This is a genomic window from Candidatus Vesicomyosocius sp. SY067_SCS001, from assembly GCF_014706615.1.
In the GTDB taxonomy this organism is placed as follows: Bacteria; Pseudomonadota; Gammaproteobacteria; order PS1; family Pseudothioglobaceae; genus Ruthia.
The window spans coordinates 346,028-403,698 of sequence record NZ_CP054877.1; the positions used below are offsets into that span (position 1 = coordinate 346,028).

At 31.5% G+C, this 57,671-nt stretch carries 51 protein-coding genes and 3 tRNA genes (1 of these 54 cut by a window edge); 26 read left to right on the plus strand and 28 right to left on the minus strand.

Going from position 1 to position 57,671, the window contains the following annotated elements; translation table 11 throughout:
* On the plus strand, positions 1-1,050 hold the 3' portion of the coding sequence (locus tag HUW60_RS01700; RefSeq protein WP_190600718.1) for a TrkH family potassium uptake protein. 399 nt of this gene lie to the left of the window's left edge; only the last 1,050 of its 1,449 coding nucleotides appear in the window; the start codon falls outside the window, past its left edge; it ends in the stop codon at positions 1,048-1,050.
* A 9-nt stretch (positions 1,051-1,059) separates the two neighbouring features.
* On the opposite strand, the gene dinG is transcribed toward HUW60_RS01700, so the two are convergent.
* The 3 genes from dinG to rlmE are packed head-to-tail and all read right to left on the minus strand — an operon-like array spanning position 1,060 to position 4,779.
* Entirely contained in the window at positions 1,060-3,120 is a 2,061-nt protein-coding gene (gene dinG / locus HUW60_RS01705) for an ATP-dependent DNA helicase DinG (RefSeq protein ID WP_190600719.1), read from the minus strand.
* 4 nt (positions 3,121-3,124) lie between these two features.
* The gene (locus tag HUW60_RS01710; RefSeq protein WP_190600862.1) at positions 3,125-4,096 is read right to left on the minus strand and encodes a polyprenyl synthetase family protein; all 972 of its coding nucleotides are present in this window, start codon (positions 4,094-4,096) and stop codon (positions 3,125-3,127) included.
* 50 nt (positions 4,097-4,146) lie between these two features.
* Complete coding sequence (gene rlmE, locus HUW60_RS01715) at positions 4,147-4,779, minus strand: 23S rRNA (uridine(2552)-2'-O)-methyltransferase RlmE (protein WP_190600720.1); 633 nt, start codon at positions 4,777-4,779, stop codon at positions 4,147-4,149.
* Between the two features lie 69 nt (positions 4,780-4,848).
* On the opposite strand from rlmE, the gene typA reads away from it, so the two are divergent.
* Entirely contained in the window at positions 4,849-6,651 is a 1,803-nt protein-coding gene (gene typA / locus HUW60_RS01720; protein ID WP_190600721.1) for a translational GTPase TypA, read from the plus strand.
* A gap of 87 nt (positions 6,652-6,738) precedes the next feature.
* On the plus strand, positions 6,739-9,783 hold the full coding sequence (locus tag HUW60_RS01725) for an efflux RND transporter permease subunit (protein WP_190600722.1): 3,045 nt from the start codon (positions 6,739-6,741) through the stop codon (positions 9,781-9,783).
* 322 nt (positions 9,784-10,105) lie between these two features.
* Here the strand turns inward: HUW60_RS01725 and HUW60_RS01730 are convergent, their stop codons facing one another.
* From HUW60_RS01730 to leuC, 4 genes are all read right to left on the minus strand, one after another.
* The gene (locus tag HUW60_RS01730) at positions 10,106-12,322 is read right to left on the minus strand and encodes a thioredoxin domain-containing protein (RefSeq protein ID WP_190600723.1); all 2,217 of its coding nucleotides are present in this window, start codon (positions 12,320-12,322) and stop codon (positions 10,106-10,108) included.
* A 106-nt stretch (positions 12,323-12,428) separates the two neighbouring features.
* On the minus strand, positions 12,429-13,019 hold the full coding sequence (gene ruvA / locus HUW60_RS01735) for a Holliday junction branch migration protein RuvA (protein WP_190600724.1): 591 nt from the start codon (positions 13,017-13,019) through the stop codon (positions 12,429-12,431).
* Entirely contained in the window at positions 13,016-13,630 is a 615-nt protein-coding gene (gene leuD / locus HUW60_RS01740) for a 3-isopropylmalate dehydratase small subunit (protein WP_190600725.1), read from the minus strand. The genes ruvA and leuD overlap by 4 nt, the downstream gene beginning before the upstream one ends.
* A complete protein-coding gene (leuC, locus tag HUW60_RS01745) occupies positions 13,631-15,031 on the minus strand; it encodes a 3-isopropylmalate dehydratase large subunit (RefSeq protein ID WP_190600863.1) in 1,401 nt (466 codons plus the stop codon).
* Between the two features lie 54 nt (positions 15,032-15,085).
* Between leuC and HUW60_RS01750 the strand changes: the two genes are divergently transcribed.
* Positions 15,086-16,858: an N-acetylglutaminylglutamine amidotransferase gene (locus HUW60_RS01750; protein WP_190600726.1), complete on the plus strand. Its 1,773-nt coding sequence runs from the start codon at positions 15,086-15,088 to the stop codon at positions 16,856-16,858.
* A complete protein-coding gene (gene rnhA, locus HUW60_RS01755) occupies positions 16,851-17,294 on the plus strand; it encodes a ribonuclease HI (RefSeq protein ID WP_190600727.1) in 444 nt (147 codons plus the stop codon). Before HUW60_RS01750 ends, rnhA begins: the two co-directional genes overlap by 8 nt.
* 227 nt (positions 17,295-17,521) lie before the next feature.
* Here rnhA and HUW60_RS01760 read toward each other — a convergent pair whose 3' ends face one another.
* Entirely contained in the window at positions 17,522-17,953 is a 432-nt protein-coding gene (locus tag HUW60_RS01760; RefSeq protein ID WP_190600728.1) for a type II toxin-antitoxin system RatA family toxin, read from the minus strand.
* A 14-nt stretch (positions 17,954-17,967) separates the two neighbouring features.
* Here HUW60_RS01760 and smpB point away from each other — a divergent pair, with 14 nt between their 5' ends.
* From smpB to ispG, 5 genes are all read left to right on the plus strand, one after another.
* Positions 17,968-18,450, plus strand: coding sequence for an SsrA-binding protein SmpB (gene smpB, locus HUW60_RS01765; RefSeq protein ID WP_190600729.1), 483 nt, complete (start codon positions 17,968-17,970; stop codon positions 18,448-18,450).
* Between the two features lie 510 nt (positions 18,451-18,960).
* Positions 18,961-19,386: a nucleoside-diphosphate kinase gene (gene ndk, locus HUW60_RS01770; RefSeq protein ID WP_190600730.1), complete on the plus strand. Its 426-nt coding sequence runs from the start codon at positions 18,961-18,963 to the stop codon at positions 19,384-19,386.
* Positions 19,387-19,435: 49 nt separating this feature from the next.
* Positions 19,436-20,506: a dual-specificity RNA methyltransferase RlmN gene (rlmN, locus tag HUW60_RS01775; RefSeq protein WP_190600731.1), complete on the plus strand. Its 1,071-nt coding sequence runs from the start codon at positions 19,436-19,438 to the stop codon at positions 20,504-20,506.
* Entirely contained in the window at positions 20,490-20,807 is a 318-nt protein-coding gene (locus tag HUW60_RS01780; RefSeq protein WP_190600732.1) for a hypothetical protein, read from the plus strand. Before rlmN ends, HUW60_RS01780 begins: the two co-directional genes overlap by 17 nt.
* Positions 20,804-21,880 (plus strand): flavodoxin-dependent (E)-4-hydroxy-3-methylbut-2-enyl-diphosphate synthase, encoded by a 1,077-nt coding sequence (ispG, locus tag HUW60_RS01785; protein WP_190600733.1) that lies wholly within the window; start codon positions 20,804-20,806, stop codon positions 21,878-21,880. Before HUW60_RS01780 ends, ispG begins: the two co-directional genes overlap by 4 nt.
* On the opposite strand, the gene HUW60_RS01790 is transcribed toward ispG, so the two are convergent.
* The 3 genes from HUW60_RS01790 to yegQ form a co-directional block, all read right to left on the minus strand.
* Positions 21,867-22,361: a DUF2062 domain-containing protein gene (locus tag HUW60_RS01790; RefSeq protein ID WP_190600734.1), complete on the minus strand. Its 495-nt coding sequence runs from the start codon at positions 22,359-22,361 to the stop codon at positions 21,867-21,869. The genes ispG and HUW60_RS01790 overlap by 14 nt on opposite strands.
* The gene (gene dxs, locus HUW60_RS01795; protein ID WP_190600735.1) at positions 22,358-24,160 is read right to left on the minus strand and encodes a 1-deoxy-D-xylulose-5-phosphate synthase; all 1,803 of its coding nucleotides are present in this window, start codon (positions 24,158-24,160) and stop codon (positions 22,358-22,360) included. The genes HUW60_RS01790 and dxs overlap by 4 nt, the downstream gene beginning before the upstream one ends.
* Before the next feature lie 62 nt (positions 24,161-24,222).
* Positions 24,223-25,578: a prephenate-dependent tRNA uridine(34) hydroxylase TrhP gene (gene yegQ, locus HUW60_RS01800; RefSeq protein ID WP_190600736.1), complete on the minus strand. Its 1,356-nt coding sequence runs from the start codon at positions 25,576-25,578 to the stop codon at positions 24,223-24,225.
* A 58-nt stretch (positions 25,579-25,636) separates the two neighbouring features.
* On the opposite strand from yegQ, the gene HUW60_RS01805 reads away from it, so the two are divergent.
* Positions 25,637-26,224, plus strand: a complete 588-nt coding sequence (locus HUW60_RS01805; RefSeq protein WP_190600737.1) for a class I SAM-dependent methyltransferase — start codon at positions 25,637-25,639, stop codon at positions 26,222-26,224.
* Positions 26,225-26,273: 49 nt separating this feature from the next.
* Positions 26,274-26,603, plus strand: coding sequence for a Grx4 family monothiol glutaredoxin (gene grxD, locus HUW60_RS01810; RefSeq protein ID WP_190600738.1), 330 nt, complete (start codon positions 26,274-26,276; stop codon positions 26,601-26,603).
* Between the two features lie 71 nt (positions 26,604-26,674).
* Here grxD and purL read toward each other — a convergent pair whose 3' ends face one another.
* The 13 genes from purL to dnaQ form a co-directional block, all read right to left on the minus strand.
* Complete coding sequence (purL, locus tag HUW60_RS01815) at positions 26,675-30,499, minus strand: phosphoribosylformylglycinamidine synthase (RefSeq protein ID WP_190600739.1); 3,825 nt, start codon at positions 30,497-30,499, stop codon at positions 26,675-26,677.
* Between the two features lie 141 nt (positions 30,500-30,640).
* Positions 30,641-31,384, minus strand: a complete 744-nt coding sequence (locus HUW60_RS01820) for a YebC/PmpR family DNA-binding transcriptional regulator (RefSeq protein WP_190600740.1) — start codon at positions 31,382-31,384, stop codon at positions 30,641-30,643.
* An 11-nt stretch (positions 31,385-31,395) separates the two neighbouring features.
* Positions 31,396-32,346: a quinolinate synthase NadA gene (nadA, locus tag HUW60_RS01825; RefSeq protein WP_190600741.1), complete on the minus strand. Its 951-nt coding sequence runs from the start codon at positions 32,344-32,346 to the stop codon at positions 31,396-31,398.
* 6 nt (positions 32,347-32,352) lie between these two features.
* The gene (gene aspS, locus HUW60_RS01830) at positions 32,353-34,104 is read right to left on the minus strand and encodes an aspartate--tRNA ligase (RefSeq protein ID WP_190600864.1); all 1,752 of its coding nucleotides are present in this window, start codon (positions 34,102-34,104) and stop codon (positions 32,353-32,355) included.
* The gene (locus tag HUW60_RS01835; RefSeq protein ID WP_190600742.1) at positions 34,104-34,715 is read right to left on the minus strand and encodes a DUF502 domain-containing protein; all 612 of its coding nucleotides are present in this window, start codon (positions 34,713-34,715) and stop codon (positions 34,104-34,106) included. The genes aspS and HUW60_RS01835 overlap by 1 nt, the downstream gene beginning before the upstream one ends.
* A 56-nt stretch (positions 34,716-34,771) precedes the next feature.
* The gene (gene map / locus HUW60_RS01840) at positions 34,772-35,548 is read right to left on the minus strand and encodes a type I methionyl aminopeptidase (protein WP_190600743.1); all 777 of its coding nucleotides are present in this window, start codon (positions 35,546-35,548) and stop codon (positions 34,772-34,774) included.
* Entirely contained in the window at positions 35,539-36,567 is a 1,029-nt protein-coding gene (locus HUW60_RS01845) for a M48 family metalloprotease (protein WP_190600744.1), read from the minus strand. Before HUW60_RS01845 ends, map begins: the two co-directional genes overlap by 10 nt.
* 140 nt (positions 36,568-36,707) lie before the next feature.
* Complete coding sequence (locus tag HUW60_RS01850) at positions 36,708-37,316, minus strand: LemA family protein (protein ID WP_190600745.1); 609 nt, start codon at positions 37,314-37,316, stop codon at positions 36,708-36,710.
* 808 nt (positions 37,317-38,124) lie between these two features.
* Positions 38,125-38,200: transfer RNA gene (locus HUW60_RS01855), tRNA-His, on the minus strand.
* Positions 38,201-38,233: 33 nt separating this feature from the next.
* A tRNA-Arg gene (locus tag HUW60_RS01860) sits at positions 38,234-38,310 on the minus strand.
* 42 nt (positions 38,311-38,352) lie between these two features.
* Positions 38,353-38,429, minus strand: a tRNA-Pro gene (locus HUW60_RS01865).
* Positions 38,430-38,549: 120 nt separating this feature from the next.
* Positions 38,550-38,723 (minus strand): hypothetical protein, encoded by a 174-nt coding sequence (locus HUW60_RS01870; RefSeq protein WP_190600746.1) that lies wholly within the window; start codon positions 38,721-38,723, stop codon positions 38,550-38,552.
* 324 nt (positions 38,724-39,047) lie between these two features.
* Positions 39,048-39,710, minus strand: coding sequence for a DNA polymerase III subunit epsilon (gene dnaQ, locus HUW60_RS01875; RefSeq protein WP_190600747.1), 663 nt, complete (start codon positions 39,708-39,710; stop codon positions 39,048-39,050).
* 71 nt (positions 39,711-39,781) lie between these two features.
* Between dnaQ and rpoZ the strand changes: the two genes are divergently transcribed.
* Positions 39,782-40,096 (plus strand): DNA-directed RNA polymerase subunit omega, encoded by a 315-nt coding sequence (gene rpoZ / locus HUW60_RS01880; protein ID WP_190600748.1) that lies wholly within the window; start codon positions 39,782-39,784, stop codon positions 40,094-40,096.
* 2,021 nt (positions 40,097-42,117) lie between these two features.
* Here the strand turns inward: rpoZ and HUW60_RS01885 are convergent.
* Together HUW60_RS01885 and hemB are read right to left on the minus strand one after the other, a co-directional pair.
* Positions 42,118-42,756, minus strand: coding sequence for a hypothetical protein (locus tag HUW60_RS01885; protein WP_190600749.1), 639 nt, complete (start codon positions 42,754-42,756; stop codon positions 42,118-42,120).
* Between the two features lie 47 nt (positions 42,757-42,803).
* A complete protein-coding gene (gene hemB, locus HUW60_RS01890; RefSeq protein ID WP_190600750.1) occupies positions 42,804-43,790 on the minus strand; it encodes a porphobilinogen synthase in 987 nt (328 codons plus the stop codon).
* A 76-nt stretch (positions 43,791-43,866) separates the two neighbouring features.
* On the opposite strand from hemB, the gene thiC reads away from it, so the two are divergent.
* Positions 43,867-45,705 carry a phosphomethylpyrimidine synthase ThiC gene (thiC, locus tag HUW60_RS01895; protein WP_190600865.1) on the plus strand — a complete coding sequence of 613 codons (1,839 nt, stop codon included), beginning with the start codon at positions 43,867-43,869 and terminating at the stop codon, positions 45,703-45,705.
* Between the two features lie 146 nt (positions 45,706-45,851).
* Here the strand turns inward: thiC and HUW60_RS01900 are convergent, their stop codons facing one another.
* A complete protein-coding gene (locus tag HUW60_RS01900) occupies positions 45,852-47,102 on the minus strand; it encodes a 3-deoxy-D-manno-octulosonic acid transferase (RefSeq protein WP_190600751.1) in 1,251 nt (416 codons plus the stop codon).
* A gap of 53 nt (positions 47,103-47,155) precedes the next feature.
* Here HUW60_RS01900 and cgtA point away from each other — a divergent pair, with 53 nt between their 5' ends.
* Genes cgtA through thiL form a run of 8 tightly spaced genes read left to right on the plus strand, consistent with a single transcriptional unit; the run spans position 47,156 to position 53,075 of the window.
* Positions 47,156-48,160: an Obg family GTPase CgtA gene (cgtA, locus tag HUW60_RS01905; RefSeq protein ID WP_190600752.1), complete on the plus strand. Its 1,005-nt coding sequence runs from the start codon at positions 47,156-47,158 to the stop codon at positions 48,158-48,160.
* Positions 48,157-48,927 (plus strand): glutamate 5-kinase, encoded by a 771-nt coding sequence (proB, locus tag HUW60_RS01910; protein WP_190600753.1) that lies wholly within the window; start codon positions 48,157-48,159, stop codon positions 48,925-48,927. The genes cgtA and proB overlap by 4 nt, the downstream gene beginning before the upstream one ends.
* Positions 48,921-49,394 (plus strand): 2-amino-4-hydroxy-6-hydroxymethyldihydropteridine diphosphokinase, encoded by a 474-nt coding sequence (folK, locus tag HUW60_RS01915; RefSeq protein WP_190600754.1) that lies wholly within the window; start codon positions 48,921-48,923, stop codon positions 49,392-49,394. Before proB ends, folK begins: the two co-directional genes overlap by 7 nt.
* Entirely contained in the window at positions 49,391-50,173 is a 783-nt protein-coding gene (gene panB, locus HUW60_RS01920; protein ID WP_190600755.1) for a 3-methyl-2-oxobutanoate hydroxymethyltransferase, read from the plus strand. The genes folK and panB overlap by 4 nt, the downstream gene beginning before the upstream one ends.
* Complete coding sequence (gene panC / locus HUW60_RS01925; protein ID WP_190600756.1) at positions 50,173-51,021, plus strand: pantoate--beta-alanine ligase; 849 nt, start codon at positions 50,173-50,175, stop codon at positions 51,019-51,021. Before panB ends, panC begins: the two co-directional genes overlap by 1 nt.
* Positions 51,014-51,592, plus strand: a complete 579-nt coding sequence (locus HUW60_RS01930; RefSeq protein ID WP_190600757.1) for an NfuA family Fe-S biogenesis protein — start codon at positions 51,014-51,016, stop codon at positions 51,590-51,592. The genes panC and HUW60_RS01930 overlap by 8 nt, the downstream gene beginning before the upstream one ends.
* Before the next feature lie 44 nt (positions 51,593-51,636).
* Positions 51,637-52,146: a hypothetical protein gene (locus HUW60_RS01935; protein ID WP_190600758.1), complete on the plus strand. Its 510-nt coding sequence runs from the start codon at positions 51,637-51,639 to the stop codon at positions 52,144-52,146.
* Positions 52,146-53,075, plus strand: coding sequence for a thiamine-phosphate kinase (gene thiL / locus HUW60_RS01940; RefSeq protein WP_190600759.1), 930 nt, complete (start codon positions 52,146-52,148; stop codon positions 53,073-53,075). Before HUW60_RS01935 ends, thiL begins: the two co-directional genes overlap by 1 nt.
* A gap of 18 nt (positions 53,076-53,093) precedes the next feature.
* Here the strand turns inward: thiL and dksA are convergent, their stop codons facing one another.
* Entirely contained in the window at positions 53,094-53,504 is a 411-nt protein-coding gene (gene dksA, locus HUW60_RS01945; protein WP_190600760.1) for an RNA polymerase-binding protein DksA, read from the minus strand.
* 90 nt (positions 53,505-53,594) lie between these two features.
* On the opposite strand from dksA, the gene HUW60_RS01950 reads away from it, so the two are divergent.
* The 4 genes from HUW60_RS01950 to HUW60_RS01965 all read left to right on the plus strand — a co-directional run bounded on the left by HUW60_RS01950 (position 53,595) and on the right by HUW60_RS01965 (position 57,447).
* Entirely contained in the window at positions 53,595-54,356 is a 762-nt protein-coding gene (locus HUW60_RS01950; protein WP_190600761.1) for an HAD-IA family hydrolase, read from the plus strand.
* Complete coding sequence (gene ilvA, locus HUW60_RS01955) at positions 54,340-55,317, plus strand: threonine ammonia-lyase, biosynthetic (RefSeq protein ID WP_190600762.1); 978 nt, start codon at positions 54,340-54,342, stop codon at positions 55,315-55,317. The genes HUW60_RS01950 and ilvA overlap by 17 nt, the downstream gene beginning before the upstream one ends.
* Positions 55,318-55,783: 466 nt before the next feature.
* Positions 55,784-57,034 (plus strand): NADP-dependent isocitrate dehydrogenase, encoded by a 1,251-nt coding sequence (gene icd, locus HUW60_RS01960; RefSeq protein WP_190600763.1) that lies wholly within the window; start codon positions 55,784-55,786, stop codon positions 57,032-57,034.
* 221 nt (positions 57,035-57,255) lie between these two features.
* On the plus strand, positions 57,256-57,447 hold the full coding sequence (locus tag HUW60_RS01965) for a hypothetical protein (RefSeq protein WP_190600764.1): 192 nt from the start codon (positions 57,256-57,258) through the stop codon (positions 57,445-57,447).
* Positions 57,448-57,671: the final 224 nt, after the last annotated feature.

Below are 57,671 nucleotides of genomic sequence, written 5' to 3' on the forward strand. Positions count from 1 at the left end.
TTGCAGTGGCTTGGTGGTATGGGTATTATTGTTTTAGCGGTTGCAATTTTACCAATGTTAGGCGTTGGTGGTATGGAACTTTATCATGCAGAATCAAGCGGCATCTCTAAAGAAAGACTTACGCCAAAACTAACTCAAACAGCTAAAGCATTATGGAAAATTTATATCAGTCTTACTGTTGCTTGTGCATTTAGTTATTACTTTGCAGGTATGGATGTATTTAATGCAATTGGGTATAGTTATTCGACTATTGCTATTGGTGGTTTTTCTACTCATGATGTGTCAATTGGTTATTTTAATTCTTATGCAATTGAATTAGTAGCAATAATATTTATGTTATTAGCAGGTATTAATTTTTCACTGCATTTTCTTGTTTGGCGTAAAAATAATATTTTTATTTATTTGAAAGATTCTGAGTTTAAAACTTATTTGTTAATTTTAGGTATATCAATTATGTTAATATCAAGTTATTTGTTTGATGCAGGTTATTATAAAACCATTGAGGAGTCAATTAGATATGGTGTATTTCAAAGTGTTTCTATGGTAACTACGACAGGGTTTGTTAGTACAGATTTTTCATTATGGCCATTTGTGTTGCCAGTATTTTTAATCTTTGTTAGTTTTATTGGTGCTTGCGCTGGTTCTACTGGAGGCGGCATTAAAGTTGTTAGAATATTGCTAATGTTTAAATTAGCCATGCAGGAAATTAAAAAATTTATACACCCTAATGCACAAATTAATATTAAACTTAATCAAAAAAGTGTTTCTGAGAATACTTTAGTATCGGTTTGGGGATTTCTTTCTTTATATGTGATTGCCTTTGTTATGATTATGTTAATGCTTATGTTTTCTGGCCTTGAACAAGTTAGTGCATTTTCAGCAGCAGCGGCTTCTATTAATAATTTAGGTCCAGGCTTGGGTGATGTTTCTGCTAATTATGGTGGTATTAGCAATGCAGCAAAGTGGATTCTAAGTTTTTCAATGTTGTTAGGACGCTTAGAAGTATTAACCTTAATAGCGTTGTTACACAAATCTTTTTGGCGTTTTTAAATATATAAACTACTCTATAATTATATTATAGTTTGGCAAAGAATTGAGTAGTATTTTTCCATAAAATTTAGAGATCAGACGGTTGTCAAAGATTGTTATTTTACCTACATCAGTTTCTGTTCTAATTAGGCGACCACATGCTTGAATGAGTTTAAGTGATGCATCAGGTAGAGATATTTCCATAAAATGGTTTCTATTTTGTGATTTAAGGTAGGTTGCTAGTGTTCTATCAATGGGTGAAGTAGGAACACTAAAGCGTAATTTAGTAATGATAACATGAGTAAGGTTATTGCCTTTTAAATCTATTCCTTCGTAAAAACTATCTAGTCCAAAAATAATACTTCCTTTACCCTGTTTTCGCAGGTCAATATGTTTTTTTAAAATGTTTTTTTTAGGATATTCTCCTTGTATAAATAAAGTACAATTTAGTCTTTTATTTATCAATCCTGCCACCATTTGCATTTGCTTGTTAGAGGTAAATAGTACTAGTGAACCCTCATCATTATCGATTCGTTTAAGTAGTTGCAATGTTGTTTCTTGTGTATGCTCATACACTTGAGTTGGGCTAGCTTTAAGTTTAGCAATAGTAAGATCTACTTGGTTAAACATAAAAGGCGATGGCAAACGTAAATATTGGTTTTCATTTTTTAGTAAACCTAATTGTTTATTTAAGCGTTCAAAACTACCTAATGATGTTAAAGTAGCTGAAGTAAGGATGGCACCTGAAGCTTTTGACCAAATAAAGTGATCTAGATTTTTTGAAATATCAGTTTGTGCACTATTAAGCAAGTAGTTAGTTCTTTTGTTTGTTGTGAGTATACTTTTTTCAATCCAACGTGAATTTGGTATTTTACTTGGTTCATCTATTTGCAAAAAGGATGAAAATAAAGCTATAATACTGAGTAAGTGCTGTTCGCACTGTCCAACCATATTGTTAACAGGATCACTGATATTTTTATTTATGATTGTTTTTTTTAAATAATCATTCCAAAATTCTTTTAAAAGTGTGAATTTAGTTTGAATAATATTAATGAGTGTTAGAATATTTCTACTTATTTGTTTGATAGACTCATCAATAACACCTTGGTTGAATAAATAAATGTTTTCACTAAATTTTAGTTGTTCTAATAATTGAATTAAATCTATTATATAATCATCAATTTGTTTGATGTTAATATTGGGTATATTTTGTTTGCTAATTTTACATAATTTTTCACTAACTTCTTTAGTCTGCCTAACGCTAGTTTTAATAAACTCAGTACTAGTTGTTAATGAGAAGTGTGATAATGCTTTTGAGTTTAAATGATGTGCTTCATCAAATATAAAAATTGATCTACTAACATCTGGTAATATAGTATTATTAGTACTAAGATCAGCTAAAACTAAATCATGATTAGCGACAATAACATCTGCTTTTGTAATTTTTTGTCTAGTTTTAAAGAAAGCGCAATCTTTATAAAACTCACAATTTTTTATTGTGCAAGTAAATCGGTTGCAAGCTATTTGTCGCCAAATAGAATGATTTAGTGCTGGTATTAAATCGTCAATTTCTCCATTCCATTTCTTGGTTGAATAGTTATATAGCATTTTACTAAGTTGTTCTAATTGAGACTCTCCTGGTGGCTTATCAAACAACGGCATTGATTCAAATAAATGGTTATCATTTTTATTATTTTCACATATATTGATTAAATTACGAATACAAACGTAACGTGAGCGCCCTTTGATTAAAGTATATTCAAAATCAACGCAGCAGTATTGTTGTGCTTGAGGTATGTCTCTAAAGAACAGTTGTTCTTGCAACGCAACATTGGCACTAGAGATAATTAATTTCTTTTTATTAGCTTTAGCTATAGGAATGCTACTAAGCAAGTAAGCAAATGTTTTTCCAGTTCCTGTTGGCGCTTCAACACATAAAATATTATGGATATTTTTATATTCTCCTGATAAAGTTTTAGAGATTTCAGCAATCATTTTGTTTTGTGCTTGACGTGTAATAAAACCATTCATGTTCTCTTTTAAGTTTTTAAATGACTGATTGATTTTAGTTTTTAATTCATTTGAAAGCATTGTTTTATGACTGACGTTGTAAGGAAAGATCGCACAATAAGATTAATGCATCCTTATAGTCTGAGTTAGGTATTAGATTGAGTGATTGCTTAGCAAGTTGCGCTGATTTATACGCTTGATTGCGAGTATAGTCAAAGGCTTTAACCGATTGTAAAATTTTAATCACTTGTATTATTTTAGAATTATCTGCTTGATTAATGGAGTCTTTTAGAATTTGTTTATCATTACCAGAAGTATGAGAAAGTGCGTAAATCATAGGTAATGTGGTTTTCCCTTCATTTAAATCATCACCCACTTCTTTACCTATAGTCTTCGCATCTGACTCATAATCAAGTACATCATCAATAATCTGAAAAGCATTTCCAAGATGTAAGCCGTAGTTTTTTAATGCAGTCTCTTGGGTTTTATTAACAGCTGATAATAGTCCGCCAATTTGGGTGGCCGCTTGGAATAAACATGCTGTTTTTTGTTTGATCACTGCATAGTATTCAACTTCGGTTAGTTCAGCATTTTGACAATTTAATAATTGTAATACTTCACCTTCAGCAATATTATTGGTGGTTTTAGAAAGAATACACATAATAGACATTAAATTAGGCTCAACCATTATTTCAAAAGCACGAGAATATAGAAAATCACCTACTAAGATACTAGGTGCATTACCCCATACTTCATTGACAGTATTTTTTCCTCGGCGTGTGCTAGACTCATCAACAATATCATCGTGTAGTAAAGTAGCAGTATGAATTAATTCTATCACTACCGCCATAAGGTAATGATGTTTTCCTTGATACCCAGTTGCACGTGCACAAAGTAATAAGAGTAGTGGACGTAAGCGTTTACCTCCAGCATGGATAATATAATGGCTCATTTGATTAATCAAAGCAACATTTGAACTTAAACGATTAATGAGTATTTCGTCTGTTTTTTGTAAATCTAATTTTATAAGGGATTGAATATCACTTAAATTTTTCATAGTAGTTATTTTACACATGCGTAGTTATGGATTATTGGCAAAACCAATACTTACATAAACTTAACTGGCTTTAATTTATTTGCAAGCAAGTACACTTCTTTAGATCTTGCCCTTGAAGCTTTTGGCTTGTGAATAGTGACATAAGAGAAAGAAGCCCTGCAAGATTTAACAAATCTATCAAATCCATCTCCTTGAAAAACTTTGACAAAAAAATAACCTGAAGGTGTTAAGATTTTAATTGCTATGTCTAATGCTAGTTCACATAAGTACATAGATTTAGGAATGTCAACCGATGGTTGACCACTCATATTTGGCGCTATATCGCTTAAGACAACATTAACTTTTTGTTTCATAGTAAGACTTAAAAGTGCTTCATAAACACTATTTTTAGTGAAATCACCTTTTAAAAAATCAATTCCATCAATGGGTTTGATGTTCAATATATCGTTGGCAATAACTTGGCCAGATTTACCTACCGCTTTTATTGCCATTTGACTCCAGCTGCCAGGAGCAGCACCAAGGTCAATTACCTTATTTCCTGGTTTGATAAATTTCTCTTTATTAATTACCTCTATAAGCTTATAAACAGCACGAGAACGATAGCCCTCTTTTTTTGCATTTTTAACAAATTTATCGTTTATATGCTCTCTCATCCAACGTCTTGAACTGCCTTTCTTTAACATATTAATAATTCCTAATATTGAAGAGTATTTTACGAGATAATAATATCTTTTTACAGTAACCTACTACACATGAATACTAAATTAAGGAATATTGCTATTATTGCTCATGTTGACCATGGTAAGACAACTTTGGTTGATAAATTGCTTGAACAATCTCAAACATTTGACTCTCGTTTTGAGTCAAGCGATCGAATGATGGATTCAAATGATCTTGAAAAAGAACGTGGCATTACTATATCTAGTAAAAATACTGCAATTAAATGGTATGATTATCATATTAATATTGTAGATACACCGGGTCATGCTGATTTTGGTGGTGAGGTAGAACGTGTTCTGTCTATGGTTGATAGTGTACTTTTACTTGTAGATGCACAAGAAGGTCCAATGCCTCAAACACGTTTTGTGACGAGGAAAGCTTTTGAACAAGGTTTGAACCCGATTGTCGTTATTAATAAAATTGACAAAGATGCAGCACGTCCTGATTGGGTAATTGGTAAAGTATTTGATTTATTTGATCAGCTAGGAGCAACTGATAAGCAATTAGATTTTCCAATTATTTATGCCTCAGGTATTAATGGTTATGCTTCATTAGAAGATGATACGCGTTCAGGTGACATGACACCTATGTTTGAAACCATTGTGAAACAGGTTAAAGCTCCAGAAGTTGATATTGATGCGCCATTGCAAATGCAAATCACTGCTCTTGATTATTCTTCATTTGTAGGCTCTATTAGTATAGGTCGTATTACTCGTGGTACGATTAAAAAGAATATGCAAGTTGTTGTTGTGGATGTTGATGGTGGTGAGCGTAAGGCAAAAATTGCCAGTTTACAAGGATTTCTGGGATTGAATAAAATTGATACTAATTCTGCACAAGCAGGTAATATTGTATGTATTACAGGCATTAAAGACATATCAATTTCAGATACTATCTGTGACCCTGGAACGATTGAATCGTTACCTCCTTTGAATGTAGATAAACCAACTATTTCTATGGCATTTCGTGTGAATGATTCGCCATTTGCTGGACAAGATGGTAAATTTATCACCTCACGAAATATTCGTGATCGTCTAGATAAAGAGTTAATGTACAATATTTCACTTCGTGTTGAAAACACATCAGATCCATCTGAATTTATTGTTTTAGGTCGTGGTGTATTGCACTTGTCAATTTTAATTGAAACTATGCGTAGAGAGGGTTTTGAGTTAGCAGTAGGTCGTCCACAAGTTATTTTAAGAAAGATTGATGGCGTTATTTGTGAACCATTCGAAGATTTAAGTCTTGATGTAGAAATCCAACATCAAGGCACTATGATGAAAAAATTAGGCGAACGAAGGGCTAAACTAACTAATATGATGCCAGATAGTAATGGCAGAGTGAGGTTAGACTTTAATATTCCTGCACGTGGTTTGATTGGTTTTAGAACAGAATTCTTAATAGCGACGACAGGTACAGGCCTAATGAATACAACTTTTGATACTTACAAACTCCAAAAACCAGGGGAAATTGGTCAGCGTTCTAATGGTTCTTTGATCTCTATGAATCAAGGACAAGCAATTGCTTATGCTATTTTTAATTTACAGAAAAGTGGGAAATTTTTTATAGAACATAATACTGATATTTACGAAGGTATGGTGGTTGGTATCCATACACGTGATAAAGATTTAATGATTAATGTCATGAAGGGAAAGCAATTGACTAATGTACGTGCATCAGGTACTGATGAAGCTGTATCATTAACTCCTGCTATTAAACTTGATCTAGAAAAAGCACTAGAATTTATTGATGATGATGAATTAGTAGAAGTAACACCTCATAATATCCGTATTCGCAAACGTTTATTAACAGTAAGTGAACGAAAAGGTGCATGAAAAATCTAAATAAAATATAACTTTGCTTGTTTAGTGTTAGTATTAGTGCTAATAGTATACTGCTATTATCTCTTTTATTAAAGGTTTATGGACAATATTCTTATTTTTTTTGTTAAACAGAAGAAACTAGCATTGGTTTTAACGATCTCTATTATTGTGCTTGGTCTGTTTACTTTAAATAGTATTCAAAGGGATAAATTTCCAGCTGTAGATTTTGAAGTAATGACTATTGTAACCGCATATCCTAGCGCTTCTCCTGAAGATGTTGAGCAGAATGTCACCAATCTAATTGAAGACGAGTTGAGAAGTATTTCAGGAATTGATAAATTTAGTTCAATCTCTAAAGAGGGGGAATCTAGTATTGTCATAACACTTTCCCAAGATGTAGATGATATTGAGCCATTAAAACAAGAAATTAGAAATGTAGTTAATCGTATTAAGTCATTACCTGAAGAGGTTAATGGTTTCCCTTGGATAGTTGACCAGAAAAATTCACTAAAAAGTATTTTAAACATTAATATTAGTAGCGATAATCTATCCTACCAAGTATTGAGGGATATTATTGATGATATGAGTGATTCTTTAGCGTTAGTTAAAGGTGTTTCAAAAGTTATTAAAGAGGGTTATCTTGATCGTGAAATTCAAATTAAAGTTAATCCTGATAGCTTATATCAACATAATTTATCCTTGCCTCAAGTAATTAAAGCGATTAAAAATCGTAATAAACGCTACACTGTTGGTAATAATAATGATATTAATGAAAAAACCATTGTTATTTTAGCTAATTTTGATGAGGTTGAGGCTGTTAGTAATGTTATTATTAAATCAACTTTTGATGGACCTGTTATTCGTTTAAAAGATGTTGCAAAAATTACTAGTGGAAACAAGAAAGAGACTTCTATTATTCGTGTGAATGGTACCAAAGGTTTTATTCTGAGAATCCGTAAACAAGAACATGCGGATATAATTACTACGGTTGATTTAGTTAAAGACAGAGTATTGGAGTTAAAAGCTAAATATCCAACTAGCTTGAATTTTTTTTATTCATCAGATGAGTCCAAGCATGTTCGTAATAGACTTAATATTGTAACCAATAATGGTTTAATTGGTTTACTATTAGTGCTAATTATTTTGTCTTTATTTTTATCGTTTAAAACGGCTTTTTGGGTATCAATTGGTTTACCAGTATCTCTTTTAGGTACGGTATCTTTATTAGGTATAACAGGTGAGACTATTAATCTTGTTTCGCTGGCTGCAATGATTTTAATACTTGGTATTGTAGTGGATGATAGTATTGTAATAGCAGAAAGTATACATCATTATAAACAGTTAGGAAAAGACAGATATCAGTCTACTGTGCTTGGGTTTAAGCGTGTTATTGCACCTGTGATTACGACAATTTTGACCACTATTTTAGCTTTCTCTTCGATGTTTTTTATGGGAGGAACGATGGGTAAATTTATTTATGTCATTCCTTTAGTAGTTATTTTTTCTTTGACTATTTCTTTTTTAGAAGTTAGTTTGGCATTGCCAGCACATCTTGCTAATAGTGATGAGAAAAACAAAGGAAAAATATGGTTTATATGTATTGAAGATTGGTTTGAAGGTTTTTTAACAGAAGTATTGAAATGGCGTTATAGTGTTGTTTTTATTTTTAGTATTGTTCTTATAGGCTCTTTGTATTTTGCTAAAACTCATATGAAGTATGTACAATTTCCTACAGTAGGAGCAGATAGTATTGATGCAAGATTAAATATGCCCATTGGTACTTCTTTAGAACGAACAGAGTCTATTTCTAAACAAGTAGAGAAAATGATTATAGAAGTTGTGGGCGAGGATTTAGATTCATTAACCAATAATGTTGGTCATTATTTTACTAATGTAGCTAAGTTTAGTATTGAACTAGTACCTTCTAGCACAAGAGTAGAAACATCTAAATCTTTACTTGCTAAGTTAAAAGAACGTGCTAAGGATATAAAATTTTCACAAGAACTAAAGTTTTCAATAAGTAGACCAGGTCCATCACAAGGTGAAGATGTGGAAATAAATTTAGTAGGTAGTGATAATATACAACGTCAGAATGCTGCTGATGCTTTAGAGAGAATATTATTAGGTATTGATGGAATAGATAACATTGAGCGAGATGATAAATCAGGAAAAACACGTATTGAGGTTGTGATTGATTTTGAAAAAATGTCTAGATTTGATGTTGATTTTTCAGTAGTTGATGATTATTTAAAGGCAGTTTTTACAGGTACTAATGTTACTAGTGTACGTTATGGTGATAATAATGTCTATTTTAGAATTTATTTAGGTAGTGATAAACAGTCAAATAATTTTCTAACATTACTAAAAATTAACAATCGCCAAGGTCGTCCTATACCACTTAAACAATTTGTTTTATTGCAAAAAATTAAAGGAGAGCCAAACTTTAATCATTTTAACGGGCAACGTTCAGTTATGCTTAGCGGTAGTGTTGATGATGAAATAACTACTTCTGGTGAAGTTATTAGTCAAGCGCTCAAGCAGTTAGATTTAGTTAGTAAGTATCCTGCAATTCAAATGACTAGTGAAGGAGGAAATAAAGATACGAAAAAGGCAATGGATAGTTTTAAAGAGGCATTTATCATGGCAATTTTTTCTATATTTTTATTATTAATTTTATTGTTTAACTCTTATTCACAACCGATATTAGTTTTAATTGCTGTGCCTTTTTCTATTATTGGTGTTATCTGGGCCTTTTTTTTTCATGGAGAAACACTTAGCTTTTTTGCAATATTGGGCACATTGGCATTAGTAGGGGTTATTGTGAACGATTCTTTAATAATGGTTGCTCATCTGAACTATTTAAAGACAAAATTTGTATCTACCATGAGTGTTAATAAATGGGTTGTTCAAGGTGCAAAAGACCGATTGCGTGCTGTTGTGTTAACAACATTAACTACCTTAGCAGGTGTAATACCACTTGCTTACGGCATTGGTGGCACAGATTTTATTTTACAACCTATGGCGCTTTCATTGGGTTATGGTTTGTTATTTGGAACGTTGATGACACTCGTTCTATTACCTTGTTTATATTTAATTAACCATGAGTTAATTAATTGGCTAAAGAAACTTTTGGTAAATAATTAAAATTTATTTAATAAAGTGCTGTTTGATAAATATTTTACTTGTTTAATTAGCATTTTGTGTTATTTCTTTTTTAAACCGTTATGTGATTATAAAAAATAACAGTAAAGTAGCTTTACAAGCCTCAATAGGGACTAACATTAATAAAAGATTATGGGTTTAGTATAGAGGTTTAGTATCTTTTATTTATTGGATAGAAGTAGGTATTTTACTATTTTATATGGAGTACAAATAGATAAAAGAAATATCTATGATATATAATATAAATATACAAATGTTAATTTTGTTTACTATTTGGATAGTTATGTTAATAATAAAGACTATTCTAATTAGGTTGTATGGTAATAGTTTTTGGCGTTAGACATGCCTTGTTACTGCAACCTTGCAAGGTTAGTTGTAAAGTTGGTGGTCGGTATTGTTTTGTATTATTTGTAAGAGCGACTTGAATTTGTATTTTGCCTCTATAAATAGAAATTTTTTCTTTTGTAAAGTCTAAATTAATCAGTTCATCTTGTGGATAAATGACATGATTTATTGTCCAATAATCAGTATTAGTATTGATAATCTTAGTAGCAATTAAAGAATCTTGCAATGGTTTGTTAGAATTTATATGCCAAAGTGGTTGTAGTTCGAGGTTAATTAATAATTGATTATTATGAAAGCGAGAATGTATACGAATATGTCCTTTATAGATTGTTTGAATAGGATTCATTTCTTCATTTAATTGGTTATTAATACCTAATATAAATGAAGTGTAGTTACTTGGGTTTTGATTAATTTGTTTAGCAAATGAGTTTAATAATTGAGTTGCTTGTTGTTTAAAATCATCAACATGAATTCTGCTGCTTAGTTTTGTCAATACTTTATAGGCTATAGCGTTGGTAGATGGGATCGCACCATCAAAACCTTCTTTTTGGTTTGTTGTTAAATATTTTGTGTTGTGATTTATATTAAAGCCATGGTATTGTTTATCCCAAAATTTTTCATTCATTACATTAACAAGAGTAATAACTCTATCAAGCCATTTTTTGTCATTAGTTTGGTCAAATACAGATAAATAAGCATTAGATAAATAAGCATAGTCTTCGAATAGTGCTAATGTTCCAAGTTTAGAGTCAATTGATACCCTGTAAAGATGGTTATTTTTATTGAAATGAGTATGTAAGTAATTAGCTAAGTTTATTCCTAGTTTAGTGTATTTTCCTTCATTAAAAGCTTCGCCTGCTTCAAGCAAGCTTTGAACCATTAGTGCATTCCATGATAATAATATTTTGTTATCCGTAAGAGGCGAAAGTCTCTTATTTCTAATTTGGTATAATTTATCTAATAAGATATTAATTATTTTGTTGTCTTTTGGGTTAATATTATTTATATTTTTAAAACGGATAATATGACCTTTCTTAAAATCGGTATTGCTCGATAAATCAAACCATTGTTTGAATTGCTCTAACTCTTGTTGAGTAAAAATATCGTTTAATTCATCAATTGACCAAATAAAGAATACGCCTTCTTCGTTTTGTGAATCAGCGTCAGTAGCAGAGAAAAACCCGTTACTAGTATCTTGCATTTCTGTCAATGTGTAATCTAAAGTTTTTTTAGAGATGCGTTTATATAAAGGCTTCTTTGTTAATGTATAAGCATGAGTATATACGAGAGAAAGTTGTGCTTGGTTGTACAACATCTTTTCAAAGTGCGGTACAAGCCAAGAATTATCTGTTGAATAGCGATGAAAACCCCCGCCAATAACATCATATAAACCCCCGCTTGCCATTGTATCTAGTGTTGTTGTGATAGCATTTAATTTATTTTCACTAGGGTTTCGTCTTTGTTCATTGATAAGTAATAGTAGTGTAGATTCATGTGGAAATTTAGGGGCTTGTCCAAAACCACCTTTAAGCTCATCAAAGTCATTTAGGATGGCTTCAATAGACTTAATAATAATATGATCATTAACGATCTGGTTGGATGTTGCTTTTGATTGATTTAGCGTTTGACTAATTTTATTCGCTTGTTTGTTTAACTCGTTTTCTTTATTTTCCCATAAATTTTGTACTTGTGCTAATATATCTAACAGTTTATTTCTAGGAAAATAAGTACCTGCAAAAAACGCTTTACCATTAGGTAGTAAAATTGCATTGAGTGGCCAACCGCCAGAGCCATTTAATAATTGCGATACATTCATATAGGCATTATCAATATCAGGGCGAATTTCACGATCAACTTTAATGGCAATAAAATATTGATTAAGAAATGTTGCTACTTCAATATTATCAAAACTTTCTTTTTCCATTACATGACACCAATGACAAGTAGCGTAGCCAATAGAGATAAAAATAGGTTTATTTTCATGTTTTGCTTTGTCAAATGCTTCATCTGAAAACTCATACCAATTAACAGGATTATGAGCATGTTGTAATAAATAAGGTGAAGATGTTAGAATTAGATGATTAACAAATTTAGCACGCCCTTGCTTATCAAGATATTTTGTTCTGGGTGTATAATTTTTACCTTTATCAATATAATTTTGCTCTAATTCATTCATAGGATGAGCCCATGTTAGTATGGGTATAAATATCAAGGATATAAGTATTTTAGATATACTTTGATTATAGCAAGCTTGTACTTTGTGAGTGTTTATAAATTAAGGATTATTTGTTTTGTAGTGCTTGTCGAATTAATGTCTTAGTTGAAAGTGAGTTATCTTTAATAACAGATAGCATTTTTTCAGATTCTTTAGCTGTAAATCCAAGTGTTTGTAAAGCAGCTGATGCTTGCTTGATATTAGGATTTTTATTGAATTTTATATGAATATTTTTATTATTTTCACTGTTTAGTTTTAGTTTTTCTAAACGGTTTTTAAGTTCTACAATAAGTTTTTGTGCTGTTTTTATGCCAATTCCTGGGGTTTTTGCTAGTAAAGCATCATTTCCATCTATAATAACTTTTATTAGTGAATTAATGTCAAGATGAGACAAAATAGCTAATGCTACTTTAGGGCCAATACCATTTATTCTAATCAACTCTCTAAATAAGGTTTTTTCATCTTTAGTGACAAAACCGTATAAAATATGCGCGTTTTCTTTGATTAATAAGTGGGTGTATAACGAGAGTTGTTTTTTATTACCCATTGCATAAAAACTTGACATTGAGCATAAAATCTCATAGCCAATTTTATTTACTTCAAGTAATATTTCAGGTGGTTTTTTTTCTAAAATAGTGCCTGATAGTTTACCAATCATAACCAATCATACTTATTAAAATAGTGTTTTTCAAATGTTTTAATATCATTTATATATTGTAAAGTTAAACTAATATCATCGAGCCCATTGATTAGGCGTATTTTTCGTTCTATATCTATTTCAAAATGGTAAGTTTTATTGTTTACATTGATACTTTGAGTGTCAAGACTAATAGTTATTTTATCAGTTGAGGAAAATAATTCATCCATTATATTATTATTTTGTACAATAGGTAGGATGCCATTTTTAAAACAATTATTATAAAAAATATCCGCAAAACTAGGTGCAATAATTGTTTTAAAACCATAATCTTCTAATGCCCAAGGTGCATGTTCTCGACTTGATCCGCAGCCAAAATTCTTCAGTACCAATAGTATTTTTGCATCTTGATATTTTGGTTGATTTAACACAAAATCCATATTAAGAGGACGTTTAGAATTATCCATACCAATTTTACCGTGGTCTAAATAACGCCATTCATCAAATAAATTAGCACCAAAACCAGAACGTTTAATAGACTTTAAAAACTGTTTAGGAATAATCGCATCAGTATCGATATTAGCACGTTTAAGTGGTATTGCTATTGAAGTAAATGTAGTAAATTTTTGCATTTATTTAACTTCTGACAAATAACCAGCAATAGCGCTTGAAGCTGCAATAGCAGGGCTAACTAAGTGAGTAAATGAGCCTTGACCTTGACGACCTTCAAAGTTGCGATTTGAAGTACTTGCACATCTTTCACCTACTTCTAACTTATCAGCGTTCATAGCTAGACACATTGAGCAACCTGCTTCTCTCCATTCAAACCCACTATTTATAAAAATTTTATCTAACTCCTCTTCTTCGGCTTGTTTTTTAATAATTCCCGAACCAGGTACAACTAAAGCGAGTTTGATATTATTGGCAATTTTATTATCTTTTAAGATACTAGCTGCAATACGTAAATCTTCAATCCGTGAGTTAGTACATGATCCAATAAAAATTTTATCGATTTTAATATCTGATATTTTTGTATTAGCATTTAGATGCATATAATTAAGTGCATTTTTCCAGCTATTTTTTTCAGTTTGATTTTTTGCGTTAGCAGGATTTGGTACATACTCATCAGTTGCCACCACCATGTCTGGTGATGTTCCCCAAGTAACTTGTGACTTAATATCTTTTGCATCAAAACGCATTGTTTTATCAAAGTGTGCGTTTTTGTCAGAATGTAGTGTTTGCCAATATTCTACTGCTTTTCTCCATTTAATTCCTGAAGGTGCCAATGGGCGATCTTTGACATAGTTAATGGTTTTTTTATCAACAGCAACCATACCAATACGTGCACCTGCTTCAATTGCCATATTGCATAGTGTCATTCTACCTTCGATTGACATATTCTGAATGGTATTACCGCTAAATTCAATTGCAAAACCCATACCTCCTGCAGTGCCGAGTTGACCAATAATATAAAGAGCAACATCTTTTGCACTAACATGTTGATTAAGTGAGCCATTAATTTCAATATTAAAATTTTTAGATTTAGATTGCCATAAACAGTTAGTGGCTAATACATGTTCAACCTCGCTAGTGCCAATACCAAAGGCTAATGCACCAAGTGCACCATGAGTTGAGGTATGTGAATCACCACAGACAATACTCATACCTGGCAAGGTAGCACCTTGTTCAGGACCAATCACATGTACAATACCTTGACGGATGTCGTTCATAGGTATTTCATCAATACCAAAAAATTCGCAGTTTTTCCCTAAGGTTTCAATTTGTATTCTTGAAATAGGATCACTGATGCTACTAACACCTGATGAGCGATTAGTTGTTGGTACATTATGGTCAGGTACTGCTAAGTTGGTACTTTTACGCCAAAGTTTTCTGCCTGCTATTGACAACCCTTCAAATGCTTGAGGAGAAGTTACTTCGTGAATAAGATGCCTATCAATATAAATCAATGCAGTTGAAATATTTTCACGTATGACGTGTGCATCCATCAGTTTATTGTAGAGTGTTTTAGCCATTATTGATACACAATACTTGTTAAAATCACTCATTTTACTTCTTTAATAAATTTTATGTGTGGACTTTGTGGACAGTTAAGATTTGATAGTCAAGTAGTGAGTGACGATAGCCTTAAGAAAATGATGAAAAAGATGGTACATCGTGGTCCTGATTCTAATGGTTTTTGGATTGATGGTCATATTGGTTTGGGACATCAGAGACTTGCTATTATTGATTTATCTAATCACGCCTATCAGCCAATGATTGATAAGAATCTTGGTTTAGTCTTGGTTTTTAATGGCACGATTTATAATTATCAAGCTTTGCGCAAGTATTTAATTAAGCAAGATTATCGATTTTTTTCACATTCTGATACTGAAGTAATTATCAAGTCCTACCACTATTGGGGTGAGGACTGTGTTATACATTTAGATGGTATGTTTGCTTTTTGTGTTTGGGATAAGGTTCAAAACCAGTTGTTTGTTGCTCGTGATCGAATGGGTATTAAACCATTTTATTTTAATTTGACAGATAAGGCATTTAGCTTTGCTTCTAATGTTCAGGCATTGGTAACACAAGAGGTGGATAAAAGTATTAACTCTGTTGCCTTACAGCAGCAACTTTCATTACATGGGGTTGTACCAGCGCCTAATACTATTATTAATGGAGTCAATAAAATCAAACCAGCAACCACGTTAACCATTAGTGCTAAAGGTAAAGTTGTCGAAAAAACTTATTGGCATCCAAAGTCTATTCGTCTAAAAGAAGCATGTACAAATGATCAATCTATTCAGCGTACGCATGAACTTTTAAGAGATAGTGTTTTAAAACGTATGAATGCTACAGATGTACCAATTGGAGTGTTGCTTTCTGGTGGGTTAGATTCATCACTTTTAGTAGCGTTGATTAGAGAGATAGGGTATAATAACGTACGCACGTTTTCAATTGGTTTTGAAGATATTAATGGTGAAAATGGATCTGAGTTTGAATATTCTGATCAAATTGTTACTCGGTTTAAAACTCAGCATAAAAAATATATGGTTAGTAATTCACAAGTACTAACACGTCTTGGTGAAGCAGTTACAAATATGAGCGAGCCAATGGTAGCCCAAGATGCAGTGGCATTTTACTTATTATCTGAACAAGTATCCAAGCATATTAAGGTGGTTCTTTCTGGACAAGGTGCAGATGAGGTTTTTGCAGGTTATTTTTGGTATGAACGTATGAAAGCTCAGACAGGTTCTGATATTGAGCGTTTTACTAAGCATTATGTGGATAGGCCATATGAAGAATATTTGCAAACGGTTGATCTAAAATATCACAGCGGAAACCATACAGAAACTTGGCTTAATCACGAATTTACTAAGGAAAATACAGATACGTTTATGGATAAAGTCTTTCGCACTGATGTTACCCGTTTAGTAGTAGACGATCCTGTAAAAAGGGTAGATAATATGACTATGGCTTGGAGTTTAGAGGCACGCATGCCGTTTATGGATTATAAGCTTGTAGAATATGCTTTGAGTATGTCGCCAAGTTTGAAGATGTTTAATAAAGGAAAATATCCACTTAAACAAATTGCTAGGGGTTTGTTACCTAACAGTGTGATTGATCGCAAGAAAAGCTATTTTCCAATGCCAGCACTAAAATATATTCAAGGTGAATTCTTAGATTTTATGTCAGATATACTAACTTCAAGTAAATGTATTAATCGTGGTATTTTTAGTCAGATATTTATTGCTAAAGTAATCAATAAACCTCATAATTATATGACCCCACTTAATGGTTCACGTTTATGGCATTTGGCGTTATTAGAATTTTGGTTACAAATTAATATTGATGAATAGAATAGTTATTTACACAGATGGTGGTTGTCGTGGCAATCCCGGTATTGGTGGCTGGGGCGTATGGTTGAAATATGGTGATTATGATAAAAAACTTAAAGGTAGTGAAAAAAAAACCACTAACAATCGTATGGAGTTGATTGCAACTATTAAAGCATTAGAAGAGATTAAATCTTATCAAATTGGTATTGATTTATTTACAGATTCTAAATATGTAATAACTGGTATTAATGAGTGGATGAAGGCTTGGAAAGCCAAAAATTGGGAAACTTCTAAAAAAAGACCAGTTAAAAATATAGACTTATGGCAACGCTTAGATGTGTTGAACAAGAAGTACGATGTTATTTGGTATTGGGTCAAGAGTCATAGTAGCAATAAAGGCAATGACATTGTGGATGGATTGGCAAACTTAGCCATGGATAAGATTAGCTTGAGTTGAAATATTATTTCTTTTCTGAATAAAGAAATGAAAATATTTTGATTAAACTCCTTTTTATATGTATATAAAGGTATATGAAGCGGTGATTAATTTTGTTAGCAGAATTAGCATCTAAATTTTAACTTTTTAAGTATTATGTTTGACTTATAATTATTAATAGTAATATTTATTTTGAATATTAAAATTCATTCACTAGTATATCATATAGTTTGTTAAATAAACATGTTTTAACCATATATTGTTTTAGCTCTTACTATAAATGCATCTAGTTGAGAATTGGCAATTGAGGTAAAAATATGTGATATAGAAATATCTACAAGTTTTGATGAAAAACTAAATGCTAAATTTAGCTCAATCTTACAGGCAGTGCTATTTAAAGCAACAAATACCCATGATCCGTTTAGTTGTTTAAATAGTCCTTTTTTAAGTTGCATGTCAATTCTTTGATAGGGAATTAAAGTGTTTGTTGTTGTAAAAGTTTGATTAAAAGCTCCTTTGTTAATCTTAATTGAGGCTATGATTTGATTAGCAGATTGCTCTAAAATAGAAGAATCTGAACACCAATTAAGAAATTCAGGGTATTGATTAACTTGATTAATCAATTGATACATTTGTTTACAAGAATAGGAAACAATGGCATTTTTAGAAATATGATGCATGGATAAAAATAATAATGGTTAAAAAAAATAAAAAAATAAGTTTAAATACCATTGCATTTAATAAAAAAGCAAGGTATGTCTATTTTATCGAACAAACCTTGGAAGCTGGTTTAAGTTTAGAAGGTTGGGAAGTAAAAAGTTTAAGAGATTCTAAAGTTCAAATTAAGGAAAGTTATGTCATTTTAAGGAGTAATGAGGTATTTTTATATGGTGCACATATTTCACCACTGAAAAGCGTATCAACGCATGTTAATTCTAATCCTATCCGTACACGAAAATTATTACTTAATCGTTTAGAGATTAATCGTATTAAGGAGAAGATCAATCAGAAAGGTGCTACTATTGTACCGCTTAAGCTTTATTGGATTAGAGGTAGGGTGAAGTTAGAAATTGGTCTGGCTAAAGGTAAAAAATCTTATGATAAGCGTCAAGATAATAAATTAAGAGATTGGCAAAGAGATAAACAAAGGGCGCTAAAACAAATAAATTATAGGTAATAGCTTTGATTGATGATTATTTTTTCTTTGTAAATTTTTAATTTACTAAGAAAAATGTTTTTATAGTAGAGTAATAGCTAAAATTTTTATTTTTATTACCTACTATTCTTATATGATTAATATTTCTTTTAGAAATTAATTTTTTGAAGAGAAAAAATGAACAAATTAGAATTAATCGATGTAATTACGTCAGTAGTAAATTTATCTAAAGTAGACGTCTATCGATTGTGTATTAAAAGCAACAATAGATGATGCTATTACTGGCTTGATGACTAGTGTGCTTTACTGATCTTGGTAACTTTATTACTAGAAATCATACATGCTTATAAGTTGTAAATTTATTAATAGGAGTAATGGTTTAAATTAAAGAAATCAAAAGTGACTGACTTTAAAGTAAGTGATTATAAGAAAAATATTCATTGATAAACTGTAAAAAGAGTATTTTGGGGGTTCTTTCTATGTCTTAAATTTGGTAAAATTTTAACTCTATTTATGATTAGAGGAGATGTTATGGAACGTACTTTATCAATTATCAAGCCAGATGCGGTTGCAAAAAATATCATTGGTCAAATTTATTCTCGTTTTGAAGAGGCTGGTTTTAGAATTATTGCTAGTAAAATGATTCATCTTGATAATGATGAGGCAGGTGGTTTTTATGTAGTACATAAAGATCGTCAATTTTATGCTGAGCTACTTAAGTTTATGACTTCTGGTCCAATTATGGTTCAGGTTTTGGAGGGAGAAAATGTTGTTGCTAAACATCGAGAAATTATGGGTTACACTAATCCTAAAGAGGCTAATTCTGGTACTATTCGTGCAGATTTTGCTAGGTCTTTAGATGAAAATGCAGTGCATGGTTCTGACTCTTTGGAAAATGCTGTTATTGAAATCAAATATTTTTTTAGTAAAGATGATGTTTGTCCAAGAACTCGTTAGGATTAATAATACCTTCTCATGTTAAGAGAAGACCTGATATAAAAAGTGTATGAATAAACAAAATCTTTTAAGTCTTAACCAAGATGCGCTGAATGATTTCTTTGTGTGTTTAGGTGAGAAGCATTATCGAACCAAACAAATTATGCAGTGGATTTATAAAGTTCATGAGTTTGATTTTGATAAAATGTTTAATTTTAGTAAGTCTTTGAGAGAAGAATTAAATAAAATAGCTTGTATTGAATTTCCTAGGGTTGTCAAACAAAAGTTTGCCTTAGATAAAGTAATTAAATGGGTTCTAGGATTGAGTAAAGACAACTATATTGAAATGGTTTATATTCCTGAGAAAGATCGTGGTACGCTTTGTATATCTTCACAGGTTGGTTGTGCTTTGGCTTGTACTTTTTGCTCAACTGGTATGCAAGGGTTTAACAAAAATCTCACAACAGCTGAGATTATTGCCCAAGTATTGATTGCCAATAAGTATCTTAATTATAAAACCAAGCGTATTTCTAATGTTGTATTTATGGGTATGGGTGAGCCTTTGTTAAATGAGCAAGCAGTGTATAACGCTTGTGATTTATTGCTTGATGATTCGGCATTTGGTTTGTCTAGACGTAAGGTGACTATTTCTACTTCTGGTATAGTACCAGCTATATTGCGTATGAGTAAGCGAACGCCAGTGAGTTTAGCTGTTTCCTTGCATGCACCTAATAATCAATTACGAAATAAATTAGTACCTGTTAATCAAAAATATTCGATTGAAGAATTGTTAAAAGCTTGTAAAGTATATTTAAACGCTGGTACTCAGGAGCGTCATATTCTGTTTGAATATGTTATGCTTGAAGATGTGAATGACTCTACCGAACATGCTAATAAATTAGCAAAATTATTAAAGTCTATCTCAGCTAAAGTAAATTTAATTCCTTTTAACTATTTTGAAAGAACTCAATATAAATCATCAAATGCTCAGACTATTAAGAAGTTTCAAGATATTTTATACAAGCAAGGTATTCGTACTATGATGCGCCGCACTCGTGGTGAAGATATTGATGGTGCTTGTGGACAATTGGCTGGAAGAGTACTAAATAAAACCAAAAAACTTCATGCTAGAAAGAATTAATTACTATCCAAAAAAGAGTAATAAAAAGTTTAAATTAAAATGCTGGTTGTTACTTATTTTAGTTTCTAACATAGGTATTTTTTGGTATTTAAATCAAAAATACAATTTTAAAAAAGCAAAAGAAGTACCTGCTTTAATTGTTATTAACCAGGGTGAACAGGGTGAAAAAGAACAGAAAGAGGTTATAAGCAACGTTATAATCAATGATCATCTATTTCTTAATTATGATTTTAATAAAAACATTATTATTTCAAAAGAATTAGATGAAATAATTTACAATTATACTAATAAACTTCAATGAAATCAATACATACTATTCACAGAAGAGAATCTAAGCAAATATTTGTAGGTAATGTTGCTATCGGTGGTGATGCCCCTATTTCAGTACAAAGTATGACTAATACTAAAACAACTGACATCAAGGCGACACTTAAACAAATTAGTGCAATTAAAGAAGCAGGTGCAGATCTAGTGCGTGTTTCAATTCCAACTATGGAAGCAGCTCGAGCGTTTAAAGTTGTTAAACAACAAGTTACTATTCCTTTGATTGCTGACATTCATTTTGATTATAAGATTGCTTTAGAAGTTGCAAAATATGGTGCTGATTGTTTACGTATTAACCCTGGTAATATTGGTAGAGTAGATTATATTCGTGAAGTGGTAGCATCCGCTAAAGATCATAATATTCCTATTCGTATTGGCGTTAATGCGGGCTCATTAGAAAAATATTTACAAAAGAAATATACAAAGCCAACATCTGAAGCAATGGTTGAGTCTGCTTTGAAACAAATTGATATTTTAGATAAATTAAATTTTGATAATTTTAAGATTTCACTTAAGGCCAGTGAAATTTTTATGACTGTGTTTGCCTACCAACAATTATCTTCTCAAATTGATAATCCGTTACATTTAGGCATCACAGAAGCAGGATCATTATCTTTTGGTACGGTTAAGTCTTCGATTGGCTTGGGTTTATTATTGTCAAAAGGCATTGGTGATACGATTAGAGTTTCTTTAGCTTCTGATCCAGTTGATGAAGTTCGTGTTGCTTTTAATATTTTAAAATCTTTAAATTTACGTCAAAAAGGAGTTAATTTAATTGCCTGTCCATCCTGTTCTAGGCAAAAATTTGACGTAATTAAAGTGGTTAGTGAGTTGGAGTCTCGCTTTGAAGATATTATCACACCAATTGATGTGTCAGTAATTGGTTGTGTAGTTAATGGACCTGGTGAAGCAAAATCAGTGTCAGTTGGTTTAACTGGAGGTGATCCTAATCTTTTGTATCTTGATGGTAAAATTCATTCCAAAATAATCAATGAAAATTTAGTAAATGAGATTGAAGCTCAGGTTAGGAATAGTCTTAAAAACCTTTAACCCTTTTGTAAACCTTATAGCGATAAATAAATTGTATAGCGAAGTAACCAAATACTGAGCTAGTGATAGAAATAACTAAACAGCCAAGTAAGAAAGGTTGCCAAATAATATCAATTACCTGCCAAATATACTCTAATGACATAGCAAAGTCTTGTTTTATATTAACCCCTAAAAGCCACGCACCAAGTTTATAACATATATAAAAAATAGCTGGCATAGTAATAGGATTGGTAATCCAAACGAGCGTGATAGATAGCGGTAAGTTTGCACTAAATATAATTGAAATTGGAGCGGCCAATAGCATTTGAAATGGTATTGGAATAAAAGCACAAAATAGACCGATTGCAAATGCTTTAGAGATAGATCTTCTATTAAAATTCCACAAGCTTGAGTGGTACAAACGTTTACCAAGCCAACTTAAGTGTTTATGATTTTTTAATTCATCTAGATTAGGACTGTAGCGTTTCAACAGTTTTTTCATGTACGTGCAGCATTAAGAATGCCTGCTTCATTTAACCCATATAAATCATACAACTCTTGTTGTTCACCTTGTTCACTGAATTTATCTGGTAAACCTAAGATGCTTAACGATGTACTTATATTTTTTTGATGTAAAAGTTCACTAATTGCACTACCTGCACCACCCATTGTGGCATTGTCCTCAATAGAGATAAGCTTGATATGTGAATTGGCTAATTCAGTAATCAAATCTTTATCAAGTGGCTTAACAAAGCGCATATCAACTACAGTTGCATTTAGCTTCTTGCCTGCACTAAGAGCGCTTTCAACAGTTGTTCCAAAAGCAAGGATTGCTACATCAGAGCCTTTAAGTATAATTTTAGCTTTACCTAATGAAATTTGTTTATCAGTCACATAATCTTGGATATTTGATACACCTCTAGGGTAACGTATACAAATAGTTCTATTAGTTTTGAATGCAGTATTGAACATTTGATACATCTGCATTGCATTGCTTGGTGTCATAATGATTAAATTAGGGATACATCTTAAGAAACTCAAATCAAAACTACCTGCATGAGTTGCACCATCAGCACCTACCAATCCAGCTCTATCAATTGCAAAAATAACATTTAAGTTTTGTAGTGCGATATCGTGAATGAGTTGATCATAACCACGTTGCAAAAAAGTAGAGTAAATAGCTACTATTGGTTTTAAGCCTTGCGTAGCAAGCCCTCCTGCAAAAGTAATAGCGTGCTGCTCTGCAATGCCTACATCAAAATATTGTTTGGGATAATTTTTTTCAAATTCACTCATTCCAGATCCAGCGCACATAGCTGGAGTAATAGCAACTAAGTTCTTATGATTAAGTGCTGTATTATTTAGCCAAGTACCAAATACAGTGCTATAACTAGGAAAACTAGAGGCATTTGATGAGGCAGGCGTTACACCATGAAATTTACATGGATCATTTTCTGCTATTTCAAGTCCGTAACCTTTTTTAGTAATAATATGTAAGAGCCTTGGTTTTGTTTGTTTCTTTAGATTTTGTAGGGTTTGTATTAGAGTAGGCAAGTCATGTCCATCAATAGGTCCAAAATAATCAAGCCCTAACTCTTCAAATAAAGTACTAGGTAGAACCATACCTTTAAGGTGTTCTTCTGAGCGTTTAGCAAATTTATATATTTGAGGAATTTTTTCTAAAAACCCTAATGATTTTGACTTCATTGTCGAATAAACCTTACCAGAGATAAGTCTAGTAAGGTATTTATTCATGGCGCCAACATTTTTTGATATTGACATATCATTGTCATTTAGAATAATAAGTAAGTCTGCATCGCTATCACCTGCATGGTTAAGCGCTTCAAATGACATACCACCTGTTAGTGCACCATCTCCAATTACAGCAATAGACTTACCTTTGCTATTATTAATACTATTACCAATAGCAATGCCTAAAGCGGCACTAATTGAAGTTGATGAATGACCAGCACCAAAACTATCATGTTCACTTTCACTGTGTTTTGTAAAACCAGATAATCCTCCTTTTTGACGTAATGTATGCATTTTATCGAAACGACCTGTGAGTATTTTGTGGGTATAAGCCTGATGTCCAACATCAAAGACAAGGCTATCATAAGGAGTATCAAATATATAATGTATAGCAATGGTCATTTCAATTATGCCAAGGTTAGGAGCTAGGTGACCACCTGTTCTTTGGATGTTCTCAATTAAAAATGTACGTATTTTTTCAGCTAAAGACTGTAATTGTACAATATTAAGTTGTTTAATATCTGTAGGCGATGTTATTGAATTTAACACTAAAATAAAGGCTCAACTTAAAAAAGACATTATATACTTGTAATAGTAAGGTTATTTTACAACTACCAAGAAGGACGGCGAATTTTTAGAGAATGGTCTTTTTTAATGTTTTTGTTTTTAATTTTAATTCTTTCATTAAAATTTTTAGCGATAAAGCCAAGTTTTGGTTTGATTTCTTGCATCGGAATCCACACTTGATAACCACTACCTTTTGCAACATCTAACTTCTCATTATGCTCGGTTAGTATATATTCAATCGTGGTATTAAAACAGCGATCAGGTAGGATAACCTCAATAGAATTTCCTATGCTAAATTTGTTTTTAACTTTAATAAAAGCTTTTCCATCTTTATAATCTAGAATTTCCCCTACCACTTGTTGTTTGTTTGAACGTGAATAATTATCAAAATAATTTTGTAATTCTTCCGGTTGATGTCTTTGATAAAATCCATCGGTATAACCTCGATTAGCAAGGTTTTCTAGTACACCAAAGGCGTCTTTATCAAATTCACGTCCAGCAACAGCATCATCAATAGCTTGCCGATACACTTGTGTTGTACGTGCAACGTAGTAATGTGATTTAGTTCTACCCTCTATTTTAAGTGAATCAATACCCATAGTTGTGAGTGTGTGTACATGTTCAATAGCGCGTAAATCTTTGGAATTCATGATATAAGTACCGTGTTCATCCTCAAAAGTGGGCATTAATTCACCAAGTCTAGTTTGTTCTTCAAGTAATATAACTTGATTTTCAGGAGTTTTAACTTTAACTGCTTTAACATCACCATCAAAAGTTTCCTTAGCTTTTTTAACGTCATATTTCCAGCGACAAGAATTAGTACATGAACCTTGGTTTGGGTCGCGATGATTAAAATATCCTGACAATAAACAGCGGCCAGAATAGGCAATACACAATGAACCATGTACAAATACTTCCAGTTCAACGTCTGGGCATTCTTGGCGAATATCTTTTATTTCATCTAATGATAACTCTCGTGAAAGAATGATACGACTAACTCCTGTATTTTTCCAAAATTTTACTGTTGCGTAGTTAATTGAATTTGCTTGAACTGATAGATGAATAACTTGATTTGGAAATTTTTCTTTTACCATCATAATTAAACCAGGATCTGCCATAATTAAAGCGTCAGGACCAAGATTAATAATAGGTTCAATATCCTTTATATACGTTTTAATCTTGCTATTATGTGGAATGATGTTTGAGGCAACAAAGAATTTTTTATTATTTGCATGTGCTTCAAGTATGCCTTGTTCTAAGGTTTTAGTATCAAATAAGTTATTACGCACTCTAAGACTGTATCTTGGTTGTCCTGCATAGACAGCATCTGCACCATAAGCATAAGCATAGCGCATGTGGTTAAGACTACCAGCAGGGGAAAGTAATTCTGGTTTATTCATATGTTCATTTTATCATTAACAGTTTATTAAAAACCCTTATTGTATAATAAGAAACGACATGTTTACAAAAAAAGATATTTTAAGGTTAAAGCAAGATTTAACTATTCAAACAAATTTACTTGGAGTTAATTTGACTCTAAAAACGCGTTGGGGTGTATTTAGTCCTCGTTCTATTGATGACGGTACTAAATTATTCATGAAGCATTTGAAAATTATTAATGATGACAAGTGCCTTGATTTAGGATGTGGTTATGGTCCTATCGGTTTAGCAGTTGCTAAGTCTTGTCCAAAAACAGAGGTTCATATGGTGGATAAAGATTTTATTGCTGTTGAATTATCAAATATCAATGCTAAACTTAATCGTATCGATAATGTACAGATTTATTTGTCAGATGCATTTTTAAGTGTTAATAAAACAAACTATTTTGATCAAGTATTGTCAAATGTGCCTGCTAAAGTAGGCAGAGAACAGCTAAGTATTATTCTATATGATGCTTATGATGTGTTAAAAACAGGCGGTAAAATAACATTTGTAACCATTAATGGCTTAAGATATTTCATTAAAAATAATTTAAAATTTGTATTTGGTAATTATAAAAAACTCAAACAGGGGCAGAAGTATACAGTTTCTCAGGCAATTAAATAATATATGAGTAAAATACTCAGTAATTAAACATGAAATAGGAGTAAGTAGAATGAATGTAATGGATAGAATTCAACATCAAGTAGATAGCGCTGCAGTTGTACTTTATATGAAAGGTACGCCACAATTTCCTCAGTGCGGATTTTCTGCTAAAGCAGCACAAACACTAACTTCAACAGGTGTTGAGTTTGCCTATGTGAATATTTTTGAAGATCAAGAAGTATTCCAAAACTTGCCAACTTTTGCAAATTGGCCGACATTCCCTCAAATTTATTTTAATTCAGAATTAGTTGGGGGCGGAGATATTATTGTTGAAATGGCTGAAATGGGTACTTTAAAAGATGAGATGAAAAAAGCCTCTGAAAAGTTTGATATTAAATAATATGTTTACATATGTTAGTATAATCACAATAGTCAATCTTTATCTTGTCTTATTAAATACCATAGTTTGTATTAATCAACCCAAGCTCTAGCGTTTTCAAACATTCTTATCCATGGGCCACGTTCACGCCAATATTTTGGATAATAAGAGTTTTGTACGCTTCTAATAACACGCTCTGGGTGTGGCATCATAATAGTGACTTGCCCAGATTTATTTGTAACGCCTGCTGTAGCAAAATCTGAACCGTTTGGATTATGCGGATAATTTTGTGTTGGCTTTCCATCATGGTCAACATATTGCATAATTGAATAGTTTTTATTCATTTGAAGTGCAAAGCTTGCACGACCTTCGCCATGAGCAATACTAATTGGTATAATTGATCCTTCCATTTCTTTGAAGAAAATTGAGTTTGATGGTTTGATTTTAACCGAGGAAAAACGTGCTTCAAATTGTTCAGAAGCGTTACGTTTAAAAGTTGGGAAATGCTTACTATCAGGGATAATTTGTGTTAAATTAGACATCATTTGACAGCCATTACAAACACCAAGTGCAAAACTATCATTTCGATTAAAAAAAACTTCAAATTCGTTTTTAGCACGTTCATTATATAGAATAGAACTTGCCCAACCGCGCCCTGCGCCAAGCACATCGCCATAGGAAAAACCACCACAAGCTACTAAGCCTTTAAAATCAACTAGGGATACTTTTCCAGATAAAATGTCACTCATGTGTACATCAATCGCACTGAATTGTGCTTTGGTAAATGCTACACCCATTTCAATTTGACCATGAATGCCTTGTTCTCTCAAGATGGCAATTTTTGGCTTTGTTGGTATTTTGATATAAGGTGCTGATATGGATTTGTTAATATTAAAATTTAAATCAATTTTAATTCCTGATGTGCACTCACTAATATTGCTAAACTCTTCTTTAGCACAATTTGGATTGTCTCTTAATTTAGCAATTTTATAAGAAGTTGATGACCAAAGTTTTTGTAATTCAGCTCTTGGTTTGTTGTAAATTAAATTATCATTTGAACTAATTTGAATCATGTCAGTATTATTAATTAAAGCAATAGTACGTGTGAAATTAGAGAGTCCTATCTTATCAAGAGCCTTCATCACTGTTTGTTTGTTATCATTTTTAACTTGAATGACACAACCTAACTCTTCATTAAATAACTCTTCAATTTGACCATTAAAAGTTATATCTAGACCACAATGTGAGGCAAATGCTATCTCTAATAAAGTTACAATTACACCACCATCACTACGATCATGATAGGCACTAATCAGCCCGCTCTTATTAAATTGGTTAATGACAGTGAAGAATTTTTTAAATGTAGTTTCTTTGTCGAGATTAGGTGCAATATTTCCTATTTGATTATAAACTTGTGCGATACATGACCCGCCCATTCTATTTTGACCAAAGCCTAAGTCAATAAGCAATAATTCACTTTTTTGTGTGGTTTCAAGTAGTGGTGTGAGTTGCAACCTTACATCGGATGTTTTAGAAAAGGCGGTAATGATAAGAGAGAGTGGTGCAGTGACTGATTTGTTTATATCATTATCTTTCCATGTGCTTTTCATGTTCATTGAATCTTTTCCAACTGGTATAGTTAAGCCTAATTTAGGACATAAGTCCATGCTTATAGCTTTCACTGCTTCAAAAAGCTTAACATCTTCATTTTCATGCCCGCTTGCACTCATCCAATTTGCACTAAGGTTGATATGATGAATATCTTCAACATATCCACCAAGCATATTAGTGAGAGCTTCTCCAATTGTCATTCTAGCTGCACAGCGTGCGTCACAAAGTGCCAAAGGTGCACGTTCTCCAAGTGACATAATTTCGCCCTTAAAACCAACGTAGTCTGCAATTGAAATTGCACAATCAGCAACTGGAACTTGCCACGGGCCAATAAATTGATCACGAGCAATCATACCAGTAACGCTTCTATCGCCAATTGTGATTAAGAAATTTTTACTCGCGACGCTTGGCAGTTGTATAATTCTAGTGATTGCATCATCTAGTTTAATATTGCTAGTATCTAAAATATTGAGTATATCAGTAGATGACTTGGCATTAATACTAATTTTAGGCGGGTTGCCTAATAAAACAGTCATTGGGATATTAATAGGAATATTATTAAATAATTTATCATTTAGAATTAATACTTGTTCCTTAGTTGTTTCGCCAAGTACAGCAAATGGCGAGCGCTCACGTTTGCAAATATCTGTAAATACGTTTAAGTTTTTTTCACTAATAGCAAGTACGTAGCGCTCTTGTGATTCGTTGCACCAAATTTCAAGTGGTGACATTTGGTTATCATCATTTGGAATGGCACGTAATTGAAATTTTCCGCCTCTGCTAGAATTATTGATTAGTTCAGGTAATCCATTTGATAATCCTCCTGCACCAATATCATGAATAGAAATAATTGGGTTGTTTTCTGCTAGATTGGTACATTTATCAATAACTTCTTGGGCACGTCTTTGCATTTCAGGATTGGCACGTTGTACTGAGGCAAAGTTTAGGTCTTCATTTTGTTTGTCACTTTTAATACTTGCTGCTACGCTACCTCCTAAACCAATCAACATTGAAGGTCCGCCTAAAACAATAATTTTACTTCCAACTGGAATAGTACCTTTTTTAATATGTCTTCGTTGAATATGTCCCAATCCACCAGCAAGCATAATAGGCTTATGGTAACCTCTTATATCTCCATTAGGCATTTGTTGTTCAAAAGTTCTAAAATATCCTAATATATTTGGTCTACCAAACTCATTATTAAAACTTGCTACTCCAATAGGAGCCTCTAGAATAATATCAAGGGCTGATTGAATTTGATTTGGCTTTCCATATTCAATTTCCCATGGCTGCTTAGCATTTTTAATTTTAAGATTAGATACACTAAAACCACATAAACCGACTTTAGGTTTTGAACCCTTACCTGTTGAACCCTCGTCACGAATTTCACCACCAGAGCCTGTTGCAGCGCCTTGATGCGGAGCAATAGCAGTAGGGTGATTATGCGTTTCAACTTTCATTAAAATTGCACGGTGTTCTTGAGTGCTTACATATTCATTATTTTCATTTGCGTAAAAACGCTCACCTTGATAACCTGCCATCACTGCTGAATTGTCTGAATAAACACTTAATAAACCTTTTGGGTTTTGATGATAAGTGTTTCGAATCATAGAAAATAAACTTTTTTCTTGAGCTATATCATTAATTATCCAATTAGCATTAAATATTTTATGTCGGCAATGTTCTGAATTTATTTGTGTGAACATCATTAGTTCAATATCATTTGGATTTCGTTTAAGGTGTGTGAAATTCTCATTCAGATAGCTAATTTCACTATCAGATAAAGACAAGTTTAACTCAATATTGCTACGCTCTAATGCAGACTTTCCTCCATTTAGTATATCAATACTAGATAGTGATTTTGCTTTAAGTTTATTAAAAATTAAATACATATTATTAATTGAGCCAAGTTCTGATTCTGTCATCTTATCCATAATCATTGTTAGAATAGCAGCTCTATTATCTGATATCTTATCAAAATGATAAATTATCCCACGCTCAATGCGACGTATTTTTTCAAGTCCACATAAGTGTAAAATATTACTTACTTTTGAAGACCAAGGTGAGATTGTTCCAAAACGTGGTATGATAATAATTTGTACACTGTTATTTATTTTAATATGTGCTTCATAACTTAATAATTGTTCAAGTATAAGTAGCTCACTATTGCTAAGTGTATTTTCACAATCAGCAAAATGTATATATTCTATACCAATTAGATTTACCCCAAGTAAAGCTATTTTCTTATTAAGAATGTCTTTTTTGAAAGCGCTTAGAGCTTGAATGTGTTGAATGGTTTTAATCATAATTAATTTTTATCTTTTGTAGCTTTTAGTTCTTTGTAAGTTTATTTTGATATTGTTTGATATGGTTTGTAGTTTTTTGTATAATTATCTTTAAAGACTGTTAGGTATGGATAATTTGCCTGTATTATTGTACAAATCATTTTAGAATTGTGATACTATTTCATCAGAAATATCCGCGTTGTGATACACCTCTCGAGTGTCGTCTAAATCTTCTAGACTATCAATTAGTTTTATGAATTTTTCTGCATCATGCAGATTAAGTTTAATATAGTTGATAGGTTTCATTATTACCTCAGAGTGACTTGGTTCTAACCTTGCTGTGATAAGTGTATTTCTAATGGTGAAAAAATCTTTAGTTGTAGTGATGACATAAATAGAACCATTATCATTGGTGATAATATCTTTTGCACCTGCATCAAGTGCTACTTCCATAATTTGTTCTTCATCGCCTGTCTCAAAATTGATAAATCCTTGTTTAGTAAATAGATAAGAGACTGAACCTTCTATGCTTAAATTACTCCCGTATTTTGAGAAAGCATGACGTACATCGGCAACTGTTCGATTGCGATTATTTGTTAGTGTATCAACTATAATGGCAGTACCAGCTAAACCATAACCTTCGTAACGCACTTCATCATAGTTCTTATTATCTACTAAATCGACACTACCGCGTTTAACTGCATTTTCGATTGTATCGCGTTTCATATTGGCTGCTAAAGCTCTATCAATTATTATTTTAAGGGAAGGATTATTTTCAATCATACTCCCACCTGTTTTAGTAGCTATGATAATTTCTTTAATGAATTTGCCGAATATTTTGCCACGTTTAACATCTTGTATCCCTTTTCTGTGTTGAATATTATGCCATTTACTATGTCCTGCCATTAAACTGCCTCTTATAAAGTAAAATTGAGTAATTTGTGTATTGATTTTTTTGCTTGAATTACGATTGATTGATCAATTATTATCTCATGTGTTTTATTTTGAATAGCATCAAGGCAATTATCTAGGGTATTCATTGCCATCCACTGACAATGTGCGCATGATTCACAATCTGCACTTTCGCCCATAGTAGGAGCTTCTATTAGTTTCTTATTCGGTGCAACTTCATGCATTTTATGGAAAATACCATTGTCAGTTGCGACAATAAAAGTTTGTTCTTTTCTATTTTTAACTGCATTAATTAGTGTTGTAGTTGAACCGATTACATCTGCTAAATCCACCACTTCTTGTGGTGACTCTGGATGAACTAATGTCGCGGCTTCTGGATATATATTTTGTAATTGAATGAGTGCTTTAGCTTTGAAACGTTCATGTACCAAACAAGCACCTTGCCAAAGTAGCATGTCAACACCTGTTTTATTTTTGACATAATTACCTAAATTCTTATCAGGTGCCCATAAGATTTTTTTACCTTTATCTTTAAGATATTTGACAACATTAAGCGCACTACCTGAGGTAACTACCCAATCAGCTTTTGCTTTGACTTGTGCTGAAGTGTTAGCGTAGACAACAACTGTTCTATTAGAGTGTTCATCGCAAAATTTTGAAAATGCGTCAATTGGACAATCCTCATCTAACGAACAAGTAGCTTTGTCATCCAAAATGAGTACTGTTTTTTCAGGAGAAAGGATTTTAGCAGTTTCTCCCATAAATTTAACTCCTGCAACGATAATGATATCTGCATCACTGTTTTGGCTAAAGCGTGCCATTTCTAATGAATCAGAGACGATGCCCCCAGTTTCTTCTGCTAAGGTTTGCAATTTAGCATCCACATAGTAGTGTGCAACTAAGATTGCATTATGAGCCTTTAGTGCTGTTTTAATTTTTTCTTGAATCGACAACACGGATGATTAGTCTTTTTCTGGTAATCTAATCTTAACATTTAATTCGCGTAATAATTTTTTTGGTACGTTTGCAGGTGCATCGGTTAGTAAACATGTGGCAGTTTGAGTCTTAGGAAAAGCAATTACATCACGAATGAGATCTGTACCTGTCATAACCATTATTAAGCGGTCAAGGCCAAATGCCATACCGCCATGAGGTGGACAACCATATTCCAGTGCATCTAGTAAAAATCCAAATTTATCTTGTGCTTTTTGATTGGAAATGCCTAATAATTTTAACACTGTTTTTTGCATTTCAACTTGGTGAATACGAATAGAGCCACCGCCCACTTCGGAGCCATTAATAACTAAATCATACGCACGAGAAAAGGCAGTTTTAGTAGTTTGTTTTAATGTTTCTTTGTCAACTGTAGGTGCTGTAAATGGATGATGAGTAGCATTTAATGAACCATTATCATTTATTTTAAACATTGGAAAATCAACTACCCAAATAGGCGCCCATTTTGTATCAAATAAATTTAAATCTTTAGCAATTTTCTCACGTAAATTGCCCAAAGATTCATTAACAATTTTGGTTTTATCAGCACCAAAGAAAATAATATCTCCTGTCTTTGCACTTGTTATTTCTATGATTTTATTAGTAATTTCATCGTTTAAGAATTTTAAAATGGGAGAAGTTGGACCATTCTTATTAAGTTTGATATAAGCTAAGCCTTTTGCCCCATAAATACCAACGTATTTAGTATATTTATCAATATTTTTACGGCTAATACTAGCACCACCTGATATTTTTAAAGCAGCAACGCGAGAACTACTATTATTAGCGGGTTCTGAAAATATTTTAAAATCAACATTTTTCATTAATTTATCTATACTTATTATTTGTATTGGGATGCGCATATCTGGGCAGTCGAGTCCGTATTTTTCCATGGCATCTTCATAGGTAATGGTAGGGAATTTATTGCCTAAGTCGACATTAATAACTGATTTAAATAAGTATCTAGTCATCCTTTCCATCATTTTCATGATTTCATTTTCATTCATAAATGATGTTTCAATATCTAATTGAGTGAATTCAGGCTGGCGATCAGAACGTAAATCTTCATCTCTAAAACATTTAATAATCTGATAATAACGTTCAAATCCTGAAATCATTAAGAGTTGTTTAAATAATTGTGGTGATTGTGGTAAAGCAAAGAATTTGCCTGGATGAGTGCGTGAAGGTACTAAATAATCACGCGCACCTTCTGGAGTGGCTTTAGTTAAGAAAGGAGTCTCAATGTCTAAAAAATCATGTTTATCCATAAATTTACGAATGTAATGAGTAACACGAGAACGTAATTGCAAGCGTTTTTGCATAGCATCATTACGTAAGTCTAAATATCTATATCTTAGTCGTATTTCTTCCGAGGTGTTGATTGCATTAATTTGGAATGGTGTTGGTTTAGAAGTATTAAGAATTTCAATATTTTGTGCTTTAATCTCAATTTCACCACTGACCAGTTTAGGATTATTTAAACCTTTGCCTCTAGCAATAACTAGACCTGAAATTTTTAATACGAATTCATTACGAATAGTTTCAGCTAAATAAAAATCTTTATTATCAGGATTGATAACTACTTGGACAATACCTCGTATGTCTCGTATGTCTAAAAAGATAACACCGCCATGGTTACGTTTTCGATTGACCCATCCACAAATTTCTACTATTTGTCCCGCATCAAACAAATTTATTTTACCACAATAATGTGTTCTTATCATTTTATTTGTCCTTCTTGTATTGGTGTTATCACGCCAGTAGAAATAACCAGTTTAAATGCTTCATCAACACTCATGTCAAGTTCAATTACATCATTTTTTGCTAGCATAATGAAAAAGCCAGAAGTAGGGTTGGGTGTAGTGGGTACGTAAATATTAATCATTTCTTGTCCAATTTTTTTTGCCACTTCGCCGCTATAGTTGCTTGTTCGAAAGGCGATAGTCCACATACCTTTACGTGGATATTCAACCAATACTGCTTCTTTGAAGCTTTTACCAGAAGGGCTAAGTACCGTATCCGAAAGTTGTTTAAGTGCACTATAAATGCTTCTAAAACCTGGAATCTTGTTGAGTAATTTTTCCCAAAGTTGGATTAGTTTACGACCAATAAAGTTATTAACTAATGCACCTGTTATCAATAGGATTAAAATAACCCAAATAATACCAGATCCAGGAATGGTTCCATTTAAATCAAATAAAGCTTCTGGCAGATATTGAAAAGGGACAATATTATTAATTAGCTCTAAAAAGAATTTAATAACAACAATACTTAAGCCTAATGGTATCCAAAACAATAGACCAGAGATAAAATAATTTCGTAAGCGTTTCAATGATTTAAAATAATAACAATAAAGAAGGTTATTTTAGCATAAGCATTATATTATTTTTATACTGGCTCTTCATCTCTGAGTGTTAAAATTTCGCATCCATTTTTTGTAACTAAAATAGTATGTTCCCATTGCGCAGAAAGTGTGTGATCCTTTGTGGTTACTGTCCAGTTATCTATTTTTGAGGTGATGACTTCGAATCCACCTAAATTAATCATAGGTTCAATTGTAAATGTCATACCTGCTTCAAGGATTGGGCTGATATTTAATCTTCCATCATCATAATGAATTACTTGAGGCTCAGCATGGAACTCAGTTCCAATACCATGTCCACAATAATCACGCACTACAGCGCAATTATTTTTGCTTGCATAAGCGCCAATTGTTTTGCCAATTTCACCTAAATGAACTCCAGGTTTTACCTGTTTAATGCCGATATATAAACATTCTTGTGCAATTTTGCAAATGCGTTGTGCTTTGATACTAGATTTACCAATGATGAACATTTTTGATGTATCACCATGAAAACCATTTTTAATAATAGTAATATCAATATTAATAATATCACCTATTCTAAGTTTTCTATTTCCAGGAATGCCGTGGCAAACTACATGGTTGATACTAGTACAAATAGATTTTGGAAAGCCGTGATAATTAAGTGGGGCAGCAATAGCTCCTTGTCGATTAACAATGTAATTGTGACAAATTTTGTCTAATTCATTTGTGCTAATACCAGCCTTAACATAGGGTGATATCATATCAATAACATTAGCTGCTAAACGTCCAGCCATACGCATTTTTCCTATTTCGTCTTTTGATTTGATTGCTATTGACATGAGGCTTTATTTTGAATTCTTTTAATACGTTTTTTTAGTGGTGGATGTGTGGCGAATAATTTATTACCCATGCTAAATAGCATGGCATGGGCATATTCTTTGGCATTAGGATTTTTAAGTGTAGTTATAGCATCACCTTTTATGATTTTAAATGCCTCTATCAACCCGCTAGGGTAGCGAGTAAATTGGATAGCAGAGGCATCTGCTAAGTATTCGCGTTGGCGTGACATTGCTGCTTGCAAGAGACGACCAAACCAAACTGTCATCATTCCAATTAAAGCAATAATAGCAGCGATTGCCAGTAATAATAATTTTGCGCGACCATCCATACGACGACTATAAGCGGCTTGGTAAAATATCACTCTAGAGAAGAAGAGTAGCACAGTAAAACTAAACACAAACGCACTAATTTGGATATTAAGCTTAATATCATGGTTAACAATATGTCCGATTTCATGAGCAATTATACCAGATAATTGAGTACGATTAAAACTTTTCATTGAACCTTGGGTAATGGCAATAATTGCTTCTTGAGTAGTTTTTCCTGCAGCAAAGGCGTTAATAGCATTATCTGGAATTATGTATAAGGCAGGAGTAGGAATGTTAGCTGCTAAGGCTTGTTCAGTAACGATATTAAGCGCTTGTTTTTCTCCAATTGATAGCTCGTTGTCTTTATCACTAATTAATTTACCATCAAAAGCAAGTGCGACTTTATGTCCATTTGATTTTTGAAAAAAACCAAATACTGTAGCACTTATCATTGCTAATAATACCATTATTAAAAATCCTAAAAAATTGAGTAATTGTTCTTGATTTTGAAAGACGATTTGATTAGCAGCAATGAACTTTTCACTAAGACTGTATTGTTGATATTCAGGTTGATAAAACTGTGCTAAATTTAGTCCAACAAACAAAGTATAAGATATTAATATAGATGAAATTAGTAATAAAACAAGGTATAAAGACCAAATGATTAGAGTGTTTTTTTTAGCTTTGTCTTGATGTTTCCTAAAATCCATTGTTAGGAGATCCTCCATAAATCATAGTTTGATTTAGGAGCTACATTCTTTTCATCACCTTTTCTAGGGATAAAAAAAAGTTTAGTTTTACATATTTTAGTATGAACTCCTGCCATTGTATATATATAATGTTTCTGTACTTAAGAAAATAAGTCTTTAGGTGCTTGCTTTAATTGTTCTATGCTTTCGTTGAATTCTAAGTTTTGTGCATCTACACTAAATTTAAATATACTGGTAAATAATATATTTGGAAATGATTTTTTATACTCATTAAACTTTTGAACCAAGTCGTTATACCCTTGTCTAGCACTAGCAATGCGATTTTCTGTTGCGATCATTTCCTCGCTTAGTTGTATCATATTACTGTTTGCTTTTAAATCAGGATACGCTTCCATTTTTAAGTTAAAACCATTCATTGCACTTTCCAAAGCTATTTGAGAGCTTGCCAAATTTGTCATGGCATTTTTTTTATCTGGATTTTTTTGTGCTACCTTGTTGGTTTGTATTAATTCTGTTCTAGCTTTAGTAACAGTAGTCAACGTTTCTCTTTCATGCTCCATGTATTTTTTGGCAATATCAACTAAATTACCAATTAAGTCTAAGCGTCGTTTAAGTTGTACTGAAATTTGCTCAAAACCATTCTGATACTGAGTTTTATAAGAAACCAAGTTGTTATAAATACTAGCAAGCCAAATAAGTAAAACAATAATAATTGTGATCAGTAACCAGTTTTGTATTAAAAATTCCATTTTTAAACTCCTATAAAAAGTTAATCAATATTAATTTTTAAAATGTTGATTATATACGCTATTATCATTTAAATTTAAATCTTGAATTTAATTTTCAATAATTGTTGAATATTTTACATTCAAATAGGTAACAATAAATTCAAGTGGAGCTCGATTAAACTTGTAAATCTTAAGCGTGTATTTTTTTCAATTTTTTTAAGATCCTACCACTAATGATTGGATAACCATAACCACTTAAATGCTTTTTTGTTACCTATTTTTTATTTACTTATAGTGATAAGTAAGTTTATTTTTTCACAAACTTGTTATCTAGTGTGATTGTTCTATTTGGAAACTTTCTTTTAATAAATTTATTTCTAATTTACTGGTTAGTAAATATTTTAGATAAATTATGTACTATAATTTGAGTGAGTAATAATCGTTAACTCATTGGTTTTATTTATTAAATATTTATACTTAAAAACTATAACAATTTAAAGATTTTTAGCCAACCTTCTAAGTATATATTGGTCTTTCTATTTTAGGTTTTGGAAAATACCACTAGTTTGGTTAAATTAAATACTATATTTTTGTTTAATAATAATTTAGCTAGTTGTTTCTATTTAAGATAAATAAAAACTTCTTGTCAATTTCTGAATAGTCTTTTTAATAGATCTTGCTCAGTTATTTTTTACTATAATTGTAAGTCGCTTATAACTTTTATATAGTTTTGATAAATCATAGGAGTTTGTTGTTAAAGTATCAAATAATAATTGATTATCATTTTTTTTGATAAAATGCAAACCTAAGAATATAAATACCAGCATGATGGGGCGAGAAACGGGATTTGAACCCGCGACAACCGGAATCACAATCCGGGGCTCTACCAACTGAGCTATTCCCGCCATAAATTATACCTCAAGTTTTATCCTTAGATGTGGTACGCCCAACACGATTCGAACGTGTGACCTACGGCTTAGAAGGCCGTTGCTCTGTCCAGCTGAGCTATGGGCGCATATACCAAGGTTGTTACGTTCTATAAATGCAAGGTATTTTTTGGTCGGAGTGGAGGGATTTGAACCCCCGACCACCTGGTCCCAAACCAGATACGCTACCAAACTGCGCTACACTCCGAAAAAAACAATGATTATACTTTGTTAAATTGGAATGTAAATAGTGATTGTGTTACAATTAGTCAATTCACAATTAATACTAACATACTATCAATTTTTTTTGTATGGTTTTTTGTCTATTTTAATTAGGTTCTTCTATTCGTGATTGGGTTTGCTCCAGTAAGATTATACTAGTGTTACTAATTCCTATTTTTGAGTCAAGATTATAAATTGATGAAGCAAGGTCAGGAGAATTGGTCGGCGTATTATTAATCAAAGTAGTGTTATAGTTTAGATCAACGTATGTGTTTAACATACAAATTACTTTTTTCAAATTTTGGTGTAAAAATCATCAATAATTACAAATTTGTTGTAATTGCTATTCTGATATGAGAAAGCTTCTATCTTTATAGATAGAAATCTATTATAAGTGGAGTGATAAATATCTAAATTTTATCGTTTCTATACATATCTTTATTGATTATCATCATCGATTAAATAGTGGTGTAGCATTTTTAAATTAAAAGACTTGAATGAATAGTCTATCTGTTTTATAGAATTATTGTTTAGTATCAACTTTTAGTGTAATGTGGTTGAGTTCGTTTTGTTTTTTAACTTGGCGATAAATCTAATAATTGCCTTAAAGTTTTTTAAAGTAATTTGCGTGCTCTGCGAGTTCTTTTTTATTTGCATAAATAATTTTGATTTTGCCAATAGCATTGTTTATCCTAATAATATTATTAGCCTGTTTATTAATGGTTTTATCATTGCCAAATAAAGTAGATTGTCCACCAGTCATTGCAAGATAAACTTGTGCTAGAATTTGTACATCTAACAGCGCACCATGCACAATTCTTGCACTTGAGTCAATTTTAAATCGCCGACATAAAGAATCAAGGTTATGCAGTGTACCAGGTCGTTGTTTTTTAGATAATTCTAATGAATCAATAATGTTGCATTTGTCTTCAATACGTTCATTAATACCTATAAGTTTAAGTTCGTGATTTAGAAATCCAAGATCAAATGGAGCATTATGGATAATGAGAGTTGTTTCTTTAATATAAGCTAAAAATTCTTCAACAACCTCTTTAAATTTAGGCTTTTTTGTTAAAAATTTATCAGTAATGCCATGGATACGCACTGAATCACCAACATTACGATTTGGTTGTATGTATTCATGATATTCATTATTTTTAGTGATTTGTCTGTTTATAATCTCTATACAACCAATTTCAATGATACGATGACCTTCAGAAGGTTTAATCCCTGTAGTTTCAGTATCTAGTACAATTAGTCTTTCCATCGAATATTTATTAAACTTATTTTTTCGTGTACAATTATCTCATTTTATCATAAGTAATATTATTAAATATTATGGCAAGAGTAACAGTCGAAGATTGTTTAGACCATGTAGAAAATCGCTTTGAGTTGGTATTGGTAGCAGCAAAACGCGCACATCAGTTAAGTTCTGGAGGTTATAAACCATTATTAAATGCAGGGAAAGATAAGCCAACGGTAGTAGCTTTAAGAGAGATTGAGGCAGGGTTAATTGACTCTTCAATTTTAAGTGAAATTTATGTAATAGATGAGCAATTATCAGCACAACAAAAAGTATTGGATAGTGTAAAAATATCTGAGATTAAAGATAAATTATCAGTAACAGATGTTGATAAAGTTATTGATAAGTAACGAATATTTAATTCGTGATGTGATGTATGTTATTATTTATTAAAATAATATGATAATCGGCAGTTATTTATGTATTACTGTAGTTTTTGAATTTTGAATTTTGAATTTGATTTTAGTATAACAACATTTGCAATAGCAACAGACTCTGGATGAGTGTAATATCATTTATATCCATGGTAGATTTAATTGTTTATAGTTGTGGCAGTTTTATTTTCTTAATGGATTGGATAGATGATTATATTTAATATATGATGTTGCTTTTATTTTAAGGAAATATGGTTCGTTTACAGTTCCATAATTTATTTCTAATTAGAATATTTTAAAAAATTTTTTGTTATTTTAGTTATTTTATTATACTAAATAGGATTTTTTATTATTTTTATGTATTCCAATTAAAGGTGGCCATATCAGTAAACCTATCAAATCATCTATGTATGATGAAGTAACTTATGAATAAATGTATCAAAATTCAATTGATGACGACGACATAGTAACCGAGATAATTTCTAGATTGTCAAAAAGATTTGAATTAAATTCTCTAATACTAATTATATAAAAGACCAAATTGACTGGTTTAAAGGGAGTGAGTTAAATATTATTTACAATTATATGGATAAACATCTATTTATATGTAAATTAAATTATTATCATTTTTGTAAGGTTATGAACCTAAGTTGAGTTAGTATTTACTTGTTAACAGATTCATGACGAGGTGGCAAAACTTAGCAATGAACTTAAAACTTTAAGGGTTGAGAAAGGCGGTTCGAGGTTACATTTATATTTTGATGATTTTACAAGCAATTTATGCTATGTTATCTTGTATTTGTATTAATACTGTTCATTATATGGTATTAATTATTTCTTACTAGAAGTATTAAAAATAGAATTTTAGACTCTCAATGTAAGATTGTTATTACTGGTAATAAAGATATACGCATTGGTATAACCACTGAGTTAAAGGCAAATTTTGATTAAGTAGTTATTGTGTGTGATTGTATTGATATAGATATCTTATATCATGATTTAGCTTCTGAAGTTTCAGCTAAATATCCATAATTTATATTGAAATACTACTGTTTATTTTTTATAGTTCTGGTTCTACTGTAAAGCCAAAATGGATGTTACCTATTTTAGGTAACAATAATACACATTATAGTTGGTTGAGCGGTAAGGTGTTCTTATTTTATTTATGGTACTACTTGGGAACAGTATATTAATAAGTTTTAATACTGTATTGATAATTATCCGTACATATGGGTGCTAGTGGTAAAATATGTTATTAACAATTAATGTTTGAGTTTGCGTATTTTGGCATAATTGGTGAATCAGTTAATTTTTAAAATGGAAGTGATATTATCATCCTATTAGGAAAATCAAGTGTCCTATTGTTAATATTTGGAGGTAATCAGAATAGGTAGTCATATGATTACGCTTTTGCCATATTTAATTAAACTTAAACCATGGGCTCAGTAAGCAATCTATTTTTTAGTATTGAGTTACAAGTTATAAATGCAAAAAGTAAAGCAATTAACAGGAGAATCTAATAATGGTTTAATTATTAATTTCTTGACTAGGATAAATGCGTACTTTTTACAAATAGTTATCAATGTTTTATAAAGATTTTTTTTCAATATCTAGGTAAATAATTTTTAGGTAATAGGACATATTAGGCTTGATATTAATGGTTATTATTTGATTGCTAGGCTTGTAAATTATGTAGTTAATATTCTTTAGGTGTATGTAGAGATTAAATCTAGACTGTAGTTCTAGTATTGGACTATCCTTACGATATTAAAGATTATTATCCTTGGTTAGGATTAATAATGACTAGCAGTTATCTAACGAGTTGGTTTAAAACTGAATTGGTTAAGTTAGTAATCCATGAGATTAGATCTATTGTTACTATGGTTGCTAAAGATTCTTAAGATGAGATTTATGCGTAGGATTTTAATAAAAATTTTACAAAAAAGCTAAAATAAGTTTTCTTTTTTATTTTCTAGTTATAACCTTTTTTTGAAACTTTATTTCCTTAAGCATTGTTGCTGATAGTTTATTCGCATATTCTTATTTAGCGATATAACCTTACCAAATAGCTTGTATCCTAAGTTCATGGTATTTTTAATATTATTACAGTAGTTTTGTATTTCTTCAGAAGTGTAAGAGATTAAGGTGGCAATACCAATAGCAGGTACAATAAGTCCTGTTACAGCAATATTTGTTGAGGCTTCTTTTAATTTTTTAATACTGGTAATGTTTTTCGTGATTATGTTTTTATTTTGTTCTTCAAAAATACCTTCTAAGTATTTAAGCTTTTTATCAGAGGTTTGTAATTTTTTTTGAACTGAAGTTAATAAATATTTTAAGTCTGTCATTTTTATTTTAGCATCATTCAAAACATGATCTTTGCTAGTTTCTAGTGAAAGTTTATCTTGTGCTTTTTTTAATTCTGAATGTGTTTTGATTAACTGTTTATTGAGATTTTCTATCGTATCGATATTCCTCATGGTAACAGGAAGTTTTGCTATTTGTTTAACATTGTATTCTTGTTTAAGGTTGCTGATTTTATTGTTAAGTTGAATAATTTGATTATTGTGTATAAAATAACCAATAATTAAAGTTAGTATTAGAGCAATTGAGCTAAACAATGATTTATTTTCCATAATAATTTCTCAAAAAATTAATATACTTATACTTTGATGTAAGTATATTACATCAGCCACTTAGCAGCTTGTTTAGCATAATAGGTTAAAATACCATCAGCACCAGCACGTTTGAATGCTAATAAAGTTTCTAATACCACTTGTTCTTCCTTTAGCCAGTTGTTTTGTACAGCTGCTTTTAACATAGAATATTCGCCACTGACGTGATAAGCAAAGATAGGAATGTTAAAATTTTTTTTGATTCGATAAACAATATCCAAGTATGGTAATCCAGGTTTAATCATGATTATATCTGCACCTTCATCAATATCTAGACCTACCTGACGAACAGCTTCATTAGAATTAGCTGGATCAATTTGGTAGGTTTTCTTGTTAGATTCTCCTAAATTAGCTGAGGAATCAATCGCGTCTCTAAAGGGATCATAATAATGAGAAGCATACTTTGCAGAATAAGCTAAAATATTTGTGTGAATAAATTTATTTTTTTCAAGCGCTTTACGAATAGCGTCTATACGTCCATCCATCATGTCGCTTGGCGCTACAATATCTGTACCAGCCTGTGCATGGGAAAGAGCTTGTCTAACTAAAACTTCATTTGTTTCATCGTTGAGTACATAACCATTATTATCAATTAATCCATCTTGACCGTGCGTGGTAAATGCATCAAGTGCTATATCGGTAATCACTGCTAAGTTTGAATATTTTTGTTTGACAGTGTATATGGCACGTTGTATTAAACCATCTGGGTTAAATGCCTCTTTAGCATCTAATGATTTTTTGATAGACGGAACAACAGGGAAAAGTGCAATTGCCTGAATACCTAATTCAATTAATTCAGCTACTTCAATTAATAATTGATCAACACTCAAACGTTCAATACCTGGCATTGAGTTAATATTTTGTCGTTTATTTTCACCTTTAATGATAAAAATTGGAAATATTAAATCACTGGTCAATAAGTGGTTTTCACGCATTAGTTCACGAGTATATGAGTGTTTTCTCATACGGCGTGGCCTATGGGTTAAAATTGTCATAATTATTTATATATTTATATATTTACCTTTAGTATATTATACTTCATTGAATCAATCAAACCCAACTTTCAAAAATATGTCGAATGTTAATGAAGCGTTAATCAAGCCATTTCCCAATTCTAATAAAATTTATGTACAGGGATCACGTAAAGATATTCAGGTGCCTATGCGTGAAATTACACTTACAGATACAATTGGTGAATTGGCAGAAAAAAATGCGCCTATTCATGTTTATGATACGTCAGGTGTTTATACCGATCCTAATATTAATATTGATTTGCGAAAAGGTCTTGATAATATTAGATTTTCTTGGATTAAAGAGCGAAATGATACTGAAATATTAACCGAATTTAGCTCTAATTTTTCTAATGAACGTCGAGATGATGTGCAGTTAAATGCATTACGTTTTGAACATCTACAAGTACCACGTCGTGCTAAAGATGCTAAAAATGTGTCACAAATGCATTATGCTAAACAAGGTGTTATCACACCTGAAATGGAATATATCGCCATTCGTGAAAATTGTAAATGGCAAGAATATAAAGACCAAATTGGTCAGAAAAAAGGCGAGAGTTTTGGCGCTAATATCCCAGATTTAATTACATCTGAGTTTATTTGTTCTGAAGTTGCTAAAGGACGTGCAGTAATTCCTGCTAATATTAACCATCCAGAAATAGAACCGATGATTATTGGTCGTAATTTTATGGTTAAAATTAATGGTAATATTGGCAATTCTGCATTGGGGTCGAGCATTGAAGAAGAGGTTAGTAAGATGATATGGGGTATTCGTTGGGGTGCAGATACTATTATGGATCTTTCAACTGGTAAAAATATTCACGAAACTCGTGAGTGGATTATTCGTAATTCACCTGTACCTATTGGTACAGTACCTATTTATCAAGCATTAGAGAAGGTTAATGGTATTGTTGAGAGCTTAAATTGGGAGATATTTCGTGATACACTCATCGAGCAGGCTGAGCAAGGTGTGGACTATTTCACTATCCATGCAGGAGTGCGTCTTAAACATGTACCACTGACTATTGATAGAGTAACAGGTATTGTTTCTCGGGGTGGTTCAATTATGGCAAAGTGGTGTTTAGCGCATCATACAGAGAGTTTTATTTATACACATTTTGAAGATATTTGTGAAATTATGAAGCAATATGATGTTACTTTCTCATTAGGTGATGGATTACGTCCTGGTTGTATTGCTGATGCTAATGATGTAGCACAATTTGGTGAGCTAGAAACCTTAGGAGGTCTTGTTAAAATTGCTTGGAAACATGATGTGCAAACTTTTATTGAAGGCCCTGGTCATGTACCAATGCAAATGATTAAAGAAAATATGGATAAACAGCTAGAAGAATGTGGTGAAGCACCATTTTATACACTTGGTCCGTTAACAACTGATATTGCTCCAGGCTATGATCATATTACTAGTGCTATAGGTGCCGCGCAAATTGGTTGGTATGGTTGCGCTATGCTATGTTATGTTACCCCAAAAGAGCACCTAGGGTTACCTAATAAGAATGATGTTAAACAAGGTGTTATTGCTTATAAAATTGCAGCTCATGCAGCTGATTTAGCCAAAGGACATCCGGGTGCACAAATTCGAGATAATGCTCTTTCTAAAGCGCGTTTTGAATTCAGATGGGAAGATCAATTTAATTTAGGTCTAGATCCAGATACAGCACGTAAATATCATGATGAGACTATGCCTAAACAAGCTGCAAAAACCTCGCATTTTTGTTCTATGTGCGGTCCTAAATTTTGTTCTATGAAGATCACTCAAGAGATTAAAACTATGAATGTAGATGAGATTGCTAAGATTAATTCTATCCAAATAGAAATGGATAAAAAATCTGCAGAGTTTCTAAAAAATAACAGTGAAATTTACATGAAAAAAAATAGTTAAATTTTTATTAACTTAATTTAAAAATGATCGACTATTTTCTTAAATCTTTTTTAAACAGTGTAGAGTTGAAGGATTAAGATTTTTGTTTATTGAAGCAATATTATTTTTATATTGTTTGTAGGTGTTATATTTTTTTACATTGTAGATTATATAAATTTATTGATTAATTGTAATGTATTTTTTACTGCACCTTGTTTACTGTACAAGTATTGTTGGGCGTTATATCCTAATACTTTGCATTGTTTTTCATCATTTAATAGCATTATTATTATTTTAAATAAGTCGCTTACATTTTGAATTAGAATAGCAGCATTTTGCTCTAGTAAATCTAATGATATTTCAGTAAAATTAAATATGTTAGAGCCAAATATAATAGGTTTAGCAAAAGCAGCAGGTTCAAGCATATTATGTCCACCAGTATTACTTAAACTACCTCCCATAAAAACAATATTAGCAATATCAAAGTAGGACATCATTTCACCCATAGAATCGCCTAAAAGAATTTGAACATCTTGGGAAGGTCGGTTTTCTGAACGACGAGCAATATTCAGATTAGCATTTTTAGCTAGTTTATAGACTATATTAAAACGTTCTGGATGTCTTGGAATGATAACAAGTAAGGCATTAATAGCACATTTATTTTTTGAGTATTCGTTAATAATTTGTATTTCTTCATTTTTATGAGTGCTAGCAAAAATAACAGTTTTACGTTTACCAATTATTTTTTGTAATGTATTGCTTATTATTTTGTCAGGTGTTGTGTTTTGATCAAATTTAATATTATTAGTTATTACGACATAATTATTTTTAGCACCTAATTCAATAAAATTGTTAGCAGAATTTTGATTTTGAGCAACGATTAAGCTGATCTTATTTAAGGATTGTTTGACTAAGTTAGAGGTAAATTTTTGGTATTTTTCTTTTGATTGTTGTGATAATCTGGCATTGATAAGTAGTATTGGGATATTTTTTTTGTTGAGTTCGTGGATTAGATTAGGCCAAATTTCTGTTTCTAATAGTAGACATATTTTTGGATTAATTTGCTTAATATAATGCCTAATAATCAATGGTAAATCATAAGGAAAATAAAGATTAACTACCTTATCTTTATAATAACTTATCACTGCGTCAGAACCTGTAGGTGTAGTTGTGGTGACTAATAATTTATGATTAGGGTGTTGTTTAATAAGCTTATCAATAATAATAATAGCTGCTTTAAATTCACCTACAGAAACACAATGTACCCAAATAATAGGTTCTTGTATTCTAGTAATTAAGCCAAGTCGTTCATTAATTCTTTGTCTAAATTTAGGTGTTTTTATGCCTTTAATTATTAACCTTAGGATTATAAATGGTAATAAAATATATCCTATTATATTGTAGAGACTTTGGTCCATTTTGGAAGTGGTATAATATAGTTCATTATATTTTAGCGGTTTTGAAGTCCTTTATGAAATTTGTTGATTCTGCCAGTATTCGTATTGAGGCTGGTAAAGGTGGGGCAGGGTGTTTGGGCTTTCGTAGAGAAAGGTATATCTCTGATGGCGGTCCTGACGGTGGTGATGGTGGTGACGGTGGTCATGTGTATTTTCAAGGGCAAGATGGATTGAATACACTTAGTGAGTTTTGTTTTAAACGTTTGTTTAGGGCAAAAAATGGACAACCTGGATCAGGCCAAAATAAACGCGGAAAATCAGCACAACATTTGACGGTCGGAATTCCATTGGGTACTAAGGTTTATGATCTTGCAACTGATGAGTTAATTGGAGAGATGACTAAACATGAACAAACTATACTAGTAGCTAAAGGTGGTTTTCATGGGTTAGGTAATACACGATTTAAATCTAGCATTAATCGCGCTCCTAGAGAAACTACACCAGGTTTTCCAGGTGAAGTTCGTGAGATTGGTCTAGAGTTAAGCGTTATGGCTGATATTGGTCTTTTGGGTATACCTAACGCCGGTAAATCAAGTCTAATTAGACAAATTTCAAGTGCAAGACCTAAAGTTGCTGACTATCCATTTACTACGTTACACCCATCGTTAAGTGTGGTATCTTGCTATGATAAGCATATTGTCATAGCAGATATTCCAGGGCTAATTGAGAATGCTAGTAAAGGCGCTGGCTTGGGTTTTAAATTTTTAAAGCATTTGTCACGTGTAAAAGTATTGTTGCATGTTGTGGATATTTTGCCAGTTGATGGGTCTGATCCAGTTAAGAATTTTTTAATCATTGAAAAAGAACTTAAAAGATATGATCAAGAACTGTCCAATAAGGAAAAATTATTAGTGATTAACAAAATAGATTTATTGCCAGAGAAGGATAGGAATACTATAGTTCAAAGTTTATTAAAAGATATTTATTATAAGGGTAAATTTTATAGTATCTCTGCTTTGAATGGTTTTGGTTGTAAAGATTTAGTTGCTGGATTATTTAAATTAGTGATAATAAAATGAATAATAAAAGATGGGTAATTAAAATTGGATCTTCGCTTTTAACTAATGACGGTAAGGGTTTAGATAAAACTTTTATTGCTGCTTTGGTAAAGCAAATTAAAGAATTAAAGCAACAAAATATTGATATTATTTTGGTTTCAAGTGGTGCAATTGCTGAGGGTATGAAACGTCTAGGTTGGCATGGTCGTCCTGAAAATATACATAAATTACAAGCAGTAGCAGCAGTAGGTCAAATGGGCTTGATACAAACTTATGAAACTTTGTTTTCTCAGTATAATATTCATACTGCTCAAGTATTATTAACACATGTTAATTTAGCAAATACTGATCAAAGTAATAATATTTCTGCTACTTTAAATACATTATTAAATTTTGATATAGTGCCAATTGTGAATGAGAATGATACTGTTGCTACAGATGAAATTAAATTTGGTGATAACGATACCTTAGCGGCATTGGTGGCAAATTTGGTTAATGCAACTCAATTGGTTATTTTGACAGATCAAGGTGGTGTTTATGATGCTGATCCACGTCAAAATGCTGATGCTAAATTGATTGATAAAATTCATGTAAATAACGAAAAATTAACACAAGTTGCTAATAGAACAGGCGGTTCATTAGGATCTGGTGGTATGTATACTAAAGTATTAGCAGCTCAAATAGTTGCTAAATCAAATATGATTACTATTATTGCTTCAGGCAGACAAGCAAATGTTTTGTCTAAAATGTACGCAGGCGAACCTATTGGGACATTGATTTATTGTTAGCATATATTGGATTAGGGTCGAATCTTAATCACCCTAAAAAACAAATTAAAAATGCATTGATTGCGCTTAATTCTACTAAAGGTATTAAGGTGGATGGTTTATCAAATATGTATCAATCTAAGCCGATTGACGGTTCAAAGCAACCTGATTATATTAATGCCATGTGTCAGGTTGACACACACTTGACTGCATTAGAATTGTTGCATGTTTGCCAAGATATTGAAATTAAACAGCATCGTGTGCGCGAAAAAAAATGGAGTGCAAGAACCATTGATTTGGATATTATTATTTATGGTATGCAAGTAATTGTTTCTAGACAATTGATTATTCCACATCCTAAAATGATGAATAGGGCATTTGTATTGGTACCGTTAGCAGAAATAGAACCTAACTTTAAAGTACCAGTTTTAGGACCTATTCAAAATTTGATTGATAAGTTAGATACTACTGAATTGGTTAAATTATGAATATTGAAGCACTAAAGGTCTTTAAAGAATCTGGAGAAAAAATTACTTGCTTAACCGCTTATGATGCTTCATTTGCATCAGTCTTTGATGCATGTGGTATTGATATTATTTTAGTGGGAGATTCACTTGGCAATGTCATTCAAGGTGACAAAAATACATTGGATGTAAGTATGAGTGATATGATTTATCATATGCAGGCAGTTGCTAAAGGTACACAAAATGCATTAAGAGTTGTAGATATGCCTTATCAAAGTTATACCTATGCTGAACAAACTTTAGTAAATGCTAAGCGTCTAATAATGGCAGGTGCACAAATGGTCAAACTTGAAGGCGGATGTGAACATGAAGCATCTTTTAGAATCTTGCAAGATAATAGTATTTTTGTTTGTGGGCATTTAGGGTTACAACCACAATCAGTAGTAGAAATAAATGACTATAGAGTGCAAGGTAGAGGAAAACAAGGCGCTAATAAAATTATTAAAAATGCTTTAGCATTAGCTTCTTGGGGTGTTAAAGTAATAGTGTTAGAATGTGTACCTGCTGAATTGGCTAAACAAGTATCACAATCTGTGAGTATCCCTATTATTGGTATTGGTGCCGGTTTAGATTGTGATGGACAGGTATTAGTAAGTTATGATATGTTGGGTGTGAATGTAAGGCGTGTACCAAAATTTGTTAAAAATTTCTTAACTGATAATGGTGATGTAAAATCTGCTGTTAATGCCTTTATCAAGGCTGTAAAAGATGAGTCTTTTCCAAGCAAGAAGTACAGTTATTAATGAAGTTGTGCTATCAAAATATTCAAATAACTGAGCTTGTTAACGATTGGCACGAGCAAGAGAAAACTATTGCATTTATTCCTACAATGGGGGGGTTGCATCAAGGACATTTATCATTAATTGATATTGCTAAACAAAAAGCTGATAAAGTTGTTGTTAGTATTTTTGTTAATCCAGCTCAATTTGATAAAAATGAAGATTTAGATAGGTATCCTCGTTCACTTAATGCTGATTTAATAGAATTAGAGGAAAATGTTGATAGTGTTTTTATTCCAGATGTTAAACAAATTTATCCTAATGGCATAAGTAAACATATTGATGTTGGGATGATTGGACGCATTTTATGTGGTAAAACTAGACCGCATTTTTTTAATGGGATGATACAGGTTGTGGAAATATTGTTTGAAATTGTACGACCTAATGTTGCAATTTTTGGTCAAAAAGATTATCAGCAATTATTAGTTATTAAACAAATGGTTAAAAATTTATCATTGGATATATGTATAGAATCTGGTGAAATAATTAGAGAAAGAAGTGGCTTAGCAATGAGTACTAGAAATCAGTATTTATCTGACAATGATGTTAAAATAGCTGCTAACTTGTACAGGATATTAACTTATGTTAAGAATGAGGTTTTACAAAATAAAAAAATTGATGTGTTAAAGAAAATGGCAGAATTTGACTTAAAACAGCATTTTAAATTGGATTATCTTGAAGTGTTAGATGCAAATACCCTTAAACAAATTACTGATAATACATGTCAAATTATTATATTATCTGCAGTATTTCTAGGCTCTGTACGACTCATTGACAATATCATTTTCTTAAAAAGGGATAACTATGTTTAATATTACTAATAAAGCAAAAGTTTATATGGCTGATTTATTTGCTCAACAAGATGAGAAAGACCTCGGCTTAAAGGTGGATATTGAAAAGGCAGGTACACCTGCTGCTACAGTTATTTTTAATTTTTGCTTTCCTAAAGAATTGAGCAAAACGTATCAAAAATTTGAATATGAAGGGTTTTATGTTTATATTGATAAGCTAAATTTTGTATATTTAAAAGACTCAGAAGTTTCATTAAAAGATTCAAGTGTTGGTAAGAAGTTAATTATTACAGCGCCTAATGCCAAAGGCGAAGAGCCAAAAGAAGATGCGTCTCTTGAAGAGAAAATAAAATACGTTATTGCTGCTGATATCACTCCTGGGCTTGCCTCTCATGGTGGTTTTGTTGAGCTAGTTGAGATTACTAAGCAAATAGATGTTATTCTTAATTTTGGTGGTGGTTGTCAAGGATGTTCATCGGTTAAATCTACTTTAGAACAAGGTGTTGAGGCTCAACTTAAAGCACGCTTTCCAGAAATTAAATCTGTACGTGATGTTACAAACCATGCAAATACTGATAATGCTTATATGTAAGTAATACTTTATTAGATTAGTAATGTAGTGTAAACTTAATAGTTATGATTACTGTTATTGATGCTAGCATTAAAGAGCGTAGAGAAGCTAAAGCAGCACATGAATTATTTACTATTAATACGGTTATTGTTAATTTATTTTTTACCTTGGGTCTGATTAAATTACTCAATATTGACATGAATAGTGCAATTTATTTGTCTATTTTAATTTCCTTTGTCATTATCATCTATACTTATTTTAGAACTAAAAAAGCTAAAAGTAATGATGCGTATTTAGTTTATTTACACTGGCAGCTTTCACTTAATCGTTACAAATTACTTATTAGTGCTTATGTTTTTTATTTTTTAGTTACTTCACTAGGATTGATTATTTCAACAGATGTACCTGTAAGCATGGATGGTATAAGAATTATTGATTCAATTTTGAGTTTATTTGGCATAGTTCCATTATTTTTTTGTATTTTACTGTCCGTTGTATTAGGTTCTGGTTCAATGTTTAATGCTGGTCGTAGTGAAATTAATCAAAAATTAGTACAAAAATATCCTAAAAGTTAGTGAACGAGTTCTCTTTAATTGAAACTTATTTTAATTGGGGTAGTTCGAGTTTAGCTAATTTAGGGATTGGTGATGATTGTGCTGTGATTAATATAGATCCTAATTATCAATTAGTAACTAGTGTTGATACTTTGATTGAAGGCGTGCATTTTCCTTTAAATACTAGCGCAAGCGATATTGCCTATAAATCTTTGGCAGTTAATTTAAGTGATTTAGCAGCAATGGGAGCATGTGCAAAATATTTCACACTTGCACTAACATTGCCAAATATTAACAAGAAATGGCTTAGTCAATTTTCTACTTCACTTAAATCCTTATCAGATGAATTTGGTATTATATTGGTTGGTGGGGACACTACAAAAGGTACTCTAAGTATCACTATTAATGTTACAGGGGTAGTTGAAAAAGACAAAGCATTATTACGTTCATCTGCCCAAGTAGGAGATTTAATTTTTGTGTCTAATACGATTAGTGATGCAGCTTATGCTTGGAAGCAATTACAGAATAATCAAATACCTTCTGAGTATGCTATTAACCACTTTAATCGACCTAAGCCACAATTAGTTTTAGGGCGACAGTTATCAACTATTGCTAACGCTTGTATTGATATTTCTGATGGTTTAGAACAAGATTTAACGCATATTCTTACTTGTTCTAATGTAGGTGCGAGTATTAATATTGATGATATCCCATTGACTAATGAGGTTAAAACTTATATTACAAAAACTAATGATTGGTGTTTGGTACTAGCAGGCGGTGATGATTATGAATTATGTTTTACTGTACCAGTTAAAAATATGAATTTACTAAAAAACCTACAAAGTAAAAATAATGTTACAGTCACTCAGATTGGTATTATTAATGATTCTATGATATTAACCAAAATTGGAACTTTTGATAAGCAGTGTTGTTTTTACCAGCATTTCTAGTTAGTGAATAGATATTTTTTAAACTTCTTTTTTTTCTGCAATGGTTTTACAATCAATACATTCATCAGCAGTAGGACGTGCTTCTAGTCGCATTAAGGAAATTTCCGCACCACATGTTTTACAAAAACCATAATCACCTAGTTCAATAATATGCAAAGTTTTGTCAATTTTTCCAATCAGTTTTCTTTCACGGTCACGTGTCCTTAATTCTAAAGCAAATTCTTCTTCAAGAGTAGCTCTGTCGTTAATATCAGCAACTTGATTTGAATCTTCTTGGATATGATTAATAGTTGATTCAGCATCATCAACTAATTGTTCTCTCCACGTGTTTAATTTATTTTTAAAATGTTCAAGTTGAGCATCATTCATAAACTTTTCATTTTTCTTAGGTTGATAATCAAGAATTTCTTGATAAATTGATTGCGACATAATAGCTAGATTAATTAAAAATAGTATGTTTATACCTAAACTACCTTAAAATAGCAATTTATTTTTTATATTTTTTATATTAAATTTTTTATGGCATTAGAAGCATTAATCTTTGATGTTGACGGAACTATTGCAAATACTGAACGTGATGGACATTTGAAGGCCTTTAATTTAGCGTTTAAGGAATTAGACTTAGATTGGCACTGGTCAAATAAAATTTATCACGAGTTACTTAATGTAACAGGAGGAAAACTACGTATTAAATATTATTTAACAAAATACAATACAACATTTGAGCATCAATATTTGGATAATTTCATCGACTCTATTCATCAGTTAAAGACTAAAATTTATGTACGTTTAATGGGTCAAGGAGCAGTGCCTTTACGGATAGGTGTTAAACGTTTGTTTAATGAGGCAAGAAAAGCCAATCTAAGATTGGCAATTGCCACAACGACAACGTCTATTAATGTTGATGCTTTGATTACAAGTACATTAGGATCTGATTCACTAGATTGGTTTGAGATTATTGGTTCTGGTAATATTGTGTCAAAGTTGAAGCCAGCTGGTGATATTTATACTTACGTATTAAAGCAGATGAGATTGGACCCTGCAAAATGTTTGGCTTTTGAAGATTCACATAATGGTATTATCTCAGCTACCGAGGCTGGGTTAAAAACTTTGATTACTACTAATGAATATACCAAGTCTCATCGTTTTGATGGTGCGATGGTGGTGCTTAATCATTTAGGTGAGTCTAATGTACCTTTTCAGTTAATTAAGGGCGATAAAACTAATGCAACTTATGTTAGTATTGATTATTTAAAGGAACTCTATGCAAAATATTGTTAGCCGTATTAAACGAGATGTTGTTAATGAGGTTGTTAGAAAAACTCAATTAGAATTTGCTAGTCAAATTAGTATGCATTTAGATAATAAAATTTATTTAAAACGTGAAGATTTAACCCCTGTACATTCTTTTAAATTGCGTGGTGCTTATCATAAGATTAGAACACTAAACATTCGACAATTGTCTAAAGGTGTGATTACTTGTTCAGCTGGAAATCATGCACAAGGTGTTGCTTTTTCTGCAAAAAAATTAGGCATTTATTCTGTTATTGTGATGCCTAAAATCACTCCAAAAATTAAAGTTGACTCGGTTAAATCTTTAGGTGCAGAAGTTATTTTATTTGGAAATAGTTATGATGCGGCTTATGATTTTTCGCAAAATATCGCCAAGAAAAAAGGACATATATTTATTCACGCATTTGATGATCTTGATGTTATTGCTGGACAGGGAACGATTGCTTATGAGCTTTTGGAGCAATTGGATGATATTGATTATATTTTTGTTCCAGTTGGCGGCGGCGGTTTAATTACGGGTATTGCTAGTGTGATTAAAACGCAACGACCAAAGATTAAAATTATTGGTGTTGAGCCTGTTGGTTCTGCTGCATTTACACGTTCAATTAATAGTAATACACATGCTGTTCTAGACGAAGTAGATATTTTTGCTGAGGGTGTTGCGGTTAAGAAAGTTGGATTTGAAAACTTGAGAATTGCTAAAAAATTGGTTAATGGTACCGTTTTGGTTAGTAATGATGAGATGTGTGCAGCAATTAAGGATATTTATAATCAGAATCGTTATATTGTTGAGCCTTCTGGTGCATTGGCTTTGGCTGGGATAAAGCGTTATATTTTTGATAAACAATTGCATAATAATAATATCATTAGCATTGTTAGTGGCGCAAATATGAATTTTGATCGTTTACGGTATATTACTGAGCGTGCTAATCTAAACGAGTGTAATTAGAAGGTTTTTAGTTAAATTAAACATTAATTTTATTAATGAGGTCATTTTTTATTGTTTTGGGTTTTTTTTGACGCCCATGCGTTTTACTTAATTTTATAAAAAATTAGTAGTTATTGGAATATTTCATATTTTAGTTATTTTAATTATGGTGCTTATTTTTGATCGTGTATAAGTATAAGTTATAGATATATCTAACCTTATCAATTCTAACCTTATCAATATGTTAATAATTAATCACAAAAATATTGAAATATTTCGTATCTCAAATTTAAAGGTAAAAGGTTATCAACAGCGTTGATTAAAGAACTAAATCAATTTGATTAATTAGTTATGAGAGTAGTTTTTGATGATTCTAAATTATGATTAAAAACTTATATTTGAATAAATTTTTAGGCAAGTAATTACTATTTAAATAGTAATTATGCTAAAATAATGCAGTTTTTAACTGCATTACTTATTCATAATTATGACTTACCAACACATTAAAATACCTCAAAAAGGTGAAAAAATTAGCTTTGAAAAAGGAGTTATTAAAGTACCAAATTATCCAATTATTACTTATATTGAAGGTGATGGTATCGGTGTAGATGTATCACCAGTGATGAGAAAAGTGATTGATGCTATTGTTGCTAAAGCATATAACGGTTCAAAAGTAATTCAATGGATGAATATTTATGCAGGAAAAAAAGCAAATGATATTTATGGTGAGTATCTACCCCAAGAAACTTTAGATGCTATAAAGGAATTTTCAGTTTCTATTAAGGGTCCGTTAACCACCCCGGTTGGGGGTGGTATTCGTTCTTTAAATGTAGCTATTCGTCAAATATTGGATTTATTTATTTGTCAACGCCCAATTAAGTATCTTAAAGGTATTCCATCACCAGTTAAAGCCCCTGAAAAGGTTGATATGGTTATTTTCAGAGAAAACTCTGAAGATATTTATGCAGGTATTGAATATCAGGCAGGCACTGCTGAGGTAAAAAAAGTTATTGATTTTTTACAATATGAAATGTGCACGAAAAAGATTCGTTTTCCTGATACTTCAGGAATTGGTATTAAACCAGTTTCTAAAGAGGGTACAGAACGTTTAGTACGTGCAGCTATTCAATATGCTATTGACAATAATAAAGATTCAGTAACTTTAGTACACAAAGGTAATATTATGAAATTTACCGAAGGTAGTTTTAGAAATTGGAGTTATCAATTAGCATGTGATGAATTTGGTGCAACTACCATCGATGATGGGCCGTGGAAGTCGTTTAAAAATCCAAATACAGGCATGGTAATTATAATTAAAGATGTTATTGCAGACGCTTTTTTGCAACAAATTCTTTTACGTCCTGAGGAATATTCGGTAATTGCGACACTTAATTTAAATGGTGATTATATTTCAGATGCATTAGCTGCTCAAGTGGGTGGTATTGGCATTGTGCCAAGTGCTAATCTTTCAGATACGATAGCAGTGTTTGAAGCAACACATGGTACAGCGCCAAAGTATGCAGAACTTAATAAAGTTAATCCAGGTTCAATTATCCTTTCAGCAGGAATGATGCTTAGGCATATTGGTTGGATACAAGCGGCTGATATGGTTTTAGAGGCAATGTCTAATGTTATTCAAAATAAAACTGTAACTTATGATTTAGAAAGACTTATGGATGATGCGACACTGTTATCATGCTCTGAGTTTGGGGATGCACTCATTGATTATATATTATAAAATTATTGTTTATTAATAAACTTACCATATTTCTAATATATGTATTATTCGTTCGAGTGGATATTAATTTGCGTATTTATATTACATATATTTTAATTAGGAGAAAAAATGAAAAACGTAATAAAACTATTGGTAATTATCTCATTTACATAGGTATTTTGGAATAATACAAACTCGGCTATGGCAATAATCTTTCTAACTGGACATTTTTTAGGTAAAGAGTGACTTTTCATTATAATAATGAAAATACCCCTAACAATATATTTACTGTTTCAGCATATGAGAATGCAACTGGTGTGGTTTCTAAAAATACTAGGAAAAGGATAATGCTTATGTTAAATGTTGCACAGATGGAAAGTTTGTGGGAAATACTGACAGTAGAAATCAAAAATATTCAAATGGTGTTAAATTAAGGCTATTTTATGGTGGTTTCTGTTATTACTATATTAAATTTTGAGTATTTTTCCATATTTGTATAATTGTTTTAGTGAGATTATCTAGTGATATTTCTATTTTAGAATAAATGCTTTAATAGAAAAATGTATGATAGATTTCTATAATGTTATTATCAGTTAATATTTATCGTATAATATCTAATATAGACACAGAGTCTGATACTTAAAACCCTCTTAATAAT

Bases quoted from the DNA above. Each gene is read 5' to 3' on its own strand.
- dinG (WP_190600719.1), bottom strand. From the start codon at position 3,120: ATGCTTTCAAATGAATTAAAAACTAAAATCAATCAGTCATTTAAAAAC.
- HUW60_RS01710 (WP_190600862.1), bottom strand. From the start codon at position 4,096: ATGAAAAATTTAAGTGATATTCAATCCCTTATAAAATTAGATTTACAA.
- rlmE (WP_190600720.1), bottom strand. From the start codon at position 4,779: ATGTTAAAGAAAGGCAGTTCAAGACGTTGGATGAGAGAGCATATAAAC.
- typA (WP_190600721.1), top strand. From the start codon at position 4,849: ATGAATACTAAATTAAGGAATATTGCTATTATTGCTCATGTTGACCAT.
- HUW60_RS01725 (WP_190600722.1), top strand. From the start codon at position 6,739: ATGGACAATATTCTTATTTTTTTTGTTAAACAGAAGAAACTAGCATTG.
- HUW60_RS01730 (WP_190600723.1), bottom strand. From the start codon at position 12,322: ATGAATGAATTAGAGCAAAATTATATTGATAAAGGTAAAAATTATACA.
- ruvA (WP_190600724.1), bottom strand. From the start codon at position 13,019: ATGATTGGTAAACTATCAGGCACTATTTTAGAAAAAAAACCACCTGAA.
- leuD (WP_190600725.1), bottom strand. From the start codon at position 13,630: ATGCAAAAATTTACTACATTTACTTCAATAGCAATACCACTTAAACGT.
- leuC (WP_190600863.1), bottom strand. From the start codon at position 15,031: ATGGCTAAAACACTCTACAATAAACTGATGGATGCACACGTCATACGT.
- HUW60_RS01750 (WP_190600726.1), top strand. From the start codon at position 15,086: ATGTGTGGACTTTGTGGACAGTTAAGATTTGATAGTCAAGTAGTGAGT.
- rnhA (WP_190600727.1), top strand. From the start codon at position 16,851: ATGAATAGAATAGTTATTTACACAGATGGTGGTTGTCGTGGCAATCCC.
- HUW60_RS01760 (WP_190600728.1), bottom strand. From the start codon at position 17,953: ATGCATCATATTTCTAAAAATGCCATTGTTTCCTATTCTTGTAAACAA.
- smpB (WP_190600729.1), top strand. From the start codon at position 17,968: ATGGTTAAAAAAAATAAAAAAATAAGTTTAAATACCATTGCATTTAAT.
- ndk (WP_190600730.1), top strand. From the start codon at position 18,961: ATGGAACGTACTTTATCAATTATCAAGCCAGATGCGGTTGCAAAAAAT.
- rlmN (WP_190600731.1), top strand. From the start codon at position 19,436: ATGAATAAACAAAATCTTTTAAGTCTTAACCAAGATGCGCTGAATGAT.
- HUW60_RS01780 (WP_190600732.1), top strand. From the start codon at position 20,490: ATGCTAGAAAGAATTAATTACTATCCAAAAAAGAGTAATAAAAAGTTT.
- ispG (WP_190600733.1), top strand. From the start codon at position 20,804: ATGAAATCAATACATACTATTCACAGAAGAGAATCTAAGCAAATATTT.
- HUW60_RS01790 (WP_190600734.1), bottom strand. From the start codon at position 22,361: ATGAAAAAACTGTTGAAACGCTACAGTCCTAATCTAGATGAATTAAAA.
- yegQ (WP_190600736.1), bottom strand. From the start codon at position 25,578: ATGAATAAACCAGAATTACTTTCCCCTGCTGGTAGTCTTAACCACATG.
- HUW60_RS01805 (WP_190600737.1), top strand. From the start codon at position 25,637: ATGTTTACAAAAAAAGATATTTTAAGGTTAAAGCAAGATTTAACTATT.
- grxD (WP_190600738.1), top strand. From the start codon at position 26,274: ATGAATGTAATGGATAGAATTCAACATCAAGTAGATAGCGCTGCAGTT.
- purL (WP_190600739.1), bottom strand. From the start codon at position 30,499: ATGATTAAAACCATTCAACACATTCAAGCTCTAAGCGCTTTCAAAAAA.
- HUW60_RS01820 (WP_190600740.1), bottom strand. From the start codon at position 31,384: ATGGCAGGACATAGTAAATGGCATAATATTCAACACAGAAAAGGGATA.
- map (WP_190600743.1), bottom strand. From the start codon at position 35,548: ATGTCAATAGCAATCAAATCAAAAGACGAAATAGGAAAAATGCGTATG.
- HUW60_RS01845 (WP_190600744.1), bottom strand. From the start codon at position 36,567: ATGGATTTTAGGAAACATCAAGACAAAGCTAAAAAAAACACTCTAATC.
- HUW60_RS01850 (WP_190600745.1), bottom strand. From the start codon at position 37,316: ATGGAATTTTTAATACAAAACTGGTTACTGATCACAATTATTATTGTT.
- HUW60_RS01870 (WP_190600746.1), bottom strand. From the start codon at position 38,723: ATGTTAAACACATACGTTGATCTAAACTATAACACTACTTTGATTAAT.
- dnaQ (WP_190600747.1), bottom strand. From the start codon at position 39,710: ATGGAAAGACTAATTGTACTAGATACTGAAACTACAGGGATTAAACCT.
- rpoZ (WP_190600748.1), top strand. From the start codon at position 39,782: ATGGCAAGAGTAACAGTCGAAGATTGTTTAGACCATGTAGAAAATCGC.
- HUW60_RS01885 (WP_190600749.1), bottom strand. From the start codon at position 42,756: ATGGAAAATAAATCATTGTTTAGCTCAATTGCTCTAATACTAACTTTA.
- hemB (WP_190600750.1), bottom strand. From the start codon at position 43,790: ATGACAATTTTAACCCATAGGCCACGCCGTATGAGAAAACACTCATAT.
- thiC (WP_190600865.1), top strand. From the start codon at position 43,867: ATGTCGAATGTTAATGAAGCGTTAATCAAGCCATTTCCCAATTCTAAT.
- HUW60_RS01900 (WP_190600751.1), bottom strand. From the start codon at position 47,102: ATGGACCAAAGTCTCTACAATATAATAGGATATATTTTATTACCATTT.
- cgtA (WP_190600752.1), top strand. From the start codon at position 47,156: ATGAAATTTGTTGATTCTGCCAGTATTCGTATTGAGGCTGGTAAAGGT.
- proB (WP_190600753.1), top strand. From the start codon at position 48,157: ATGAATAATAAAAGATGGGTAATTAAAATTGGATCTTCGCTTTTAACT.
- panB (WP_190600755.1), top strand. From the start codon at position 49,391: ATGAATATTGAAGCACTAAAGGTCTTTAAAGAATCTGGAGAAAAAATT.
- panC (WP_190600756.1), top strand. From the start codon at position 50,173: ATGAAGTTGTGCTATCAAAATATTCAAATAACTGAGCTTGTTAACGAT.
- HUW60_RS01930 (WP_190600757.1), top strand. From the start codon at position 51,014: ATGTTTAATATTACTAATAAAGCAAAAGTTTATATGGCTGATTTATTT.
- HUW60_RS01935 (WP_190600758.1), top strand. From the start codon at position 51,637: ATGATTACTGTTATTGATGCTAGCATTAAAGAGCGTAGAGAAGCTAAA.
- dksA (WP_190600760.1), bottom strand. From the start codon at position 53,504: ATGTCGCAATCAATTTATCAAGAAATTCTTGATTATCAACCTAAGAAA.
- HUW60_RS01950 (WP_190600761.1), top strand. From the start codon at position 53,595: ATGGCATTAGAAGCATTAATCTTTGATGTTGACGGAACTATTGCAAAT.
- ilvA (WP_190600762.1), top strand. From the start codon at position 54,340: ATGCAAAATATTGTTAGCCGTATTAAACGAGATGTTGTTAATGAGGTT.
- icd (WP_190600763.1), top strand. From the start codon at position 55,784: ATGACTTACCAACACATTAAAATACCTCAAAAAGGTGAAAAAATTAGC.